This is a genomic window from Enterobacter sp. MGH119, from assembly GCF_001037675.1.
In the GTDB taxonomy this organism is placed as follows: Bacteria; Pseudomonadota; Gammaproteobacteria; order Enterobacterales; family Enterobacteriaceae; genus Enterobacter; species Enterobacter hormaechei_C.
Genome location: NZ_KQ089929.1, coordinates 1,230,122 through 1,286,300 on the forward strand (window position 1 = coordinate 1,230,122; position 56,179 = coordinate 1,286,300).

57 protein-coding genes, 2 tRNA genes and 3 pseudogenes (1 of these 62 only partly in view) are annotated in these 56,179 nt (G+C 55.0%); 34 read left to right on the plus strand and 28 right to left on the minus strand.

From position 1 onward, the window contains the following. Positions 1-96: 96 nt before the first annotated feature. The 3 genes from malX (at position 97) to add (ending at position 4,007) form a co-directional block, all read left to right on the plus strand. A complete protein-coding gene (gene malX / locus SK53_RS05710) occupies positions 97-1,689 on the plus strand; it encodes a maltose/glucose-specific PTS transporter subunit IIBC (RefSeq protein ID WP_032658247.1) in 1,593 nt (530 codons plus the stop codon). Positions 1,690-1,739: 50 nt separating this feature from the next. Continuing rightward, complete coding sequence (locus SK53_RS05715) at positions 1,740-2,912, plus strand: MalY/PatB family protein (protein ID WP_048208769.1); 1,173 nt, start codon at positions 1,740-1,742, stop codon at positions 2,910-2,912. A gap of 96 nt (positions 2,913-3,008) precedes the next feature. Continuing rightward, positions 3,009-4,007: an adenosine deaminase gene (gene add, locus SK53_RS05720; RefSeq protein WP_015570661.1), complete on the plus strand. Its 999-nt coding sequence runs from the start codon at positions 3,009-3,011 to the stop codon at positions 4,005-4,007. A gap of 56 nt (positions 4,008-4,063) precedes the next feature. Here the strand turns inward: add and SK53_RS05725 are convergent, their stop codons facing one another. Beyond that, the gene (locus tag SK53_RS05725; protein ID WP_023313975.1) at positions 4,064-5,104 is read right to left on the minus strand and encodes an oxidoreductase; all 1,041 of its coding nucleotides are present in this window, start codon (positions 5,102-5,104) and stop codon (positions 4,064-4,066) included. Positions 5,105-5,343: 239 nt separating this feature from the next. On the opposite strand from SK53_RS05725, the gene blr reads away from it, so the two are divergent. The 12 genes from blr (at position 5,344) to gstA (ending at position 15,528) form a co-directional block, all read left to right on the plus strand. Next, entirely contained in the window at positions 5,344-5,469 is a 126-nt protein-coding gene (gene blr, locus SK53_RS05730) for a division septum protein Blr (RefSeq protein ID WP_151884424.1), read from the plus strand. A gap of 229 nt (positions 5,470-5,698) precedes the next feature. Continuing rightward, positions 5,699-5,914, plus strand: coding sequence for a transcription modulator YdgT (gene ydgT / locus SK53_RS05735; protein WP_000217941.1), 216 nt, complete (start codon positions 5,699-5,701; stop codon positions 5,912-5,914). A gap of 85 nt (positions 5,915-5,999) precedes the next feature. Then, a complete protein-coding gene (locus SK53_RS05740; protein WP_015570663.1) occupies positions 6,000-6,440 on the plus strand; it encodes a DUF2569 domain-containing protein in 441 nt (146 codons plus the stop codon). A gap of 76 nt (positions 6,441-6,516) precedes the next feature. Then, positions 6,517-7,098, plus strand: a complete 582-nt coding sequence (rsxA, locus tag SK53_RS05745) for an electron transport complex subunit RsxA (protein WP_003857582.1) — start codon at positions 6,517-6,519, stop codon at positions 7,096-7,098. Continuing rightward, a complete protein-coding gene (gene rsxB, locus SK53_RS05750; RefSeq protein ID WP_003857583.1) occupies positions 7,098-7,676 on the plus strand; it encodes an electron transport complex subunit RsxB in 579 nt (192 codons plus the stop codon). Before rsxA ends, rsxB begins: the two co-directional genes overlap by 1 nt. Continuing rightward, entirely contained in the window at positions 7,669-9,690 is a 2,022-nt protein-coding gene (gene rsxC, locus SK53_RS05755) for an electron transport complex subunit RsxC (RefSeq protein ID WP_048208772.1), read from the plus strand. The genes rsxB and rsxC overlap by 8 nt, the downstream gene beginning before the upstream one ends. Continuing rightward, positions 9,691-10,743: an electron transport complex subunit RsxD gene (rsxD, locus tag SK53_RS05760; RefSeq protein ID WP_048208774.1), complete on the plus strand. Its 1,053-nt coding sequence runs from the start codon at positions 9,691-9,693 to the stop codon at positions 10,741-10,743. 10 nt (positions 10,744-10,753) lie between these two features. Next, complete coding sequence (gene rsxG / locus SK53_RS05765) at positions 10,754-11,374, plus strand: electron transport complex subunit RsxG (RefSeq protein WP_048208775.1); 621 nt, start codon at positions 10,754-10,756, stop codon at positions 11,372-11,374. A 2-nt stretch (positions 11,375-11,376) separates the two neighbouring features. After that, on the plus strand, positions 11,377-12,063 hold the full coding sequence (locus SK53_RS05770) for an electron transport complex subunit E (protein WP_003857592.1): 687 nt from the start codon (positions 11,377-11,379) through the stop codon (positions 12,061-12,063). Beyond that, positions 12,060-12,695 (plus strand): endonuclease III, encoded by a 636-nt coding sequence (gene nth / locus SK53_RS05775; protein WP_003857594.1) that lies wholly within the window; start codon positions 12,060-12,062, stop codon positions 12,693-12,695. The genes SK53_RS05770 and nth overlap by 4 nt, the downstream gene beginning before the upstream one ends. Before the next feature lie 613 nt (positions 12,696-13,308). Next, on the plus strand, positions 13,309-14,817 hold the full coding sequence (dtpA, locus tag SK53_RS05780) for a dipeptide/tripeptide permease DtpA (RefSeq protein WP_003857596.1): 1,509 nt from the start codon (positions 13,309-13,311) through the stop codon (positions 14,815-14,817). Between the two features lie 105 nt (positions 14,818-14,922). Further along, complete coding sequence (gene gstA / locus SK53_RS05785; RefSeq protein WP_003857598.1) at positions 14,923-15,528, plus strand: glutathione transferase GstA; 606 nt, start codon at positions 14,923-14,925, stop codon at positions 15,526-15,528. Between the two features lie 90 nt (positions 15,529-15,618). Here gstA and pdxY read toward each other — a convergent pair whose 3' ends face one another. From pdxY to anmK, 5 genes are all read right to left on the minus strand, one after another. After that, positions 15,619-16,479, minus strand: coding sequence for a pyridoxal kinase PdxY (gene pdxY / locus SK53_RS05790; protein ID WP_023313972.1), 861 nt, complete (start codon positions 16,477-16,479; stop codon positions 15,619-15,621). A 66-nt stretch (positions 16,480-16,545) separates the two neighbouring features. Next, on the minus strand, positions 16,546-17,820 hold the full coding sequence (gene tyrS, locus SK53_RS05795) for a tyrosine--tRNA ligase (protein ID WP_023313971.1): 1,275 nt from the start codon (positions 17,818-17,820) through the stop codon (positions 16,546-16,548). Between the two features lie 125 nt (positions 17,821-17,945). Next, positions 17,946-18,602, minus strand: a complete 657-nt coding sequence (gene pdxH, locus SK53_RS05800) for a pyridoxamine 5'-phosphate oxidase (protein ID WP_048208777.1) — start codon at positions 18,600-18,602, stop codon at positions 17,946-17,948. Between the two features lie 57 nt (positions 18,603-18,659). Next, complete coding sequence (gene mliC / locus SK53_RS05805) at positions 18,660-18,983, minus strand: C-type lysozyme inhibitor (RefSeq protein WP_048208778.1); 324 nt, start codon at positions 18,981-18,983, stop codon at positions 18,660-18,662. 93 nt (positions 18,984-19,076) lie between these two features. Beyond that, positions 19,077-20,201, minus strand: a complete 1,125-nt coding sequence (anmK, locus tag SK53_RS05810; protein WP_022650944.1) for an anhydro-N-acetylmuramic acid kinase — start codon at positions 20,199-20,201, stop codon at positions 19,077-19,079. 255 nt (positions 20,202-20,456) lie between these two features. On the opposite strand from anmK, the gene slyB reads away from it, so the two are divergent. Together slyB and SK53_RS05820 are read left to right on the plus strand one after the other, a co-directional pair. Further along, positions 20,457-20,924: an outer membrane lipoprotein SlyB gene (slyB, locus tag SK53_RS05815; protein ID WP_003857604.1), complete on the plus strand. Its 468-nt coding sequence runs from the start codon at positions 20,457-20,459 to the stop codon at positions 20,922-20,924. 193 nt (positions 20,925-21,117) lie between these two features. Next, positions 21,118-22,482 carry a GGDEF domain-containing protein gene (locus SK53_RS05820; protein ID WP_023313968.1) on the plus strand — a complete coding sequence of 455 codons (1,365 nt, stop codon included), beginning with the start codon at positions 21,118-21,120 and terminating at the stop codon, positions 22,480-22,482. A gap of 35 nt (positions 22,483-22,517) precedes the next feature. On the opposite strand, the gene slyA is transcribed toward SK53_RS05820, so the two are convergent. Further along, entirely contained in the window at positions 22,518-22,958 is a 441-nt protein-coding gene (gene slyA / locus SK53_RS05825; protein WP_006808997.1) for a transcriptional regulator SlyA, read from the minus strand. 187 nt (positions 22,959-23,145) lie between these two features. Here slyA and SK53_RS05830 point away from each other — a divergent pair, with 187 nt between their 5' ends. Genes SK53_RS05830 through SK53_RS05840 form a run of 3 tightly spaced genes read left to right on the plus strand, consistent with a single transcriptional unit; the run spans position 23,146 to position 26,278 of the window. Next, positions 23,146-23,382: a DUF1656 domain-containing protein gene (locus SK53_RS05830; RefSeq protein WP_003857607.1), complete on the plus strand. Its 237-nt coding sequence runs from the start codon at positions 23,146-23,148 to the stop codon at positions 23,380-23,382. A 2-nt stretch (positions 23,383-23,384) separates the two neighbouring features. Then, complete coding sequence (locus SK53_RS05835) at positions 23,385-24,245, plus strand: efflux RND transporter periplasmic adaptor subunit (protein WP_032610212.1); 861 nt, start codon at positions 23,385-23,387, stop codon at positions 24,243-24,245. Further along, positions 24,245-26,278 carry an FUSC family protein gene (locus SK53_RS05840; RefSeq protein WP_032610210.1) on the plus strand — a complete coding sequence of 678 codons (2,034 nt, stop codon included), beginning with the start codon at positions 24,245-24,247 and terminating at the stop codon, positions 26,276-26,278. Before SK53_RS05835 ends, SK53_RS05840 begins: the two co-directional genes overlap by 1 nt. Here SK53_RS05840 and sodC read toward each other — a convergent pair. From sodC to SK53_RS05855, 3 genes are all read right to left on the minus strand, one after another. Next, entirely contained in the window at positions 26,257-26,775 is a 519-nt protein-coding gene (sodC, locus tag SK53_RS05845) for a superoxide dismutase [Cu-Zn] SodC (protein WP_048208781.1), read from the minus strand. The genes SK53_RS05840 and sodC overlap by 22 nt on opposite strands. Before the next feature lie 81 nt (positions 26,776-26,856). Continuing rightward, on the minus strand, positions 26,857-27,753 hold the full coding sequence (locus SK53_RS05850) for an aldo/keto reductase (RefSeq protein ID WP_023313962.1): 897 nt from the start codon (positions 27,751-27,753) through the stop codon (positions 26,857-26,859). 48 nt (positions 27,754-27,801) lie between these two features. After that, positions 27,802-28,041: a DUF1289 domain-containing protein gene (locus SK53_RS05855; RefSeq protein ID WP_003857614.1), complete on the minus strand. Its 240-nt coding sequence runs from the start codon at positions 28,039-28,041 to the stop codon at positions 27,802-27,804. Between the two features lie 147 nt (positions 28,042-28,188). Here SK53_RS05855 and eptA point away from each other — a divergent pair, with 147 nt between their 5' ends. The 5 genes from eptA (at position 28,189) to rnt (ending at position 32,869) form a co-directional block, all read left to right on the plus strand. Continuing rightward, positions 28,189-29,814 (plus strand): phosphoethanolamine transferase EptA, encoded by a 1,626-nt coding sequence (gene eptA, locus SK53_RS05860; RefSeq protein ID WP_032609060.1) that lies wholly within the window; start codon positions 28,189-28,191, stop codon positions 29,812-29,814. 41 nt (positions 29,815-29,855) lie between these two features. Continuing rightward, on the plus strand, positions 29,856-30,455 hold the full coding sequence (locus SK53_RS05865) for a TetR/AcrR family transcriptional regulator (protein ID WP_003857618.1): 600 nt from the start codon (positions 29,856-29,858) through the stop codon (positions 30,453-30,455). A gap of 53 nt (positions 30,456-30,508) precedes the next feature. Continuing rightward, complete coding sequence (locus tag SK53_RS05870; RefSeq protein ID WP_023324540.1) at positions 30,509-31,606, plus strand: alkene reductase; 1,098 nt, start codon at positions 30,509-30,511, stop codon at positions 31,604-31,606. Positions 31,607-31,705: 99 nt separating this feature from the next. Further along, positions 31,706-32,113 carry a lactoylglutathione lyase gene (gloA, locus tag SK53_RS05875; RefSeq protein ID WP_003857623.1) on the plus strand — a complete coding sequence of 136 codons (408 nt, stop codon included), beginning with the start codon at positions 31,706-31,708 and terminating at the stop codon, positions 32,111-32,113. A 96-nt stretch (positions 32,114-32,209) separates the two neighbouring features. Next, a complete protein-coding gene (gene rnt / locus SK53_RS05880) occupies positions 32,210-32,869 on the plus strand; it encodes a ribonuclease T (RefSeq protein WP_003857625.1) in 660 nt (219 codons plus the stop codon). Between the two features lie 79 nt (positions 32,870-32,948). Here the strand turns inward: rnt and grxD are convergent, their stop codons facing one another. Continuing rightward, positions 32,949-33,296 (minus strand): monothiol glutaredoxin 4, encoded by a 348-nt coding sequence (gene grxD / locus SK53_RS05885; RefSeq protein ID WP_003832760.1) that lies wholly within the window; start codon positions 33,294-33,296, stop codon positions 32,949-32,951. Positions 33,297-33,634: 338 nt separating this feature from the next. On the opposite strand from grxD, the gene SK53_RS05890 reads away from it, so the two are divergent. Then, positions 33,635-34,393, plus strand: a complete 759-nt coding sequence (locus SK53_RS05890) for a C40 family peptidase (RefSeq protein ID WP_023313959.1) — start codon at positions 33,635-33,637, stop codon at positions 34,391-34,393. Between the two features lie 122 nt (positions 34,394-34,515). Next, positions 34,516-35,097 carry a superoxide dismutase [Fe] gene (sodB, locus tag SK53_RS05895; protein ID WP_003857629.1) on the plus strand — a complete coding sequence of 194 codons (582 nt, stop codon included), beginning with the start codon at positions 34,516-34,518 and terminating at the stop codon, positions 35,095-35,097. 37 nt (positions 35,098-35,134) lie between these two features. On the opposite strand, the gene SK53_RS05900 is transcribed toward sodB, so the two are convergent. Together SK53_RS05900 and SK53_RS23545 are read right to left on the minus strand one after the other, a co-directional pair. Further along, positions 35,135-36,301 (minus strand): MFS transporter, encoded by a 1,167-nt coding sequence (locus SK53_RS05900; RefSeq protein ID WP_003857631.1) that lies wholly within the window; start codon positions 36,299-36,301, stop codon positions 35,135-35,137. Positions 36,302-36,462: 161 nt separating this feature from the next. Then, positions 36,463-36,552, minus strand: a complete 90-nt coding sequence (locus SK53_RS23545) for a cytochrome bd-I oxidase subunit CydH (protein WP_003857632.1) — start codon at positions 36,550-36,552, stop codon at positions 36,463-36,465. Between the two features lie 297 nt (positions 36,553-36,849). Between SK53_RS23545 and purR the strand changes: the two genes are divergently transcribed. Beyond that, positions 36,850-37,875, plus strand: coding sequence for an HTH-type transcriptional repressor PurR (gene purR, locus SK53_RS05910; RefSeq protein ID WP_003857634.1), 1,026 nt, complete (start codon positions 36,850-36,852; stop codon positions 37,873-37,875). A gap of 17 nt (positions 37,876-37,892) precedes the next feature. Here purR and punR read toward each other — a convergent pair whose 3' ends face one another. After that, complete coding sequence (gene punR / locus SK53_RS05915) at positions 37,893-38,804, minus strand: DNA-binding transcriptional activator PunR (protein ID WP_003857638.1); 912 nt, start codon at positions 38,802-38,804, stop codon at positions 37,893-37,895. A 112-nt stretch (positions 38,805-38,916) separates the two neighbouring features. Here punR and punC point away from each other — a divergent pair, with 112 nt between their 5' ends. Together punC and cfa are read left to right on the plus strand one after the other, a co-directional pair. Further along, positions 38,917-40,116: a purine nucleoside transporter PunC gene (gene punC, locus SK53_RS05920; protein WP_045336562.1), complete on the plus strand. Its 1,200-nt coding sequence runs from the start codon at positions 38,917-38,919 to the stop codon at positions 40,114-40,116. A 298-nt stretch (positions 40,117-40,414) separates the two neighbouring features. Beyond that, on the plus strand, positions 40,415-41,563 hold the full coding sequence (gene cfa / locus SK53_RS05925; RefSeq protein ID WP_003857641.1) for a cyclopropane fatty acyl phospholipid synthase: 1,149 nt from the start codon (positions 40,415-40,417) through the stop codon (positions 41,561-41,563). A 31-nt stretch (positions 41,564-41,594) separates the two neighbouring features. Here the strand turns inward: cfa and SK53_RS05930 are convergent, their stop codons facing one another. Beyond that, a complete protein-coding gene (locus SK53_RS05930) occupies positions 41,595-42,236 on the minus strand; it encodes a riboflavin synthase (protein ID WP_003857643.1) in 642 nt (213 codons plus the stop codon). 225 nt (positions 42,237-42,461) lie between these two features. Here SK53_RS05930 and mdtK point away from each other — a divergent pair, with 225 nt between their 5' ends. From mdtK to SK53_RS05945, 3 genes are all read left to right on the plus strand, one after another. Then, positions 42,462-43,835: an MdtK family multidrug efflux MATE transporter gene (gene mdtK, locus SK53_RS05935; protein ID WP_003857645.1), complete on the plus strand. Its 1,374-nt coding sequence runs from the start codon at positions 42,462-42,464 to the stop codon at positions 43,833-43,835. A 153-nt stretch (positions 43,836-43,988) separates the two neighbouring features. Beyond that, positions 43,989-44,065, plus strand: a tRNA-Val gene (locus SK53_RS05940). A gap of 4 nt (positions 44,066-44,069) precedes the next feature. Next, positions 44,070-44,146: transfer RNA gene (locus SK53_RS05945), tRNA-Val, on the plus strand. A 178-nt stretch (positions 44,147-44,324) separates the two neighbouring features. Here SK53_RS05945 and SK53_RS05950 read toward each other — a convergent pair. The 11 genes and pseudogenes from SK53_RS05950 to tssB all read right to left on the minus strand — a co-directional run bounded on the left by SK53_RS05950 (position 44,325) and on the right by tssB (position 52,628). Next, on the minus strand, positions 44,325-44,795 hold the full coding sequence (locus SK53_RS05950; RefSeq protein WP_075262510.1) for an Hsp20 family protein: 471 nt from the start codon (positions 44,793-44,795) through the stop codon (positions 44,325-44,327). A 172-nt stretch (positions 44,796-44,967) separates the two neighbouring features. Next, on the minus strand, positions 44,968-45,168 hold the full coding sequence (gene glgS, locus SK53_RS05955) for a cell surface composition regulator GlgS (protein WP_022650936.1): 201 nt from the start codon (positions 45,166-45,168) through the stop codon (positions 44,968-44,970). A 356-nt stretch (positions 45,169-45,524) separates the two neighbouring features. Then, positions 45,525-45,920, minus strand: coding sequence for a YdcA family protein (locus SK53_RS23745; RefSeq protein ID WP_045339057.1), 396 nt, complete (start codon positions 45,918-45,920; stop codon positions 45,525-45,527). Between the two features lie 331 nt (positions 45,921-46,251). Beyond that, positions 46,252-46,695, minus strand: a complete 444-nt coding sequence (tssE, locus tag SK53_RS05960; protein ID WP_003857652.1) for a type VI secretion system baseplate subunit TssE — start codon at positions 46,693-46,695, stop codon at positions 46,252-46,254. Then, the gene (tssJ, locus tag SK53_RS05965) at positions 46,695-47,219 is read right to left on the minus strand and encodes a type VI secretion system lipoprotein TssJ (protein ID WP_003857655.1); all 525 of its coding nucleotides are present in this window, start codon (positions 47,217-47,219) and stop codon (positions 46,695-46,697) included. The genes tssE and tssJ overlap by 1 nt, the downstream gene beginning before the upstream one ends. Continuing rightward, positions 47,200-47,871 (minus strand): annotated as a pseudogene (locus SK53_RS05970) (type VI secretion system baseplate subunit TssG); the annotation flags it as partial. The pseudogene SK53_RS05970 and the gene tssJ, both read right to left, overlap by 20 nt. A gap of 94 nt (positions 47,872-47,965) precedes the next feature. Continuing rightward, a pseudogene (locus SK53_RS05975) lies at positions 47,966-48,553 on the minus strand (OmpA family protein); the annotation flags it as partial. 3 nt (positions 48,554-48,556) lie between these two features. Next, positions 48,557-49,210, minus strand: coding sequence for a type VI secretion system protein TssL, short form (gene tssL / locus SK53_RS05980; RefSeq protein ID WP_045347666.1), 654 nt, complete (start codon positions 49,208-49,210; stop codon positions 48,557-48,559). Continuing rightward, positions 49,207-50,547, minus strand: coding sequence for a type VI secretion system baseplate subunit TssK (gene tssK / locus SK53_RS05985; protein ID WP_048208787.1), 1,341 nt, complete (start codon positions 50,545-50,547; stop codon positions 49,207-49,209). The genes tssL and tssK overlap by 4 nt, the downstream gene beginning before the upstream one ends. 13 nt (positions 50,548-50,560) lie before the next feature. Then, positions 50,561-52,096: a type VI secretion system contractile sheath large subunit gene (gene tssC, locus SK53_RS05990; protein ID WP_032610232.1), complete on the minus strand. Its 1,536-nt coding sequence runs from the start codon at positions 52,094-52,096 to the stop codon at positions 50,561-50,563. A gap of 40 nt (positions 52,097-52,136) precedes the next feature. Then, on the minus strand, positions 52,137-52,628 hold the full coding sequence (gene tssB, locus SK53_RS05995; protein ID WP_003856899.1) for a type VI secretion system contractile sheath small subunit: 492 nt from the start codon (positions 52,626-52,628) through the stop codon (positions 52,137-52,139). A gap of 596 nt (positions 52,629-53,224) precedes the next feature. On the opposite strand from tssB, the pseudogene SK53_RS06000 reads away from it, so the two are divergent. After that, positions 53,225-54,819: pseudogene (locus SK53_RS06000) on the plus strand (FAD-NAD(P)-binding protein). Positions 54,820-54,847: 28 nt separating this feature from the next. Here SK53_RS06000 and SK53_RS06005 read toward each other — a convergent pair. Further along, positions 54,848-55,483 (minus strand): carbonic anhydrase, encoded by a 636-nt coding sequence (locus SK53_RS06005; protein WP_003857662.1) that lies wholly within the window; start codon positions 55,481-55,483, stop codon positions 54,848-54,850. 72 nt (positions 55,484-55,555) lie between these two features. Beyond that, on the minus strand, positions 55,556-56,179 hold the 3' portion of the coding sequence (locus SK53_RS06010) for an MBL fold metallo-hydrolase (RefSeq protein ID WP_048208790.1). 159 nt of this gene lie beyond the right edge of the window; only the last 624 of its 783 coding nucleotides appear in the window; its start codon lies off the right edge, out of view; the stop codon is at positions 55,556-55,558.

Below are 56,179 nucleotides of genomic sequence, written 5' to 3' on the forward strand. Positions count from 1 at the left end.
ATGTGATTTAGCGCGCACTAAAGTTTGATAAAACGTTTTATCTTCTCGCCCCATCGAGGTCGTTAAATCTCTTTCTACCATTTGAGGAGTCGTTTTATGACGACGAAAGCAGCACAAAAAATATCGCTGTGGGAGTTTTTCCAGCAACTGGGTAAAACCTTTATGCTGCCCGTGGCGCTTCTCTCTTTTTGCGGGATTATGCTGGGGATCGGCAGCTCGTTAAGCAGTCATGACGTCATTACTCTGATCCCTTTCCTGGGAAATCCGGTACTTCAGGCGATCTTCATCTGGATGAGCAAGGTCGGATCGTTTGCCTTTAGCTTCCTGCCGGTAATGTTCTGTATCGCCATTCCTCTGGGTCTGGCGCGCGAAAACAAAGGCGTGGCGGCGTTTGCGGGCTTCGTTGGCTATGCGGTCATGAACCTTGCGGTTAACTTCTGGCTGACCGCCAAAGGGATCCTGCCGACGACCGACGCGGCGGTACTGAAAGCCAATAACATTCAGAGCGTGATTGGTATTCAGTCCATCGATACCGGGATCCTTGGAGCCGTGATCGCGGGGGTGATTATCTGGATGCTGCACGAGCGCTTCCACAACATCCGCCTGCCCGATGCGCTGGCCTTCTTCGGCGGGACCCGCTTTGTGCCAATCATTACGCTGGTTGTGATGGGTCTGTTTGGTCTGATCATCCCTCTGATTTGGCCGATTTTTGCCATGGGGATCACCGGGATTGGCCGCATTATCAACGGCGCGGGTGATTTCGGCCCGATGATTTTCGGTACGGGTGAACGTCTGCTGCTACCGTTTGGTTTACAGCACATCCTGGTTGCCCTGATCCGCTTTACGGAAGCAGGCGGCACCATGGACGTTTGCGGTCATTCCGTTAGCGGCGCGCTGACCATCTTCCAGGCCCAGCTGAGCTGCCCGACCACTCACGGCTTCTCTGAAAGTGCGACGCGTTTCCTTTCTCAGGGTAAAATGCCTGCCTTCCTCGGCGGCCTGCCGGGTGCTGCGCTGGCGATGTACCACTGTGCCCGTCCGGAAAATCGTCATAAAATTAAAGGCCTGCTGATCTCCGGCGTTATTGCCTGCGTGGTGGGCGGTACGACAGAACCTATCGAGTTCCTGTTCCTGTTCGTGGCACCGGTACTGTACCTCATCCACGCCGTACTGACGGGCCTGGGCTTTACCGTGATGGCTGTGCTCGGTGTGACCATCGGTAACACCGACGGTAACGTGATTGACTTCGTGGTATTCGGTATCCTGCACGGCCTGTCCACCAAGTGGTATCTGGTGCCGGTTGTGGCCGCCATCTGGTTCGCGGTTTACTACGGGATCTTCCGCTTCGCCATCACCCGCTTCAACCTGAAAACGCCTGGCCGCGATGCCGATACGGCCACCAGCGTTGAACAGGCGGTGGCCGGTACCGTTGGGAAATCCGGATATAACACGCCGGCTATTCTGGCGGCGCTGGGCGGTGCGGATAATATTACCTCTCTGGATAACTGCATCACCCGCCTGCGTTTGTCGGTGGCGGACATGTCCAAAGTGGATACCAACGCACTTAAAGCTAACCGGGCTATTGGCGTAGTACAGTTAAATCAGCACAATTTGCAGGTCGTCATTGGCCCGCAGGTACAGTCAGTGAAGGATGAGCTGGCAACCCTGATGCGAACCGTCGAAGCCTGATGCTTCGCCCCCCCTCGTCATGAGGGGGTTTTACTTTACGGAGCACCGTCATGTTTGATTTTTCAACCGTCGTGGATCGACACGGCACCTGGTGTACCCAGTGGGATTATGTCGCTGACCGTTTTGGCGCAGCCGACCTGCTGCCCTTCACCATCTCTGATATGGATTTCGCCACCGCCCCCTGCATTACCGATGCGCTGCACCAGCGAATAAACCACGGGGTGTTTGGTTACAGTCGCTGGAAAAATGAAGAATTTCTGGCCGCCGTGGCGCACTGGTTCCGGCAACGCTTTAACAGTCAGATTGATACCGAAACCGTGGTGTATGGGCCGTCGGTCATTTATATGGTCTCGGAACTGATCCGCCTCTGGTCCTCGCCTGGCGACGGCGTGGTGGTCCATACTCCGGCTTACGATGCCTTTTATAAAGCCATCGAAGGCAACCAGCGTACCGTTGTTTCCGTGCCGATGCAGAAAACAGCGCATGGCTGGGAGGGGGATATGGCCTCGCTGGAAGCGGCGCTATCAAAACCGGAAAACAAGGTGTTGCTGCTGTGTAGCCCGCAAAACCCGACCGGAAAAGTCTGGACTCGGGAGGCGCTGACCACAATGGCGGCCCTGTGTGAACGTTATGACGTAGCGGTGATCAGCGACGAAATTCATATGGACATGGTATGGGGCACGCATCGTCATACCCCGTGGAATGAGGTTGCGCGCGGTAAATGGGCGCTGCTGACCTCGGGTTCCAAAAGCTTCAACATTCCGGCGCTGACGGGCGCCTGGGGGCTTATCGCCGATGACGCCAGCCGTAACGCCTATCTGAATGCATTAAAAGGTAGGGACGGACTCTCTTCCCCTTCCGTGCTGGCGCTGACCGCGCATATTGCTGCTTACCGACAGGGCGAACCCTGGCTGGACGCGCTGCGGACCTATCTCGAAGAGAATCTGCGGTATGTTGCTCGCGAATTAAACAGTGCATTTCCGACACTCAACTGGCAACCGCCAGAGGCAACCTATCTGGCCTGGGTCGATCTCAGCCCGCTTGGCATTGATGACAAGACGCTGCAAAACGTGCTGATTGAACAGCAAAAAGTGGCCATCATGCCGGGATATACCTATGGGGATGAAGGTAAAGGCTATGTGCGACTGAACGCTGGCTGTCCGCGTAGTAAGCTTGAACAGGGCGTTCAGCGCCTTATCGCTGGCATCAACACTCTGCTGTAAATCATTTGCGCAACGGAATATTCCCTTGCGCAAATAGCTTTTTACCCCGTTTTGTTTTTATAATATGGCGCACTTTAACCAGCAAAGAGTGCGACCATGATTGATACACGCCTGCCTTTAACTGATATTCACCGCCACCTCGACGGAAACATTCGTGCCCAAACCATTCTCGATCTTGGTCGCCAGTTCAATTTAACCCTCCCTGCCGAAACGCTTGAAACCCTGATCCCCCATGTTCAGGTCACGTCGAACGAACCGGATCTGGTGAGCTTTCTGAGCAAGCTCGACTGGGGCGTGAAGATGCTGGCCTCGGTCGATGCCTGTCGCCGTGTCGCCTTTGAAAACATCGAAGATGCCGCGCGCAACGGCCTGCACTATGTCGAACTGCGTTTCTCCCCGGGCTATATGGCGATGACCCACAATCTCCCCGTAGCGGGCGTGGTTGAAGCGGTCATTGAAGGCGTGCGTGAAGGCTGCAAAACCTTTGACGTTCAGGCGCGTTTGATCGGCATTATGAGCCGTACCTTCGGTGAGGCGGCCTGTCTTCAGGAGCTGGAAGCATTACTGGCGCATCGCGACCAGATCACCGCCATCGACCTGGCCGGTGACGAGCTGGGCTTCCCGGGCAGCCTGTTCCTGTCTCATTTCAACCGCGCACGTGATGCAGGATGGCATATTACCGTTCATGCAGGCGAAGCCGCGGGGCCGGAAAGCATCTGGCAGGCCATTCGTGAACTGGGTGCGGAACGTATTGGTCACGGCGTGAAAGCCATTGAAGATCGCGCGCTGATGGATTTCCTCGCCGAACAACGTATTGGAATCGAATCCTGCCTGACCTCCAATATTCAGACCAGTACAGTGGCATCGCTGGCGCAACACCCGCTGAAAACCTTCCTTGAACACGGGGTGCTGGCTTCACTGAACACGGACGATCCGGCGGTTCAGGGCGTGGATATTATTCACGAATACAACATCGCCGCGCCGCAGGCCGGGCTGAGCCGCGAGCAGATCCGTCAGGCGCAAATCAACGGGCTGGAGATCGCCTTCCTGACGCCTGAAGAGAAACAGGCGCTGCGCGATAAAGTTGCTCAGTAGTCCTCTTTACTGCCGGGTGGCGCTGCGCTTACCCGGCCTACGAAAGCGTTTGGCACTTATGCCAGACAGAGCGTTGCGCGATGTTTGGCAGATTCGATCCCCAGCTCAATGAGCTCCATAATCTGGATTGCCTGGCTTGCGGGAACCGGATTTTCACCTGAACCGTTCAGCGCGTTACGAATGGCGGCGTAATACGCCGGATAGTTCCCCGGCAGGGTCAATACCGTCTCTTCAACCAGCGCCTCACCCTCCGCACGCGTCACCACCCCGTCGCGCATGTCGTAGCCCCAGTCCTCCTGCGGTAAGCGTTCGCCATTTTTGAGGCGCTCTTCCTGCGGATCCTGGCCGAACTTCACATAGCTGCCGCGCGCCCCATGAATGATATAGCGGGCCGATTCCGCCGCCGCAAGCATTGTCCCGTGCAGCACAATGCGCCGCTGCGGATAACTCAAAATGGCATGGAAATAGTCGGTGGTCTGCGCCCCCGGCCTGAGCTGCGCTAAATCGACCGCCATGCTTACGGGCAGACCAAACAGATGAACGGCCTGATCGAGAAGATGCGGCGCTAAGTCATACCAGATGCCGCTGCCCGGTCCCGCCTGCTCGCGCCAGCGATCTCGCACCTGCGGACGATAACGATCGAAGTGCGACTCAAAAAAGGCAATTTCGCCGAGCGTGCCTTCGTTGATCAGCGCTTTGACCGTCAGGAAATCGCTGTCCCAGCGCCGGTTGTGAAAGACCGATAATAACCGACCCAGACTTCGCGCCAGCGCATCCAGCTCGCGCGCCTGTGACAACGTCACGGTGAAGGGCTTATCGACAACAACATGTTTGCCTGCCTCCAGCGCCGCTTTCGCCAGGGGGAAATGAGTGTCGTTAGGGGTAGGAATGACAATAAGGTCAATATTAGGATCGTTAAACAGATGCTTAGGCTCCGTTACCACCGGCACAGCTGGCCAGTCGGCGCGGACCTTAGTCTCATCGCTGCTTGTGATGGCCGCCAGTTCCATTCCCGGCGTGCCGGCAACCAGCGGTGCATGAAAGGTTTTGCTTGCGTACCCGTAGCCAATAAGACCGACGCGGATGTTTTCACTCATCGTTTGCCCCCTCGCTGTGCGCTTATTTATCACTGGCCTTGTGCTTAACGCACACATTAATAATGTGCCCTGTGAGTTAAAATAGCATCTCACGACAGCGTTTTTTGTTACCTCGCATTAAAGTGTGCATAGGGGCCCGGGGAATCGTTCCCAAAGCGCTTGCTCTGAAGAAAAGGGCGCTGTAACATTTGTAATCTGTATTTATGGATAAATTACAAACACAAATTATGACGTCAATAATTAATCGAATCATTGAATTAGCGGGATGGATTGTCCTTGGGGTTTCAGTCGTGTTGCTCGGCATTGCCAGCCATATCGATAACTACCAGCCGCCGGAGCCTGTGACTGTCGCACAACAAAAGTAAGCCGTGTCGTCATAAAGCGTGACACATTACGTCATGGAACATATTGCCAGCCGTAATGAACGGGGTTACCCTTCTCTTTCAGGCATCTCCTGATGCCTGATTCTTCGCAAAGAAAACTCCTAATTTCGTCGCGTTACCCGAGTGGACAGTTTACGTCTTTATTAATCCGTTTATTATTCGAACGCATTACCTTTATGGGTATTACCCTTTTATATGGAAACTTATTAATATGACAGTTCAGGACTATTTATTAAAATTTCGCAAGATCAATTCCCTTGAAAGCCTGGAAAAACTGTTTGACCATCTGAACTACACGCTGTCGGATAATCAGGACATCATCAATATGTACCGCGCTGCTGACCATCGTCGCGCCGAACTGGTCTCTGGCGGTCGTCTGTTCAATGTGGGGGAAGTGCCTAAATCCGTATGGCGTTACGTTGTATAAGAAAGTAGCCTTCGGCGTGAAATGTTATATACTCTCCGCCCTGCAAATTTCTGTATAACATTTCGCGCAGACTATGGGAGAGCGTATGACCGCATTGCCTGGAGAGAGAATTGGGGGCTGGTTAATCGCCCCGCTGGCATGGCTGCTGGTGGCATTACTAAGCGCTTCACTGGCGCTGTTGCTTTACACCACCGCACTGGTTACGCCTCATGCTATCCAGACACTGATGTCCCAGAGTGCGCTCAATATTGCGACGTGGTTTGTGTCGTTCGTTTTCGCGATCGCGATGTGGTACTACACGCTGTGGCTGACTATCGCCTTCTTCAAACGCCGCAAAAGCGTGCCAAAACATTACATTATCTGGCTGCTGGTCTCCGTGCTGCTGGCTGTCAAAGCGTTCGCTTTCTCGCCTGTGTCTGACGCGCTGGCGGTTCGCCAGTTACTGTTTCCGCTACTGGCGACGGCGCTTCTGGTCCCTTATTTCAAGCGTTCGACGCGCGTTAAGAAGACCTTTGTCAACCCGTAATAACCTTACAGTTAACCTGTTGTGGCCTGTTGTCGTTTATCCGATAATAGGCGGCTATTTTATTTCAGGCTAAATAATGACCGATTACTTACTGCTCTTTGTCGGAACTGTGCTGGTGAATAACTTCGTACTGGTGAAGTTCCTTGGCCTGTGCCCGTTTATGGGCGTCTCCAAAAAGCTGGAGACGGCAATGGGCATGGGGCTGGCAACCACCTTCGTGATGACGATGGCCTCCATTTGCGCATGGCTGATTGATACCTGGATCCTAATCCCGCTCGACATGCTCTACCTGCGCACTTTGGCCTTTATTCTGGTCATTGCGGTCGTGGTGCAATTTACCGAAATGGTGGTGCGGAAAACCAGCCCTGCCCTGTATCGCCTGTTGGGTATTTTTCTGCCCCTCATCACCACTAACTGTGCGGTGCTGGGCGTGGCGCTACTGAATATCAACCTTGGGCATAATTTCCTGCAATCGGCGCTGTATGGTTTTTCCGCCGCGGTCGGTTTTTCTTTTGTTATGGTTCTGTTCGCCTCGATTCGCGAGCGTCTGGCCGCGGCGGATATTCCCGCGCCGTTTCGCGGTAACGCCATCGCTCTGGTGACCGCAGGTTTAATGTCTCTGGCCTTTATGGGCTTTAGTGGTCTGGTGAAGTTGTAATGAGTGCTATCTGGATTGCCATCGCGTCCATCAGCGTGCTGGGACTCGTCTTTGGCATCATTCTGGGTTACGCCTCCCGCCGGTTTGCGGTGGAGGACGATCCGGTGGTTGAAAAAATTGATGAACTTTTACCCCAGAGCCAGTGCGGGCAGTGCGGCTACCCTGGCTGCCGCCCTTACGCTGAGGCGGTGGGCGTGCAGGGAGAAAAGATCAACCGCTGCGCGCCGGGTGGCGAAGCGGTCATGCTTAAAATAGCTGCCCTGCTGAACGTCGATCCCCAGCCTGTCGACGGCGATGAACAGGCCCAGGAGCCTGTTCGTGCCCTTGCTGTTATCGACGAAGCCAACTGCATTGGCTGCACAAAATGTATTCAGGCGTGTCCTGTTGACGCCATTGTGGGCGCAACGCGCGCGATGCATACCGTTGTGGCGGATCTGTGCACCGGCTGTAATCTCTGCGTGGCGCCCTGCCCGACGCAGTGTATAGAACTGCGCCCGGTTGAAACGACTACCGAAAACTGGAAGTGGGACCTTCAGACCATTCCGGTTCGCAATATTCCTGTGGAACAACATGCTTAAGTTATTTTCTGCCTTCAGAAAAGAGAAGATCTGGGATTTCGACGGCGGCATTCATCCGCCTGAGATGAAATCGCAGTCTAACGGCACGCCGCTGCGCCAGATCCCGCTGGCGACCCGTTACGTTATGCCCCTGAAACAGCATATCGGCGCGGAAGGCGAATTGTGCGTGAAAGAAGGCGATAGCGTTCTTCGCGGCCAGCCGCTGACCTTTGGTCGCGGACGGATGTTGCCGATACATGCCCCGACTTCCGGTAAGGTGGTGGCTGTTGCCCCCCATACCGTTGCCCATCCGTCGGCGTTGTCTGAGCTGAGCGTGATCATTGAAGCCGATGGTGAAGACCGCTGGATCGAGCGTGACGGCTGGAGCGACTACCGTTCCCACAGCCGTGAAGCGCTGATTGAACGCATTCATCAGTTCGGCGTGGCGGGTCTGGGGGGCGCAGGCTTCCCGACCGGCGCTAAGCTTCACGGCGGCGGCGATAAAATCGAAACGCTGATCATCAATGCCGCCGAGTGCGAACCGTACATCACCGCCGATGACCGTCTGATGCAGGACTGTGCCGCGCAGGTGGTGGAAGGTATTCGCATTCTTGCGCATATCCTGCAACCCCGCGAAGTGCTGATCGGTATTGAGGACAATAAACCGCAGGCCATTTCGATGCTGCGTGCGGTTCTGGCGGACAGCCATGATATCGCCCTGCGCGTGATCCCGACCAAATATCCGTCCGGCGGGGCAAAACAGCTGACGCAGATCCTGACCGGCAAACAGGTCCCCCACGGAGGCCGTTCGTCCGACATCGGCGTGCTGATGCAAAACGTGGGGACCGCCTACGCGGTGAAACGTGCGGTGATTGACGGCGAGCCATTGACCGAGCGCGTCGTCACGCTGACCGGCGAGTCCGTCTCCCGTCCCGGCAACATCTGGGCGCGTCTGGGTACGCCGGTGCGTCATCTGCTGGAACAGGCTGGCTTCTGCCCGGGTAACGATCAACTGGTCATTATGGGCGGCCCGCTGATGGGCTTTACCCTGCCGTGGCTTGATGTGCCGGTGGTGAAGATTACCAACTGCCTGCTCGCCCCTTCCCTGACGGAGATGGGCGAAACGCAGGAAGAGAAAGGTTGCATACGCTGTAGCGCCTGTGCGGACGCATGCCCGGCAGATTTACTGCCGCAGCAGTTGTACTGGTACAGCAAAGGCCAGCTGCACGATAAAGCCCAGGCGCATAACCTGGCTGACTGTATTGAATGCGGTGCCTGCGCCTGGGTCTGCCCAAGCAATATTCCGCTGGTGCAGTATTTCCGTCAGGAGAAAGCTGAAATCTACGCCATCTCCATGGAAGAAAAACGTGCCGCTGAAGCGAAGGCCCGCTTTGAAGCGCGCCAGGCGCGACTGGAGCGCGAGAAACAAGCCCGTCAGGAACGCCATAAGCAGGCTGCCGTGCAGCCTGCGGCGAAAGATCAGGATGCCATTAACGCAGCCCTGGCCCGCGTACGCGAGAAGAAAGCCACCGCCGCCCAGACGGTTGTGATCGCTCCGGGAGAAAAACCGGACAACAGCGAAGCGATTGCAGCCCGCGAAGCGCGGAAAGCCGAAGCACGCGCGCGTCAGGCGGAGAAAGCGCAAAACGCCAAACCGGAAGCCGACATCGACCCGCGTAAAGCGGCGGTGGAAGCGGCTATTGCCAGGGCAAAAGCCCGCAAAGCCGGTCAGCAGACAGTGGTGGTTGAACAGGAAGCGACGGATCCGCGCAAGGCGGCCGTTGAAGCCGCTATCGCCCGCGCCAAAGCACGTAAAGCGGCACAGCTACAACCTGCCGAAGAGAGTGAAGCCCCTGTCGATCCGCGTAAAGCCGCCGTTGAAGCGGCCATCGCCCGTGCCAAAGCACGAAAAGCGGCACAGCAGGACGAACTGCCTGCGGCCGCTAATGACGATCCACGCAAAGCCGCAGTCGCCGCCGCGATTGCGCGCGTTCAGGCAAAGAAAGCCGCGCAGCAAGCCGTTAACGAGGATTAAATGGTTTTCAGAATTGCAAGTTCCCCTTATACCCATAACCAGCGCCAGACATCGCGTATTATGATGCTGGTGTGCCTGGCCGCGCTGCCAGGTATTGCCGTACAGTGTTGGTTTTTCGGCTGGGGTACGCTTTTCCAGTTAGTTCTGGGTTGCGCCAGTGCCGTCGCAGCGGAAGCCGCGATCCTGAAGCTGCGCAAAATGGAGGTGACTCGCATCCTGAGCGATAACTCCGCCCTGTTGACCGGCCTGTTGCTGGCCATCAGCATTCCCCCGTTCGCCCCGTGGTGGATGGTGGTATTGGGAACGGTGTTTGCGGTGATCATCGCCAAACAGCTGTACGGCGGGCTGGGCCATAACCCGTTTAACCCGGCGATGATTGGCTACGTAGTACTGCTGATCTCCTTCCCGGTACAGATGACCAGCTGGCTGCCGCCGAATGAGATCGCCGCCACGGTGCCCGGCTTTATGGATGCCCTGCACGTTATCTTTACCGGCCACACCGCGCTGGGCGCAGATATGAACGCGCTTCGCATGGGCGTGGACGGCATCAGTCAGGCCACTCCGCTCGATACCTTCAAAACCTCCCTGCGTGCCGGACAAAGCGTGGAGCAGGTGATGAAATCGTCTATTTACAGCGGCGTACTGGCAGGTGCTGGCTGGCAGTGGGTCAATCTGGCCTACCTGTTGGGTGGCGCGTTCCTGCTGCAACAGAAGGCGATCCGCTGGCATATTCCGGTGAGCTTCCTGGTGACGCTGGCCGTCTGCTCGACGCTCGGCTGGGTTATCTCACCTGAGTCACTGGCCAGCCCGCAGCTCCATCTGCTCTCCGGCGCGACCATGCTCGGGGCATTCTTTATTCTGACCGATCCGGTCACCGCCTCTACCACCAACCGTGGTCGTCTGATTTTCGGCGCGCTGGCAGGCTTGCTGGTCTGGCTTATTCGCAGCTTTGGCGGCTATCCGGACGGCGTGGCATTTGCCGTGCTGCTGGCTAACATCACCGTTCCGCTCATCGACTACTACACGCGTCCACGCGTGTACGGTCATCGCTAAGGGTCGCGCCATGCTCAAGACAATGCAAAAACACGGCGTCACGCTGGCGATCTTCGCCGCCGCCCTCACCGGGCTGACCGCGCTGGTAAATGAACTGACGAAAACCACCATTGCAGAGCAGGCAATGAAGCAGCAAAAAGCGCTGTTCGATCAGGTGATCCCATCCGATCTCTACGATAATGACCTGCAAAAAAGCTGCTTTGTCGTGCAGGCTCCGCAGCTTGGTAAAGAACCCCATCGCGTTTATATTGCCCGCAAGGGCGATAACCCCGTGGGCGCCGTCATGGAAGCCACCGCGCCGGACGGTTACTCCGGTGCGATTCAGCTGCTGGTGGGCAGCGATTTTTCCGGCACCGTACTGGGTACGCGCGTGACGGAACATCACGAAACGCCGGGCCTTGGCGACAAAATTGAAACACGCTTAAGCGACTGGATCTTACACTTCGCCGGAAAGATGATTCATGGCGAGGACGATCCTGCTTTCGCGGTGAAAAAAGATGGCGGCGAATTTGACCAGTTCACGGGCGCCACGATTACCCCGCGCGCGGTGGTCAACGCCGTAAAGCGCGCCGGGCTGTATGCCGAAACGCTGCCCGCGCAGATCAATCATCTTTCCACCTGTGAGGAGTGACCATGAGCCAGGTTAAAGAGGTTATCGTCCAGGGTCTCTGGAAGAACAACTCCGCGCTGGTGCAGCTGCTTGGGCTATGTCCGCTGCTGGCGGTGACGTCTACCGCCACCAACGCGCTCGGGCTGGGGCTGGCGACCACGCTGGTGCTGACCCTGACTAACTTTTCCATTTCTGTTTTGCGCCGCTGGACGCCGTCAGAAATCCGTATTCCGATTTATGTCATGATCATTGCGTCGGTGGTCAGCGTCGTGCAAATGCTGATTAACGCCTACGCATTTGGCCTGTACCAGTCGCTCGGGATCTTCATTCCGCTTATCGTGACTAACTGTATTGTCGTAGGCCGCGCTGAAGCCTTCGCGGTGAAAAACAATCCGGCCATATCCGCGCTGGATGGGTTTTCCATCGGCATGGGCGCGACTGCCGCCATGTTCGTCCTCGGCTCTCTGCGTGAAATTTTGGGCAACGGTACGCTCTTCGACGGTGCGGACGCGCTGCTTGGCGGCTGGGCGAAGTCGCTGCGTATTGAGGTGTTCCATACGGACACTCCGTTCCTGCTGGCCATGCTACCTCCTGGCGCCTTCATTGGCCTTGGGATGATGCTGGCGTTAAAATACCTGATTGATGAAAAACGTAAACGCCGCGCCGCTGAACGCAGCGTACAGGAAGGGATCCCCGAGAAAGCAGTATGAATAAAGAGAAACGCATTGCGATCCTGACGCGCCTGCGCGATGAGAATCCTCATCCAACGACAGAGCTGAACTTTAACTCGCCGTTTGAACTGTTGATCGCGGTGCTGCTCTCTGCACAGGCGACGGACGTGAGCGTCAATAAAGCCACTGCCCTGCTCTACCCTGTCGCCAATACGCCGCAGGCCATGCTGGAGCTGGGCGTTGAAGGTGTGAAATCCTATATCAAGACCATTGGCCTGTTTAACAGCAAGGCCGAAAACGTCATTAAGACCTGCCGGATCCTGCTGGAGAAGCACGGCGGTGAAGTCCCTGAAGATCGCGCCGCGCTGGAAGCGTTGCCGGGCGTCGGGCGTAAAACGGCAAATGTGGTGCTGAACACGGCGTTTGGCTGGCCGACCATCGCCGTGGATACCCATATCTTCCGCGTCTCAAATCGCACCCGTTTCGCGCCGGGTAAAAACGTGGAAGAGGTTGAAGAGAAGCTGTTAAAAGTCGTTCCTGCGGAATTTAAGGTGGACTGCCACCACTGGCTGATCCTGCACGGACGGTATACCTGTATTGCCCGTAAGCCACGCTGCGGTTCCTGCATTATCGAAGATCTCTGCGAATACAAAGAAAAAGTCTATCCCTGAGCGTAAACCACCTTACTTCTTACCTGTTCAAGCCCTTAGAATTAACAAGGGCTCTGATATCTTCTCGATTGACCATAAATTGCCCTCTCTTTCTCCTTTACGCATTGTCGATTCTTCGGTCATTTAACACTCAAACAGGTTAATAGTTTTTTCATCACCAAAAATTTCTATACATCTGTGATCGCGATCACTCTGATAACCTGATGTTGGATTTTTGTTGTTAAAACCCGCCCAACCCCTTTGTCAGACAAGATTTCGTCTATTCAACACCGCACATAAGACCAGTCATTTTTCAGAACATGGGCTATATCACTGCCAATCACCCGAAATAGCAGAACATATCGCCATACAGCCATTAAACAGGGTCGCTCACAGTCAAAAAAACCACTAATTTTCAACCAATGAAATTTAAAGCTGCATAACATTTGCGTGAACCGATGATTATACCGCCAGAGTTATATGTAACAGATTATTACAAACGTATTGCCAGATGGGGCTGGATAGTGAACATTACCCGCCGTTTCCCCTCCCAATATAACTATAAAGCGGATGTACTACGGTCATCACGCTATGAACACCCCCGTTAATATGGGATGTAAAAAAAGAGGTATATGTGTCTACTGCAAACAATAAACCAACAGATGAGAGCGTAAGTCTTAACGCTTTCAAACAGCCTAAAGCGTTCTATCTCATTTTCTCTATCGAATTATGGGAACGTTTTGGCTACTACGGCCTGCAAGGGATCATGGCGGTTTACCTGGTTAAACAGCTGGGTATGTCTGAAGCCGATTCCATCACGCTATTCTCTTCCTTCAGCGCCCTGGTGTATGGCCTCGTCGCTATCGGCGGCTGGTTAGGCGATAAAGTCCTCGGTACTAAACGAGTCATTATGCTGGGCGCCGTTGTTCTGGCGATTGGCTATGGGCTGGTTGCCTGGTCCGGGCACGATGCAGGTGTGGTTTACATGGGCATGGCTACCATCGCGGTAGGTAACGGCCTCTTCAAGGCGAACCCATCTTCCCTGCTCTCTACCTGCTACAGCAAAGATGACCCACGTCTGGACGGTGCATTTACCATGTACTACATGTCCATCAACATCGGCTCCTTCTTCTCTATGCTGGCAACCCCATGGCTGGCCGCAAAATTCGGCTGGAGCGTAGCGTTTGCGCTGAGCTTCGTGGGTATGCTGATCACCGTTGTGAACTTCCTGTTCTGCCGTAGCTGGGTTAAAGACTATGGTTCAAAACCAGACTTCGAACCCGTGCACATGGGCAAACTGCTGGCAACCATCGTCGGCATCGTGATCCTGGCCGCTGTCGCCACCTGGCTGCTGCATAACCAGGGCGTTGCACGTGCCGTACTGGGCGTGGTTGCGCTGGGTATCGTGATTATCTTCGCGAAAGAAGCCTTCGCGATGCAGGGTGCGGCACGTCGTAAGATGATTGTGGCGTTCATTCTGATGCTGGAAGCGATCATCTTCTTCGTTCTGTACAGCCAGATGCCAACGTCTCTGAACTTCTTCGCTATCCGCAACGTTGAGCACTCCATCCTCGGTATCGCGTTCGAGCCGGAGCAGTATCAGGCACTGAACCCGTTCTGGATCATGATTGGTAGCCCGATTCTGGCCGCTATCTATAACAAGATGGGCGACCGTCTGCCAATGCCGCACAAGTTCGCTATCGGTATGGTGCTGTGCTCTGGCGCATTCCTGGTGCTGCCGCTGGGGACGAAATTCGCGACCGACGCGGGTATCGTTTCTGTTAACTGGCTGATCCTGAGCTATGCGCTGCAATCCATCGGTGAACTGATGATCTCCGGTCTGGGTCTGGCGATGGTTGCGCAGCTGGTCCCTCAGCGTCTGATGGGCTTCATCATGGGTAGTTGGTTCCTGACTACCGCTGGCGCGGCCATCATCGCAGGTAAGATTGCGAACCTGATGGCGGTACCAGACAACGTTACCGACCCGCTGGTTTCCCTGAATGTCTACGGCACCGTGTTCATGCAAATTGGTATCGCGACCGCCGTGATTGCCGTACTGATGCTGCTGACCGCACCTAAACTGAATCGTATGACGCAGGACGACGACAAATCCGCTAAAGCGATTAAAACCGCGAACGCGTAATGTCATCGGGAAACGACTGAACAGAAGCCGCTAATTGATTAGCGGCTTTTTTTTTATCCGAACGCGCACTAACATAGCTGGAACCTCAGCAAAAAGGAGTTACCGATGAAACTGTTCTATAAACCGGGCGCCTGCTCTCTTGCTTCCCATATTACGCTTCGCGAGAGCGGTAAAGATTTCACGCTGGACGGCGTTGACCTGATGAAAAAGCGCCTGGAAAACGGGGATGACTTTTTTGCGATTAACCCAAAAGGGCAGGTTCCGGCCCTGCTGCTGGATGATGGCACCCTGCTGACCGAAGGGGTGGCGATTATGCAATTCCTGGCGGACAACGTACCGGATCGTCAGCTCCTTGCCCCCACCGGCAGCATTGCGCGTTATAAGACGCTGGAGTGGCTGAACTATATTGCCACCGAACTGCACAAAGGCTTTACGCCCCTGTTCCGCCCGGACACGCCAGAAGAGTACAAACCTACCGTGCGCGCGCTGCTGGAGAAAAAGTTGCAGTACGTTAACGACGCGCTGAAAGACGACCAGTGGATCTGTGGCTCGCGTTTCACTATCGCCGATGCCTATCTGTTTACCGTTCTGCGCTGGGCGCGCGCGGTTAAGTTGAACATGGAAGGATTAGACCATGTCGCATCGTATATGACGCGCGTGGCGGAGCGTCCTGCGGTGGCGGCGGCGCTGAAAGCGGAAGGGTTGAATTAACGGAGCGGCCTGAGGAGCCGGGTGGCGCTGACGCTTACCCGGCCTACAAATTCCGTAGGCCCGCGCAAGCGCAGCGCCGCCGGGCAGTGTCTATAGCTGCGTTGCGCTAAAATAGTGCTCCGGCTTCGCGATGCGATCCTGTGCCGCGACGACCTGGAGCTCATATTCCTGCATCGTCTTCGTCGCAATCATGATTTCATAAACGGCTGCGGTGACGTGCTCCAGCGCATCGCGCAGGCTCGCACCCTGCAATAGCTTCACCAGCAGCAAACCGCTGGTCACATCCCCGACCCCGACAGGCTGACGTGTACCGAAATCCACCAGCGGTCGACTGATATGCCAGGCTTCATCCTTCGTCACCAGCAGCATCTCAAAACGGTCCTGGCTCAACCCTGCGCGTGCCAGGTGTTTCACCAGCACAATCTCTGGCCCCTGGGCGATCAGCTCGCGAGAGGCGCTTACAGCCTCTTCTACGCTGTTGACCGGATGCTCGCACAGGATCTCCAGTTCAATCAGGTTGGGGGCAATAATATCGCTGGCGGGCAATGCATGACGGACATGAAACTCCGCAACGCCCGGCGCTACGATGCAGCCTTTTTCAGGATGTCCCATCACCGGATCGCAGAAATATTTCGCCGCGGGGTTTGCCGCTTTCACCTGGCGCACAATGCCGAGGATATGTTCCCCCTGCTCCGCCGAACCCAGATAGCCGCTCAGTACGGCATCGCAGCGTTTAAGCTGGTCGATATCCGCAATCCCCTGAACGATTTCCGTCAGATGCGACGGCGGCATTACGCAGCCGGTCCATTTACCGTACTGGGTGTGATTCGAAAACTGGACGGTATTAAGGGGCCAGACGTTAACGCCGAGGCGGCGCATCGGGAATTCCGCAGCGCTGTTGCCAGCATGTCCAAACACAACGTGGGACTGAATGGCGAGGATGTTCTTCATGTTGTACTTACCAAACCCTGTCAAAACAAAAGGGGCGTGGTTTCCCACGCCCCTGCATACTTTTAATTACTTCCAGCAGACCAGGCAGTAATTTTTCTTACCGCGACGCAGCAGCGTGTAGCGACCATAGAGACGGTCGTTCTCGGTAAAGGTATATTCCGGATCGGCCTGTTTTTCGCCATTAATGGTGATCGCGTTAGAGGCGATGGTTTTACGCGCCTGACCGCGAGACGGCTGGAGCTCGGAGTCCACCAGCGCCTGCATCAGATCGGCGCCTTTTTCCATCTCCACCATCGGTACGCCATCCTGCGCCAGCTGTTCGAAATCCGCTTCGCTTAAATCGCTCAGGGTCCCGTTGAACAGGCTCGCCGTAATGCGTTTCGCCGCCGCCAGACCTTCTTCGCCGTGAACCAGTTTGGTTACTTCGTCCGCCAGCACGTACTGGGCGCGTGGTGCTTTACCGCTGTTCTTGTCTTCTTCTTCCAGCGCATTGATTTCTTCGATATTCATAAAGGTGAAGAACTTCAGGAAGCGATAAACGTCGGCATCCGCCGTGTTGATCCAGAACTGGTAGAATTTATACGGGCTGGTTTTCTTCGGATCCAGCCATACCGCGCCGCCTTCGGTCTTACCGAACTTGGTACCGTCTGCTTTGGTGATCAACGGCACGGTCAGACCAAACACCTGATTCTGGTGGAGGCGACGGGTCAGATCGATACCGGAGGTGATGTTACCCCACTGGTCGGAACCGCCAATTTGCAGAGATACGCCGTGCAGCTTGTTCAGGCAGGCGAAGTCATACCCCTGCAACAGGTTGTAGGAGAACTCGGTGAAAGAGATACCTTGGTCGTCACGGTTAAGACGCTGCTTCACTGCTTCTTTGTTAATCATCTGGTTAACAGAGAAGTGTTTGCCGATGTCACGCAGGAACGTCAGCACGTTCATGCCACCAAACCAGTCGTAGTTGTTCGCCGCAATCGCAGAGTTATCACCGCAGTCGAAATCCAGGAACGGTGCAACCTGTTTACGGATCTTATCCACCCACTCCTGCACGGTGTCTTCGGTATTCAGCTTACGCTCAGCGGCTTTGAAACTTGGGTCGCCAATCAGACCGGTCGCGCCGCCAACCAGAGCGACAGGCTTATGGCCGGCCATCTGGAAGCGTTTCAGGCATAACAATGGAACAAGATGCCCCAAATGCAAGCTGTCAGCGGTGGGATCGAAGCCGCAATAGAGCGCGATCGGGCCTTGCGCCAGTCGCTCTGCTAACGCTTCCTCGTCCGTCACCTGGGCCACGAGGCCCCGCTCTTGCAATTGTTTAATCAAGTTACTGCTTGCCATCAAATTCTCCATGTATAAACGACTGCACCTTTGCCGGTACACGACTTTTCGCCTGATGCGAAAGGACCATAGAATAAAGCGCCAGCGCGGTGTGCGCTAGCGCTTAAATCAACAAATTTTGGGGATTACGGTGCCAGTCTGTCGATTTTCCAGCCACCGTTGTCGCGCTGGTATAAAAAGCGGTCGTGGAGACGGTGTTCACCGCCCTGCCAGAATTCCATCTGCTCAATGGGGATGCGGAACCCGCCCCAGAAACTCGGCAGCGGTACTTCACCCTGCTGAAACTTCTGTTTGAGTTCGAGGAATTTACTCTCCAGCACGCCGCGGGCTGAGATTCGGCTGGACTGTTTAGAGACCCAGGCACCGATCTGACTGTCGCGCGGGCGGCTGTGGAAATATTTCACCACTTCAAGCGTAGAGAGGCGCTCCGCCGTGCCGGTAACCATCACCTGGCGCTCAAGCATATGCCACGGGAAGAGCAGGCTAATACGCGGATTATTTTCAAGGTGATGCGCTTTACGACTGCCCAGGTTGGTGTAGAACACCAGCCCTTTCTCGTCATAATGCTTGAGAAGAACGATGCGTTGATACGGCTGACCATTTTCATCAACCGTGGCAACGACCATTGCCGTCGGGTCAGCCAGTTTCGCTTCGCAGGCCTGCTTCAGCCAGCGTTCAAAAAGCACCAGCGGTTCGGCGGGAAGATCCTGGCGTCGCAGACCGCCTTTGGTGTATTCACGGCGCAGATGCGCAATTTGCTGTAGTTCGTCGTTATCTGACATGGCGTTAGCTGAAAGTGAGATTGGGTGGCGCTATTGTGCGCGCCCCCTTCAAAAATCTCAACGCTTCGGATTTTGAAGCTGACAATTGTTCAGCACAATGCGGTCACGCTTGTAGACGGTGGCGCTGTCGCCTTTCGACCAGTAGACGTAGATCCCGTCTGAGTAGCGCGCTCCGGAGGCCGACATTCCCTGCTTCAGCGTCAACAACTTATTGTCATAAACAAAGCTGGCTTCCTGACGCGGGTTGTTCAGCTTCACCGTCAGCGGTTTTTCATCACAACGATATTCCAGCGTATCGGTTTGCATACGCTCAACGAACTGGTTATAGACGCTGCATCCGGTCATAAGAAAAGGTACAGCAATGAGAAGAAGTTTTTTCATGGGCAGATTCCGAAGACTATCCTGGTCCTGGAGGGCCTAACCGCCCTCCTGTTTTTCCCTATTTTACGGGTTACGCCTCCCGCTGAATTTCAGTTAACTCTGATTATGGCGCGGGTTTGCGGGGAAAATGGCCCCGAGGACACTCGCCTCCCGCGCACCGGTTACGGAGGGTAAATTACCCGGCAGACCGGCAACCGTACGCCAGGCAAGCCAGGCGAAGGCCAGCGCTTCCATATCGTCTCCGCTGATCCCGGCTTCATCAGTGGTCGTGACTTCGGTGCCCGGCAGCAAGGCGGCGAGGCGTGCCATCACCAGCGGGTTTCGGCTTCCGCCTCCGCATACCAGCAAGCGCTCACACCCGCCGCTCAGCAACACCTGTTCAGAGATCGACACCGCGGTGAGCTCCGTCAGCGTAGCCTGAACATCCTGAGGCGCAAGGCCGGGGAAGCGCGCCAGCTGACGTTCAAGCCAGCCGTAGTTGAAATATTCCCGCCCCGTGCTTTTTGGCGCAGGCAGAGCAAAGAAAGGATCGCTTAACAGGGTTTGCAGCAAGGGAAGGATCACTTTCCCCTGGCTGGCCCACTGCGCGTCTTTGTCATAGGCTTTACCGCTCTGACGCCAAATCCAGGCATCCATCAGCATATTACCGGGTCCGGTATCGTACCCCCGCACGGGCTGCCCGGGAATAAGCATCGACAGGTTGGCGATCCCGCCGATGTTCAGGACCATCCTGCGCTCTACCGGGTGCGCCAGCAGCGCCTGATGAAATGCCGGAACCAGCGGCGCCCCCTGCCCGCCGAGGGCCATATCGCGACGACGGAAATCACCCACCACCGTTACGCCGGTTTTTGCCACAATCTGGTTGTTATCGCCAATTTGCATCGTGTGCGGCGCCTCGCCGACAGGTTCATGCCAGACGGTCTGCCCATGGCAGCCTATTGCCACGATGTCCTGCGGGTGGAGTCTTTCCTGCTGCATCAGGGCCAGTACCGCATCAGCAAACAGCGCCCCCAGACGCACATCCAGTTGGCCCAGTTGGGAAAGCGTCAGCTGTTGCCCCTGGCAGATGTTCAGGATCTCTTCTTTTAACGAGACCGGAATTGGCCAGGTCAGGCTTGCCTGCTGCGCCACCATGTTTTCATCAATGGCGGCCAGAACGACATCCACACCGTCAAGACTGGTACCAGACATCACACCGATATAGCGACCCGATTTCATGCGCTTTCCTTACGTTACATGGGCTAAGTGCAAACACTCCATCATAAATAACGCGGCTTTGCTATGCGGTGATAATAATTTTTAACAATCTCAGACCTGTAGCACAGGCGATGTTTGTTTATGTCCCGTTAAGCCCTGTTCAGGTAAAATTTATTTATTCGGCATGCAAAGATATGAACTGTGGTCAGGAATGCCATATAATTTAGCCATAACGGATGCCCCAACCGGGCGTTTTTTGGTGAACAGGAGAGTCAAATGATTTTACGTGTACTGGGCGTTTCGCTGATTGGTTTAACACTGGCGGGTTGTGTGAATGACAGTTCACTCTCCGGCGACGTATATAGTGCTTCTGAAGCTAAACAGGTACAGAACGTGACATACGGTACTATCGTTAATGCCCGTCCTGTTCAGATTCAGGGTGGCGATGACACGAACGTGGTGGGCGCAATCGGCGGTGCTGTGCTGGGTGGTTTCCTGGGTAATACCATTGGCGGCGGCACCGGACGTTCTCTGGCGACCGCAGCGGGCGCAGTTGCAGGCGGCGTAGCGGGTCAGGGCGTTCAGGGTGCGATGAACAAAACTCAGGGCGTTGAGCTGGAAATCCGCAAAGACGATGGCAGCACTATTATGGTTGTGCAGAAACAGGGTAACACCCGCTTCTCTGCTGGCCAGCGTGTTGTTCTTGCAAGCAACGGCAGCCAGGTCACCGTCTCCCCGCGTTAATATCCTGATGGATGTGGTCTTTCAGACCGCATCCATTTACCAAAATCATCATTTCCAATAATATATTGGCACAATATATTCACATGGTGAATTATTCATTTCACCCGTTCTTGTCCGTGCGCAAAGTATTTTTTATTTCCCTCGCTTAGACTCTTCGCAATCTCTTTTTCCTTTTTTAATTTTTAAATTCTCTATGCTTGCGATCTGTCGATTTGTAAAGAACCGCTTTGTGGCCTTCGCGCTTGGGTGCATTGTTATCATTGCCGTATTACAAGGTTTTTTTATAAAACTTGTTGAATGGGTTCCTTCGTTTTCACCTTTGTTTTTCCCTACGCTGACGATATTTCTTCTGGTGTTCCATCTGTTTATTGCCTGTTTTATGGCAATGAAATACTGGTGCGACAAAAGGCGATTATATCTTGTTCCCATTGCCCTGGCCTTTGCCGGTTCGGCGTTACTGATGGTGGGGACACTGGCCAGCTTCCCGGCCTGGCTTGATCTCTATCAGTTCAACGAAGCGAACTATAACGACGCCATGATTTTCTACATGTTCCGCCACTTTTTAATGGCGGTGCTGATGATCGTCGCAGCATTACTGTATACCCTGCGCAATTCTGCGCTCTCACGAAGCGCCCATGTTGGTATCGTTGTCGGCGCCTCGCTCTTTACGGGCTGTATGCTTGGGCTGGCATTGTTCTATTCCAGCCATTCAACCCTGCTCACACTGGACCTGGTGGATAATGAAACCCGACAGTTTATGGTTCTCTGGAGCCAGGCGATCAATATCATTTTGATCGTCCTGTGGGTAGTAACGTTAATCACCCTGTTGGCCATTACCCGCGTGAGGAATTTGTTTTGGGTCGGCGGCAATTTTTTATGTGTCTGTTATATCGTCACTCTGCTCATGCTATTGTTAGGCGGACACGCTGAAGATATTTCATGGTACCGGGCACGGTTATTCGAAACTGTCGCTACGTTAATGATTATTTTCATCTTACTTTCCGACGTATTTAATTTGTATCGTGACTCGCATGTAAAATATCAGCAGTCTTATCAAAATTCCATCCGCGACCCCCTCACCCGTCTTTATAATCGCAGCTATTTCTATGATTCATTAAATCACGCGCTAAACACGGCCACGGTGACACATCCGGTGTCGGTGGTCGTGAGCGATCTTGACCGTTTTAAACGCATTAACGACTGCTACGGTCATTTGCAGGGGGATAGGGTTTTACAGTTTGTCTCAAACTTGTTGACCGATTCGGTGCGACCGCAGGATATCGCGGCGCGGATCGGCGGCGAAGAGTTTGTGCTCATGCTGACAAATACACCGTCCGATGTCGCGCATCAGGTTGCCGAACGTATTCGCCTCAAGTTGAGCGGGTTTGACAAGGCCAGCAGCGGTGGGCAGCTTCCGGAACCGATTACCATTAGTATGGGAGTATTCACCGCTACCTCGCCGGAAACCAGCGCTGAAACCTGTGTGGAAAGCGCGGATAAAGCCATGTACGAGGCAAAAGAGACGGGCCGCAACCGGGTGGTGGTGTTCAGAACATGACAAAGGCCTTGCACGAGCAAGGCCAGTGAACAACGTCAGTCGCGCGACTGTAAATCGTGGATGTTTTGCTCAAGACGGGCGATGAGTCCGATCAGCATCTCCAGCTCAGCGGGTGAAATACCGGCCAGGATCTCCCCTCGCGTTTTACTGATGACGGTTTCCATCTCAGTAATAATCGGGGCCGCTTTTTCCGTCAATTTGATCCGCTTGGCGCGACGGTCGCTGGCGCAGGTTTGTCGGGAGATGAGTCCCTTCTCTTCCAGCTGGTCAAGGGTACGCACCAGGGAAGGCTGTTCAATACCAATCGCTTTTGCCAATTGGATCTGTGACTGATCGGGCGGAAGCTGATGGATGTTGTGCAGCGTAACCCAGTGCGTCTGTGTGAGTTCCAGAGGTTTCAGGCGATGGTCAATCAGAGCACGCCAGATGCGTACCAACCTTGCCAGATCAGAACCTAATGGCGATTCCAATTTCATCTCCTTATAATTAGCTTGCTAAGTGATTATAGTGATTTTAGAATAGTTTGCAGTATTTGTATTGCCAAAACAAATGCAATCACGGTATTAATCATTCCTTAAAGGATGATTTACACTGAACGGTAATGCGCCATCGCATTGAAATCTGCCATTGTGGCCCTCATTCCACCGCAAAGGATCGCTGCTTGTGACGTTGTTTTCCTTCTCCGCAGGGTTGCCCCTCCAGGATCTGATTGTTGGCGCATCGGTCTACTTTCCGCCACTGTTTAAAGCCGTGATGGTCGGTTTTGTGATCTGGCTCATTGCGCATCGTCTGCTGCGCGACTGGATGTATTCCGGTGAAATCTGGCACCCGATGTTAATGGATCTCTCCCTGTTTACCCTCTCCGTCTGTCTTGGCCTTGCCGTGTTAACCGTGTGGTGAGAATAGCATTGAAAACGTTAAAATATTTTTCCACTCTTTTCGTCTTAGCGCTGGCGCTTATCGCCGGCTGGTGGCTCTGGAATTATTACATGCAGTCGCCCTGGACGCGTGACGGCAAGATCCGCGCGGAACAGGTCAGCATCACGCCACAAGTGTCCGGCAGTATCAGCGCGCTGCTGGTGAAGGACAACCAGTTCGTTCATGCGGGTGATGTGTTATTCCGCATCGACGAGACCCCTTTTCACATTGCGGTGCTCAATGCCCAGGCGCAGCTCGCAAAAGCTCAATCCGATCTGGCAAAAGCCAATAACGAAGCCGAACGTCGCCGACATCTGTCGAGGAATTACATCTCTGCGGAAGATCTCGATACCGCCAATATCAATGTAAAAGCCATGCAGGCCAGCCTGAAGGTTGCAGAGGCAACGCTGAAACAGGCCGAGTGGCAACTGACCCAGACCGTTGTCAAAGCTCCGGTGGATGGATGGATCACGAGCCTCTCGACCCGTGTGGGGGATTACGCCACCACAGGCCAGCCGGTCTTTGCCCTGGTCGACAGCCGCTCTTTCTATGTTGTAGGTTATTTTGAAGAGACCAAGCTGCGCCATATCCGCGAGGGAGCGCCTGCCCGAATCACGCTTTACAGCGGCGCAGAAACGTTACAGGGTCACGTTAGCAGCATAGGTCGGGCAATTTACGATCAGAGCGTGGAAACCGATTCTGGCCTGGTCCCCGACATCAAACCCAACGTACCGTGGGTGCGTCTGGCTCAGCGGGTGCCTGTTCGCGTCGAGTTTGATCAACTGCCGAAAGACATTACCCTGGTCTCTGGCACAACCTGCACTGTCGCCATCGGATCGCGATGATGAACCTGGGAGCTCTCTCCTGGCGCAATACGCCGTGGATAAAAGCGACACGGCCGCAGTGGCGTTACGCGCTGCGTAACGGCATCGCCATGTGCCTTGCGCTTACGGTTGCCTATTATCTGAATCTGGATGAGCCTTACTGGGCGATGACCTCTGCGGCGGTCGTCAGCTTCCCTACCGTCGGGGGCGTTATCAGTAAAAGCCTCGGGCGCGTGGCGGGTAGCCTGCTGGGGGCAACCGCCGCACTGCTTCTTGCCGGCCATACTCTGAACGATCCCTGGCTCTTTTTGTTAAGCATGTCGGCATGGCTGGGGCTGTGTACCTGGGCCTGCGCTCATTTTACCAATAACGTTGCCTATGCGTTTCAACTGGCGGGTTACACCGCGGCCATTATCGCCTTTCCGGTCGTCAACGTGCTGGATACCACCGAGCTGTGGGATATCGCCCAGGCACGCGTGTGTGAAGTGATGGTCGGCATTCTGTGCGGGGGCGTCATGATGATGATCCTGCCCAGTACCTCAGATGGCACTACGCTTATCACCGCACTTAAAACGATGCACGCACGTTTGCTGGAACATGCCAGCCTGCTCTGGCAGCCTGACAGCAGCGATGACATCCGCCTCGCGCACGAAAAGGTCATCGGCCAGATCCTGACCATGAACCTGTTGCGCATCCAGGCTTTCTGGAGCCACTACCGTTTTCGTCGCCAGAACACGCTTCTGAACTATTTACTGCACCAGCAATTGCGGATGACGAGCGCGATCTCGAGCCTTCGTCGGATGTTGCTGAACTGGCCTGCACCCCCAGCCCATACCCGGGAGATTATCGAGGCGCTGCTCGCTACCCTTGCGCGTTCGGATGCCGATATTTATACCGTGGCCCGCATTATCGCGCCGCTCGCCCCAGCGGATGAATATGACTACCGGCATCGCGCCTTCTGGCAGCGTCTGAACTATTTCTGCCGCCTGTATCTGCGCAGCAGCCGCTGGTTAAAAGCCGTCGAGAATGCCACGCCCGTCACCGAATTTTCCGTTCCCGGTAGTCCTGCTCTGGCGCGGCATACCGACGCAATGGAGGCGCTGTGGAGCGGTTTTCGTACGTTTTGCGCGTTGACGGCCGTGGGCGCATGGGCCATCACCACGCAATGGGATGCGGGCAGTGCGGCCCTGACGCTTGCGGCAATAAGCTGCGTGCTCTATTCCGTCGCCGCTTCCCCCTTTAACTCCCTGACGCTTCTGCTGCGTACGCTGGTGCTGCTGTCGCTGTTCAGCTTCGTGGTGAAATTTGGTTTGATGGTGCAGATAACCGACCTCTGGCAATTTCTGCTGTTTCTCTTCCCGCTATTAACCACCATGCAGTTGCTCAAACTGCAAATGCCTAAACTGGCCGGTCTGTGGGGTCAGTTAATTGTTTTTATGGGCTCATTTATCTCTGTAACGAATCCACCGGTTTACGATTACGCTGATTTTCTCAACGACAACCTGGCGAAGATCCTCGGCGTGGGGCTGGCGTGGCTGGCTTTCGCCGTGCTACGCCCGGGCTCGGACGCGCGTAAAAGCCGCAGGCATATTCGGGAGTTGCGCAGGGGTTTTGTCGATCAGCTGAGCCGCAGGCCGCATCTGCGCGAAAGCGAGTATGAATCGCTGGTTTACCATCATGTCAGCCAGCTGAATAACAGCCAGGATTCACTCTCCCGTCGCTGGCTACTGCGCTGGGGCGTGGTGCTGCTAAACTGTTCGCACGTGGTGTGGCAGCTGCGCGCCTGGGAGACGCGTTCCGATCCGCTGTCGCAGGTCCGTGATAACTGTATTTCCATGCTCCGCGATGTGATGAGCGAGCGCGGGGTGCAGCAGCGCCCCCTGAGCGTCACGCTCGCCGAGCTTCAGCGTATTTGCGACACGCTGGCGCACCATCATCAGCCTGCGGCCCGCGATCTGGCATCCATTATCTGGCGGCTGCACTGCTCCCTGTCACAGCTTGAACAGGCGCCGCCACCCGGAACGATTGGCGATCAGATCACCCCGCAGGCATAGCGCGCCCCGCCGCCGCCAAGCGGTTCAGGTTGATCGGACATGTTATCGCCGCCCACGTGGACCATCAGCGCCTTGCCTTTGACCTCGTCAAGCTTTTTGAGTCGTGGCGCCACAACCGGATCGGTGGCTTTACCATCGTTATTTACCACCAGCACCGGCAGATCGCCGAGGTGCCCCATCCCTTCCGGGCCTTCATGCTTACCGGAGTTCTGCGGGTCGAGATGCCCCCCTGCGGCTTCCGCAGCTGTTGGTTTCCCCTCTTTCATCGCGGGTTGACAGCTGCCTTTAGCATGAACGTGAAAACCATGTTCGCCGGGTGGAAAAGCCTTGAGATCGGGAGCAAATTCCAGCCCTTTATCGGTTTCGGTGATTTTCACCGTCCCGATGGACTGACCTACCCCCTGAGAAGTGACGAGATTCATTTCAACGTCCTCGCTGGCTGCCTGCGCCCCTGCGCAAACAACCAGCGTGACCATTGCCAGAGCAAAACGCTTCATATGACCTCCACGGGTTATTTTTTGCACCTTAAGTCTATACCAGAGGCGCAGATTTCACCGGAAAGTCAGGTTCAGGCGTGCTCAGGGTACGTCGTAGCCCAGCGCCGCCTTACGAATGCGGAACCACTGCTGACGCGTCATATCCAGCTCCTCAGCAACAAGCGCAGCGCGGACACGCTCAATTTTGCCGGAGCCAATAATTGGCAGCGGTTTAGACGGCAGGCGCAGGATCCAGGCGTAAACCACCTGCTCGATACTCTCCGCATTCAGTTCGCGCGCCACCGTTTCAAGCTCGTTACGCAGCGGCTGGAATGCCTCATCGTTAAACAGACGGCCGCCTCCCAGACAGGACCATGCCATTGGACGGATGCGCAGCTGTTGCAGTTGGTCGAGCGTGCCATCCAGCAGCAGCGGCTGATGAACAGGCGAGATCTCCACCTGATTCGTCGCCAGCGTAAACGGCAGGCGAGACTGCAATAGCGCAAACTGTGCCGGGGTGAAGTTAGACACGCCAAAATGGCGCACTTTGCCGCTCTGGTGCAGCGTCAGGAAGGCTTCCGCGACCTCATCCGCATCCATCAACGGATCGGGACGGTGGATCAGCAGCAGGTCGATACGATCTGTGGCCAGGTTGACCAGTGACTGCTCGGCGCTTTTAACGATATGCGCGCTGTCAGTGATGTAATGTCCAAGCGCATGCTCCGGTTTTGCTGTGGTGGCAATACCGCATTTGGTCACAATCTCCATTCGTTCACGCAGCCCCGGCGCACGCTTCAGCGCTTCGCCAAAGGCGGCCTCGCACTGATAGCCGCCATAAATATCAGCGTGATCGACGGTGGTGATCCCGAGATCGAGATGCTCTTCTATAAAGTCCGCCAGCTGGACCGGAGACATATTCCAGTCCATGAGGCGCCAGTAGCCCATAACGAATCGGGAGAATTCCGGGCCCTGTGGGGCAAGGGTAATACGCTGAACCATAACATTTTCCTCAAGGAAGTCATGTCACCAGTATACGCAATTACCCTGCTAAAACAGTGAAGGTTGCTGAGGTTCTTCGGGTTCAACCGCTTTGTTTGCACGAATTTTACGCAGCAGACGCTGTCGGCAAAGCCGTAAGACCTCCTGCTTTTGCGCGTCGCTGAAATTTTGCCAGTTAAAACGTTCATCGCGCGTGCGCATGCAGCCACGACAGTATCCTCGTTCATCAACCTGGCAAATACCCCGGCACGGGCTCTGGACAGGGAAAAATTCCAGTTGCTCTGCCACACCTACCTCCAGAACGTCATTATTCCCTACAGTGAAGACCCTAAATGGCTTGCATGCAAGGATGTCTGCCACAAACAGGACATTAAGGTTTCGCTAATCTTCCCTTCTTATACTCGCCGCATTGATATAACGAATGGTCTGCTTATCATGTGGTTCGCAAAAAAGTTACACTGTAACGATATAAAATTTACTCTGGGCTGTGCATTTTTCTTTACCGTACTGAATGCACTGTTTATCCAGCGCAGCTGGTCAATTATTGCGCCTGCGCATCTGCACGATGTCCTGTTTGCTGCCAGCGTGCCGCTGGTACTGTTCTGCGGCTGGGTGATTGTCTTCAGCCTGTTAAATATCCCCTATATTCGTAAGCCGCTCCTGATTGTCCTGACCCTGGGATGTGCCGCCGCGACCTGGTTTATGTATACCTATGGCGCGGTTATCGATCAGAACATGATTGTGAACGTGTTCGAGACTAATTCTCAGGAAGCGACAGCCCTGGTGACGCCGCAGATGATCCTGTGGCTGGTCGTAGCGGGTCTGGTTCCATCTGTTGTGTTAGCCCTGACGCGCATTCGCACCGGAAAATGGTGGTATGCCCTCCTGACGCGCTTCGCCGCTATGCTGGGTGCGCTGCTGGTGATCATCCTGGTCGCGTCAGTGTTCTATAAAGACTATGCTTCGCTGTTCCGCAATAACAAAAGCATCGTAAAAATGGTCACCCCGGCGAATTACGTGAGCGCCGTGGTGAAATACAGCAAAATGCGCTGGTTTGCCGGCGACCAGACGCTGGTCCGCATTGGCGAAGATGCTCATAAAGGCGCGCTGATTGCCAGCCAACGCAAGAAAACCGTGCTGGTTGTGGTGGTGGGCGAAGCCTCCCGCGCCGCAAACTACTCGTTAAATGGTTACCCGCGTGAAACCAACCCCGAGCTGAAAAAGCAGGATGTCATCAACTTCCCGCGGGCCTCCTCCTGTGGCACGGAAACCGCTGTTTCCGTCCCCTGCATGTTCTCCGGCATGACGCGGAAAAAATATGACGCGGACCTCGCCCATCATCAGGAAGGTCTGCTTGATGTGCTTAACCACGCCGGGTTCAACCTGCTGTGGCGCGATAACGACGGCGGGTGTAAAGGCGCCTGCGACCGCGTGCCGCACACGGACATGACCCAGTGGAAACTGGATCAGTTCTGTAAGGACAAATCCTGTATCGACGACGTTAACCTGTACCGCCTGGACAACGTGCTGGATGGAATAAAGCAGGATACGGTTCTGGTTATTCACCTGATGGGCAGCCACGGTCCGGCCTATTACAAACGCTACCCGGACAGCTTCCGCAAGTTCACCCCAACCTGCGATACCAATGAAATTCAGGATTGCGATCATCAGTCGCTGATCAATACCTATGACAACACGATTCTGTATACCGACAGCGTCGTCAGCCGAACCATCGACGCACTGAAAGCCCGGCAGGCCAACATGAACACGGCGCTCATTTACCTCTCCGATCACGGTGAATCGCTGGGCGAAAGCGGAATTTACCTGCACGGTACGCCGTATATGCTGGCCCCGGAGCAGCAAACGCATATTCCTTTTATGTTCTGGCTCTCCCCGGATTATGCGAAAAACTTCGGCGTAAACACGGATTGCCTGCGTGACCATGCCGCAAAAGAGGCGGTTTCACAGGACAATTTATTCGCCACCGTTCTGGGCATGATGGACGTGAAATCAGCGGTTTATCAGCCGCAGCTGGATATTCTGTCGCAGTGTCGTCGCTAAGCGGGCTTGCATTAGACCGAACGGTCTATTAGAGTAAGGGCATGAGCAGACACACTGAACACGATACACGAGAACATTTGCTGGCTACCGGCGAGCGCCTTTGCATGCATCGCGGGTTTACCGGGATGGGGCTTAGCGAGTTGTTAAAAACCGCTGAAGTACCTAAGGGATCGTTTTATCACTATTTTCGTTCCAAAGAGGCGTTCGGCGTTGCCATGCTGGAGCGGCACTACGCCAGCTACCATCAGCGCCTGGCAGCCCACTTCGCCAGCGGTGAAGGTGACTACCGGGATCGTGTTCTGAACTACTATCAGGAAACGCTGACGCAGTTCTGTCAGCAGGGCATCATCAGCGGCTGCCTGACGGTAAAACTGTCTGCCGAAGTGTGCGATCTCTCCGAAGATATGCGCACCGCCATGGATAAAGGAGCCAGCGGCGTGATTGCCCTGCTGGCTCAGGCGCTGGAGAGCGGGCGCAATGAAAAAACGCTCTCCTTCTCCGGCGATCCGCTCACGCAGGCACAGGTGCTCTATTCCCTCTGGTTAGGCGCCAACCTGCAAGCAAAAATGTCTCGCAGCGCCGTGCCGCTCGAAAGCGCGCTGGCGCACGTGAAAAACTGTATAACCGCGCCTGGCGTGTAGCCGGCGTTTTTATTTACCCTTTTACTAGTCGACTGGTCTACTCAGGAGCCATTATGTCCGCTGAAAAGCTGTTTACCCCACTGAAAGTGGGTGCCGTTACTGCCCCAAACCGCGTGTTTATGGCCCCACTCACCCGTCTGCGCAGCATCGAGCCGGGCGATATCCCAACGCCATTGATGGGTGAGTATTATCGTCAGCGCGCCAGCGCGGGCCTGATTATTTCCGAAGCCACGCAGATTTCTGCCCAGGCAAAAGGCTACGCCGGTGCGCCGGGTCTGCACAGCCCGGAACAGATCGCCGCGTGGAAAAAAATCACCGCAGGTGTTCATGCTGAAGATGGCCGTATTGCGGTTCAGCTGTGGCACACCGGACGTATCTCACACAGCAGCATCCAGCCTGGCAGTCAGGCGCCGGTTTCTGCTTCTGCCCTGAACGCCAATACCCGCACTTCCCTGCGCGATGAAAACGGTAATGCGATCCGCGTTGACACCACCACGCCACGCGCGCTGGAGCTGGACGAGATCCCGGGTATTGTGAATGATTTCCGTCAGGCCGTCGCCAACGCCCGTGAAGCGGGCTTCGACCTGGTTGAGCTGCACTCTGCGCACGGTTACCTGCTGCATCAGTTCCTGTCCCCTTCTTCCAACCAGCGTACCGACCAGTACGGCGGCAGCGTTGAAAACCGCGCGCGTCTGGTGCTTGAAGTGGTGGATGCTGTCTGTAATGAGTGGAGCGCAGACCGCATTGGTATTCGTGTCTCCCCGATCGGTACTTTCCAGAACGTCGACAACGGTCCGAACGAAGAAGCAGACGCGCTGTATCTGATTGAAGAGCTGGCGAAACGCGGTATCGCCTATCTGCACATGTCCGAGCCGGACTGGGCAGGCGGCAAGCCTTATAGTGAAGCCTTCCGCCAGAAAGTGCGCGAGCGCTTCCACGGCGTGATTATCGGGGCGGGCGCGTATACGGCAGAGAAAGCTGAAGATCTGATCGGGAAAGGCCTGATCGACGCCGTGGCCTTTGGCCGTGACTACATTGCTAACCCGGATCTGGTTGCCCGTTTGCAGAAGAAAGCCGAACTGAACCCGCAGCGCCCTGAAAGTTTCTATGGCGGCGGCGCGGAAGGTTATACCGACTACCCTTCACTGTAATCCCGCTTTGTACATTGATAGCGGCGACCTTTCGCCGCTATACTAAAACATCGTTTCTGTTCAAAAAGATAATCCATTCCACTGGTTAATGAGGAAATTATGCGCCTACTTCACACCATGCTGCGCGTTGGCGACCTGCAACGTTCCATCGATTTCTACACTAACGTTCTGGGCATGAAGCTGCTGCGCACCAGCGAAAATCCGGAATATAAATACTCTCTGGCGTTTGTCGGTTACGGCCCGGAATCTGATGAAGCGGTCATCGAGCTGACCTACAACTGGGGCGTAGACAGCTATGAGCTGGGTACGGCTTACGGACACATCGCGCTGGAAGTGGATAACGCCGCCGAAGCCTGCGAACGTATCCGCAGCAATGGCGGTAACGTCACCCGTGAAGCCGGTCCGGTTAAAGGCGGTACCACCGTCATTGCGTTTGTGGAAGATCCGGACGGTTATAAAATCGAACTGATTGAAGCCAAAGACGCTGGTCGCGGTCTGGGCAATTGATCCCGCAGGGCGCACTATGCGCCCGTTGTTTTGCTGCATCCCCTCTCAAAATTTGGCATAATGCGCACTGCTTTTTCCCCCTTGTAAGAGACCCTGATGTCCGATAACGCTCAATTTACCGGTCTGTGCGACCGTTTTCGTGGTTTTTATCCCGTTGTCATTGATGTTGAAACAGCCGGATTTAACGCTAAAACCGATGCGCTGCTTGAGATTGCCGCCATCACGCTGAAGATGGATGAACAGGGCTGGCTTGTACCGGACACCACGCTGCATTTCCACGTTGAACCCTTTGAAGGGGCAAACTTACAGCCAGAGGCGCTGGCCTTTAACGGTATCGATCCGACAAACCCGCTGCGCGGGGCGGTAAGCGAATACGAGGCGCTGCACGCCATTTTCAAAATGGTGCGCAAAGGCATGAAAGAGAATGACTGTAGCCGCGCCATCATGGTAGCCCACAACGCTACGTTCGATCACAGCTTCACCATGGCTGCCGCCGAGCGCGCCTCGCTAAAGCGCAATCCATTTCATCCGTTTGTGACCTTCGACACCGCCGCGCTGAGCGGCCTGGCGCTGGGGCAAACCGTGCTCTCGAAAGCCTGCATCACGGCGGGTATTGCGTTTGACGGTACCCAGGCGCATTCCGCGTTATACGACACCGAGCGTACGGCGGAGCTGTTCTGTGAGATCGTCAACCGCTGGAAACGTCTGGGCGGCTGGCCGCTGCCGATGGGCGACGAGGCCGATCTTCAATCGTAGGTTGGGTTATCAACAGCCCCCTAGGACAAAAAAAAAGCGACCAACATAATGTGGTCGCTTTTTTATATCCGCAGAAAACTTATTCTGCGTCCGGCTCTTCGGTTTTATACTTCGCCGCAGTCTCTTTGATCAGCTGTTGCAGTTCGCCGCGCTGATACATTTCAATCAGGATGTCGCATCCGCCAACCAGTTCACCATCAACCCACAGCTGTGGGAAGGTCGGCCAGTTTGCGTATTTTGGCAATTCAGCGCGAATGTCCGGGTTTTGCAGGATATCAACGTAAGCAAAACGCTCACCACAGGCGGACAGCGCCTGAACCGCTTGCGCGGAGAAGCCGCAGCTTGGCAGCTTCGGAGAACCTTTCATGTACAGGAGAATCGGGTTTTCAGCGATCTGGCGCTGAATTTTTTCAATAGTGGTGCTCATGTCTTGCTTCCTTTAACTTCTGTTACGGCATCAGTCTGACATTGTAGCGGGTCAGGCCGACATCGGAAAATAACATTTTTGTCACGTCTAATTATTTTATCGCTTATCGCATAAAGTTGCATTGCTAATGTCGTTTATCGCCAGACGGGGTGCGGTTTTGCTTAAGGAGCGAACAGGAGTGCGTCAGAATGGTGAATTTTTTTGCACTTGCTAACGAAACATAATTTTTGAATGAAAAATGCTATTAACTTCTTCTGATTTTATGGATTAGAATCGACAGGTTTTGTAAATCTCACGCGGGTATGCATTGTGGCCTGCATTTATCAGGGGACTGCCCAGTGGCGCGGATAACTAAAATCTCGATGACGCTCTGTGCTTTACTGTTTACCACACTCTCATTTACGCCAGCGGCGAACGCCTCTGAACAGGCGCGGCATTCTGCTGTACAAAAAACGCATCTGGCAAAATCCACAGAACGTAAGAAAAAAACCACCAGCAAAACAGTTAAGAAGAAAATCACCGCTCAGACCAAAAAGACCGCCTCCAGTAAAACCAAAACTCTCCGCTCCGGCACGCACAAAACCACCCGCACAACCGCCAGCCTGGTGAATGAAAAATGCACCGTGCGCAAAGGCCATAAAACGAAATGCGCAAAAGTGACGAAGCTGGCTGACGTGCATAAAGCGCGCATGCAGAAAGCGCAAAAAACGGCGATGAACAAACTGATGGGGCAAATAGGTAAGCCGTATCGCTGGGGTGGCACCTCTCCGCGCACCGGTTTTGACTGTAGTGGGCTGGTTTATTATGCCTATAAAGATCTGGTGAAGTTTCGCATTCCACGCACCGCCAATGAGATGTACCATCTGCGCGACGCCGCCCCTGTAAACCGTGGCGAACTGCAAAATGGCGACCTGGTGTTCTTCCGCACCCAGGGACGCGGTACGGCCGATCACGTTGGGGTGTATGTGGGTAACGGTAAATTTATCCAGTCACCGCGCAGCGGTCAGGACATTCAGATCACCTCTCTCAGCGAAGATTACTGGGTGCGCCACTATGTGGGTGCGCGCCGCGTGATGACGCCAAAAACCATCCGCTAGCCCCTGCCCTGCCGCCTCTGTGGCAGGGTAAGTTCCTCTTTTGCATACCCTTTCAATTTGCTATCCTGTCCTTGTTGTCTGTAGGGTTATTGGCAACGTATAAAACTATAAGGAGAGAAGCAATGTCGTTCGAATTACCTGCACTACCGTATGCAAAAGACGCCCTGGCCCCGCATATTTCCGCGGAAACCCTGGAGTACCATTACGGCAAGCATCACCAGACCTATGTCACCAACCTGAATAACCTGATCAAGGGCACCGATTTTGAAGGCAAAACGCTGGAAGAGATCGTGCGCAGTTCAGACGGCGGCGTATTCAACAACGCCGCACAGGTGTGGAACCACACCTTCTACTGGCACTGCCTGGCCCCGAATGCAGGCGGAGAACCTGACGGTGAGCTGGCGGCAGCGATTAACGCCGCGTTCGGCAGTTTCGCGGATTTTAAAGCGAAGTTTACTGACGCAGCCGTTAAAAACTTTGGCTCCGGCTGGACCTGGCTGGTAAAAGAGGCTGATGGCAAACTGGCTATCGTTTCCACTTCTAATGCGGGTACCCCTCTGACCACCAGCGCCACGCCGCTGATGACCGTGGACGTATGGGAACACGCCTATTACATTGATTACCGTAATGCGCGCCCGAACTACCTGGAACACTTCTGGGCACTGGTTAACTGGGAATTTGTTGCGAAGAACTTCGCCGCGTAAGAGACACGCAGAAGGGGCAGCCCTTCTGCGTTTTTGTTTATTCCGCCGTACACACCGCTTGAGGCTGTTTACGACCAGACATTATCACCAGCAGCAGGCCGAGTGCGGCAATGATCGCCCCCATCACCGGCACAAAGCTGTAACCCAAACCACCGGAGATCACCGCCCCGCCCGCTGCGGCCCCCAGCGCATTGCCCAGGTTAAACGCACCGATATTCACCGATGAAGAGAGCCCCGGCGCTTCGTGTGCAACGCGCATTACGCGCATCTGCAACGGTGGCACCACGGCAAAGGTTGCGGCGCCCCACACCACCATGGCAATCGCGGCACCCACTTCGTTACGCGCCAGCCACGGAATCGCCACCATGATGACAATCAGCAGCGTTAAAAAACCTTTCAGCGTCCCACTCACGGAGCGGTCGGCAAATTTCCCGCCGAGATAGTTGCCAATCGAGAACCCGACACCAATCAGCACCAGCATCGCGGTAACAAAGAGTGGCGTTGCGTGGGTTATGTCGTGCAGCACCGGGGAGATATAGGTGTAGAGCGTAAACATCGCCCCGGCCCCCAGCACCGTGGTGAGCAGCGCGGACAACACCTGAGGACGCATCAGCACCGCCAGCTCTTTACGTACTTCCGGACGTTCTCCAGCACTTCCTTTCGGCAGTGAGAAAAACAGCGCAACCATCGCGACCACGCCCAGTCCGGCGGTTGCGAGGAAAGACATACGCCAGCCGATGGCTTCTCCCAGCCAGGTGGCGGCGGGAACGCCGCCGATATTAGCGATGGTGAGGCCCATAAACATAGTGGCTACCGCGCTGGCCTGCTTATGTTTTGGCACCACGCTGGCAGCAACAACCGAGCCCAGTCCGAAGAAGGCGCCATGGTTGAGGCTGGTAAGAATGCGCGAAAGCATCAGAGTGGTGTAATCGGGCGAAATCGCGGAAAACACATTGCCGAGAGTGAAAATCGCCATCAGGAAAATCAGCGCGTTACGGCGCGCACGGTGCGAAAGCAGCAGCGTCATCAGCGGCGCGCCCACCATCACGCCGATCGCGTAGGCGCTAATTAACATACCGGCCGCAGGGATAGAGACGTCCACCCCCCGGGCGATAACAGGCAATAACCCCATCGGGGAGAATTCAGTGGTGCCAATCCCAAAGGCGCCAATCGCCAGGGCCAGCAGGGGAAAATTGATTTTCATGAAGAGACTCCGGATACCGTGCCATAACCCGGCACAGAACTAAGAAGTCAAAAGCATGACATCAATCACAAAAAATGAGAAGTTAACATTTTGGCAAAAGATTTTTGCCGGAGAGGTAACAATAGCGGCAAGAGAGGGAGAAGGTTCTCCCTCCGCCTGAATCAGTGCAGTGCAGCGGTTAAACCACCGGCAACAATCAGAGCAAGAACAACAATGGTGGTAAACAGCGAAAACTTCAGATCGGTACTCATCAATTTTTCTCCTTTTATTCACCCTACGAAAAGTGAGCTTGCTCATTTTTACACAGTTCAGGTCAAAAATCTTCCAGGATTTAAACGGATATCCACTTTACCTCTTCCCCTTTTCATCAAGATAGGACAAAATTCCACGCTAAATTTATTAGCGTACCGGCCACTGACCCCCTCCTGACGTCCTGTGTCGTTTTCCCGGCGTGTCGCAACTCATGTTTGCGTAATAAGGGTGAGAGAAGGCAAACGTTTACCTTCAATTTTTTCAGGTGCTTAGGGTATGGTCTGGAGTGACATTTAATGGCAACAATTAAAGACGTAGCAAAACGCGCAAACGTTTCCACTACAACCGTATCACATGTTATTAACAAAACGCGTTTCGTCGCTGAAGAGACGCGTAATGCCGTCTGGGCGGCAATCAAAGAACTGCACTACTCGCCAAGTGCCGTCGCCCGCAGCCTGAAGGTTAATCACACCAAATCGATTGGCCTGCTGGCCACCAGCAGTGAAGCGGCCTATTTTGCTGAAATCATCGAAGCCGTTGAAAAAAACTGCTTCCAGAAAGGCTATACCCTGATTCTGGGCAATGCGTGGAACAACATTGAAAAACAGCGCGCTTACCTGTCAATGATGGCGCAAAAGCGCGTCGACGGCCTGCTGGTAATGTGTTCTGAATACCCTGAGTCGGTCCTTTCCATGCTGGAAGAGTATCGCCACATTCCGATGGTAGTCATGGACTGGGGCGAGGCGCGCGCAGACTTCACCGACTCCGTTATTGATAACGCCTTTGAAGGCGGCTACATGGCGGGGCGTTATCTGGTAGAACGCGGTCATCGTGAAATTGGCGTGATCCCGGGTCCTCTGGAGCGTAACACCGGTGCTGGCCGTCTGGCCGGTTTCATGAAAGCGATGGAAGAGGCGCTGATCACCGTGCCGGAAAACTGGATTGTTCAGGGCGACTTCGAGCCGGAGTCAGGCTATCGCGCCATGCAGCAGATCGTCTCCCAGCCGCATCGCCCTACCGCGGTGTTCTGCGGCGGCGACATCATGGCGATGGGCGCGCTATGCGCGGCAGATGAACTCGGCCTGCGCGTCCCCCAGGATATCTCGGTGATCGGCTATGACAACGTGCGCAACGCCCGCTTCTTTACCCCGGCGCTGACCACCATTCACCAGCCGAAAGATTCGCTGGGTGAAACGGCCTTCAACATGCTGCTGGACAGGATCGTCAACAAGCGTGAACAGTCCCAGTCCATTGAAGTTCACCCGCGCCTGATAGAACGCCGTTCCGTTGCGGACGGTCCGTTCCGCGACTACCGTCGTTAATCACTTTCCGGGGCCAGCTATGCTGGTTCCCGCAACCACTCCCGGTTCAGCGTTTCGCTGTCTCCCAGATAATCCAGCAGCCAGGCCATGGCGGGCGAGACGTCGTTTTGCTGCCACGTCAGACAGCATGCGGCATCCGGGAAGGGGTTTTCCAGCGTCAGAGCCACCCACTCTCCCGCGTCGATGCGCGGGCGCGCAAAATGCACCGGCACCATGCCAACGCACAGCCCCGCGCTCAGACAGGTGGCTGACGACTCCCAGTCCGGCGCGACCACGCGGCGCTGATTATCCAGCAACCAGGTAATGCGCTTGGGCAGCGAGCGGGAGGTATCTTCCAGCACCAGCGAGGGCCAGTTGCGTAATGTGTCATCGCTCAGCGGCCCTTCCAGCGCTGCCAGCGGGTGATCGCGCGCGACCACGCAGGTCCAGCTCAGCATGCCCATGTCGCGAAACGCGTAGCGCCCACCAACCGGGATCGCCTGGGTTGCACCAATCGCCATCTCCGCCCTGCCGTCCGCCAGCGCATCCCAGACGCCGTTGAACACTTCCTGCGAAACACGCAGTTCGACGTCGGAAAAATGACGATAGAAATCGACGATCATCTGCCGGGTCCGCTCCGGCTTAACAATGTTATCCACCGCGATAGCGAGATGCCCGCGCCAGCCGTTGGCGATCTGCTGGCACTGCTCACGGGTGATCTGCATTTTTTTGATGACAGACCGCCCTTCCTTCAAAAACCACGCTCCGGCAGGCGTGAGCTCCACGTCGCGATGACGCCGCTCGAACAGCGGCACCGCCAGCCACGCTTCCAGCTGACGCACCGTGTAACTGATCGCCGAGGGAACGCGATGCAGCTCCTGGGCGGCGCCGGTAAAGCTGCCGTTACGCGCCACGGCATCAACCACTTCAAGGGAATAATCTGACCACATCTTTAGCCTGCAAATTTTTTGAATGCACCCGCCAAATATTAGCGTTTCACAAGCCGCTTTGCACTCCCTACACTCTGCGCCAACGTACACCTGCCTCCTCAGGAGAAAAAAAGTGCAACCCAGGAAAGGATTTTTAGTCTGGCTCGGCGGCTTAAGCGTGCTGGGCTTTTTGGCGACCGATATGTATCTGCCCGCGTTCGCCGCGATGCAGGAAGATTTGCAAACCCCTGCCGCCGCCATCAGCGCCAGTTTGAGTTTGTTCCTCGCCGGTTTTGCTTTTGCGCAATTGCTGTGGGGGCCGCTCTCGGATCGTTTTGGCCGTAAACCCGTCCTGTTGTTGGGGCTGGCGATTTTTGCCGCAGGCTGTCTGGGCATGCTGTGGGTCCGCGATGCCGCCTGGCTGCTGGCGCTGCGCTTTATTCAAGCGGTCGGTGTCTGTGCCGCTGCGGTGACCTGGCAGGCGCTGGTAACCGATTACTACCCCGCCTCGCGCACTAACCGCATATTCGCCACCATTATGCCCCTGGTCGGCCTGTCGCCGGCGCTTGCCCCGTTACTGGGCAGCTGGATCCTGGCGCATTTCGACTGGCAGGCCATTTTCGCCACGCTCTTTGCTATTACGCTGGTCCTGATGCTGCCCGCGTTCGGGCTTAAACCGGCGCATAAAAAAGAGACGCATCCGGACGCGAAGCCCATCACCTTTACCTCTTTACTGCGGTCGAAAGCCTATCGCGGTAACGTGCTGATTTATGCCGCCTGCTCTGCCAGCTTCTTTGCCTGGCTGACCGGTTCGCCGTTCATTCTGCATGACATGGGCTACAGCCCGGCGGCTATCGGCCTGAGCTATGTACCACAGACCATCGCCTTCCTGGTGGGTGGCTATGGCTGTCGCGCCGCGCTGCAAAAATGGGAAGGCCAACAGATGCTGCCCTGGCTGCTGGTGCTGTATGCGCTAAGCGTGATTGCGACCTGGGCTGTCGGCTTTATTCCCGACGCCGGGCTTGCAGAAATTTTGATTCCGTTCTGCGTCATGGCGATCGCTAACGGGGCCATCTACCCTATCGTTGTAGCCCAGGCGTTGCGTCCATTTCCGCAGGCGACAGGCCGCGCTGCCGCGCTGCAAAATACCCTGCAACTTGGCCTGTGCTTCCTGGCAAGTCTCGTGGTCTCTGCGTTGATTGCAACCCCGCTGCTCACCACTACCAGCGTGATGCTGATCACCGTTGCGCTGGCGGGATTGGGCTATCGCATGCAGTCCTCCGCGCTTCGCGAGCAGAATGACAATGCACAAACCGAAACGTCGCACGCCTGATTGCGCGGGAAACTATGTTAAAAACCAGTGATTAGGTGGCTAACAATTTTCTGTTGAATCACCAAATTTTGCGGCTTATACTGAATTTGGTTCGATTAAATACGATAAATATTAAGTGTTAACGGGAGCCGGAGCGCTCCCGTTTTACCATGGAAGGCATTTCGGCAAGGGTTATCTCCCTTCCTCTGTTCTACGTCGGATATTAGCCTCGCGGGCATTTACCGTGAGATTTCTCACAAACCAAAAAAGCGTCTACGCTGTTTTAAGGTTCTGATCACAGCAAGGTGATGGAGAAGCTATGAGTTCATCGTGTATAGAAGAAGTCAGCGTTCCGGACGATAACTGGTCCCGGATCGTCAGTGAACTGTTGGGACGTGCGGGCATTACGATTAATGGCTCATCCCCCTCCGATCCCCAGATAAAGCATCCCGATTTTTTCAAACGCGTGTTACAGGAGGGATCGTTAGGGCTGGGTGAAAGCTATATGGACGGCTGGTGGGAGTGTGAGCGGCTGGATATGTTCTTCTCCAGCGTATTACGCGCCGGTCTTGAAAAACAGCTCCCTCGTCATTTCAAAGATACCTTACGTATCGCCTCCGCCCGCCTGTTCAATCTGCAAAGTAAAAAACGGGCATGGATCGTCGGTAAAGAGCATTACGACCTTGGCAACGATTTGTTCAGCCGTATGCTCGATCCTTTAATGCAGTACTCCTGCGGATACTGGAAAAAAGCGACGACCCTGGAAGAGGCGCAGCAGGATAAGCTGCAACTGATCTGCGATAAATTGCAGTTACAGCCCGGTATGCGTGTGTTGGACATCGGCTGTGGCTGGGGTGGTCTTGCCTGGTTTATGGCGAAAAATTACGGCGTCAGCGTAGTCGGCGTCACGATTTCGGCTGAACAGCAGAAGATGGCGCAGGAACGCTGTCTAGGACTGGATGTTGATATTCGGCTTCAGGACTACCGCGACCTGAATGAGCAGTTCGATCGTATTGTTTCCGTAGGTATGTTCGAGCACGTGGGGCCGAAGAACTACAAGACCTACTTTGAGGTCGCCGATCGTAACCTGAAGCCTGACGGAATTTTCCTGCTACACACCATCGGCTCTAAGCGCACCGATAACAATGTGGACCCCTGGATCAACAAATATATCTTCCCGAATGGCTGTTTACCCTCTGTTCGCCAGATTGCGAACGCCAGCGAACCGCATTTTATTGTGGAAGACTGGCATAACTTCGGCGCAGATTACGACACGACCCTGATGGCCTGGCATGAACGTTTCCAGGCTGCATGGCCTGAAATCGCCGACAACTATTCGGAACGATTCAAACGGATGTTTAGCTATTATCTGAATGCCTGTGCGGGCGCGTTCCGTGCGCGGGATATACAGCTGTGGCAGGTGGTGTTTAGTCGTGGGATTGAGCACGGCTTGCGGGTGGCTCGCTGAAAAAATAACCCCGGTTTCCCGGGGTTAATTTTTATTCTTCTTCCACGGTCTTTATTATCGCCGCCTCTTTCGCCGCCAGCACGCGCTCAACGGTATCCACGACCGCCTGGGTCTGCGGATCAATTTCGATATTTACGCGCTGCCCCAATTTTTTTGCGCCAAGCGTAGTACGTTGCAGCGTTTCAGGAATTAAATGCACGCAAAAACGCGTTGGCGTCACTTCACCGACGGTCAGACTAATCCCATCGATGCCAATAAATCCTTTATAAAGGATGTATTTCATTAATGACGGATCCTGCACCTTGAACCAGATTTGACGGTTATTTTCCGAGGTCACGATTTTCGCCACTTCTGCGGTGGTCATAATATGGCCCGACATCAGATGCCCACCAATCTCATCGCTGAATTTCGCCGCGCGTTCAACGTTGATGATATCTCCTACCACCAGCTCACCCAGGTTAGTGATGCGCAGCGTCTCTTTCATTAAATCAAAGCTAATCTGATTACCGTTAATTTCGGTCACCGTCAGGCAGCAGCCGTTATGCGCTATCGACGCCCCGGTTTCAATGCCGTCGAGCATATATTCAGGCAGCTCAACCACGTGAGTGCGGAAATTCGGTTTTTCATCAATGGACACCACTTTGGCAGTGCCCTGCACAATACCAGTAAACATGCTTACAGCTCCTGTTCATTCCGAACGGCGATGACACCGTATAATCCCACCACAATAACAGTTGAAAAAACAGGTTGCCAGTGATGCGCAATTTCTGGCGATTTTTTCACTAGATAATTAGTTAAACCCCGCTACAATAGCTGGCATCCCTCTGTTTTTTCTTCTTGCTGCCAGTAACGGCGGCCTTTTTAGTCTCTCAAATAACTACAATACAAAGGTGTTCACGTGCAGAAGTATATGATCGAAGCGCGTCAGTTATTGGCACTGGCAATACCGGTGATCGTCGCGCAGGTAGCCCAAACCGCAATGGGATTTGTGGATACGGTAATGGCCGGTGGTTACAGCGCCACCGATATGGCCGCCGTGGCGATCGGAACCTCAATCTGGCTCCCGGCCATTCTGTTTGGTCACGGCCTGCTGCTGGCGCTAACGCCCGTCATCGCACAGCTTAACGGCTCCGGTCGACGTGACCGCGTGGCCCATCAGGTGCGCCAGGGCTTCTGGCTGGCCGGGTTCGTCTCCGTCCTGATTATGATCGTCCTGTGGAACGCCGGGTATATTATTCGCGCCATGCATAATATCGACCCGGCGCTGGCGGATAAGGCGGTCGGTTATCTGCGCGCCCTGCTCTGGGGCGCGCCCGGCTATCTGTTCTTCCAGGTGGCACGTAACCAGTGTGAAGGGCTGGCAAAAACCAAGCCGGGCATGGTGATGGGCTTTATCGGCTTGCTGGTGAACATTCCCGTGAACTATATCTTCATTTACGGTCATTTTGGCATGCCGGAACTCGGCGGCGTGGGCTGCGGCGTGGCGACGGCAGCGGTGTACTGGGTGATGTTCGGAAGCATGCTCACCTACATTAAGCATGCGCGATCCATGCGCGACATTCGCAACGACACCACCTTTAGCACGCCTGACTGGTCGATGTTGACCCGCCTGACACAGCTGGGTCTGCCCATTGCGCTGGCGCTGTTCTTTGAAGTGACGCTGTTTGCCGTCGTCGCCCTGCTGGTCTCGCCGTTAGGGATTATTGATGTGGCAGGCCACCAGATCGCGCTGAACTTCAGCTCTTTGATGTTTGTTCTGCCGATGTCGCTGGCGGCTGCGGTGACGATTCGCGTGGGCTTCCGTCTGGGGCAAGGTTCTACGCTGGATGCGCAAACGGCTGCCCGCACCGGGCTGGGCGTCGGCGTCTGCATGGCGGTCTGTACCGCCCTCTTTACCGTGCTGTTGCGTGAGCAAATTGCCCTGCTCTATAACGACAACCCGGAGGTAGTGACTCTGGCCTCGCACCTGATGCTGCTGGCGGCCATTTATCAGATCTCTGACTCCATCCAGGTCATTGGCAGCGGCGTGCTGCGTGGGTATAAAGATACGCGTTCCATCTTCTTTATCACCTTTATCGCTTACTGGGTGCTGGGTCTGCCGTGCGGGTACATTCTGGCGCTCACGGATCTGGTGGTGGATCGCATGGGGCCAGCCGGATTCTGGATGGGCTTTATCATCGGCTTAACGTCTGCGGCCATTATGATGATGCTGCGCATGCGTTTCCTGCAACGTCAGCCCTCTACGGTTATTTTGCAGCGCGCTGCACGTTAATGACCCTGTAGCCGCCGGCTGGCGGCTACTTTCTCTTCACTTTGCGCGGTAATGAAGCAATCGCGTGAAATCAGAGAGAAAAATGCATTTTCCCTCTTGCCACCTTGGTGCTGTGCCGCTAATATTCGTCCCCGTTGTCACCGACAACACAATGCGTTCATAGCTCAGTTGGTTAGAGCACCACCTTGACATGGTGGGGGTCGTTGGTTCGAGTCCAATTGAACGCACCATCTTGCGTCTGTAGCTCAGTTGGTTAGAGCACCACCTTGACATGGTGGGGGTCGATGGTTCGAGTCCATTCAGACGCACCAATCTGTTTTCTCTCACATTTCATTCCCGTTCAGCCTCATGCAGAGGCAGCAAACCTTTTAAGCACATCGAAAGTGACCTCCAGCCCGCGCGTACCGGGAAAAGCGGAATGGCATAAGCCCCATCAGGTTAGCAAAACGCCCGGCGTTTGCCGGGCGTGAAAACAACGTCAGTCAACGATTACGGCTTATGTTCAATCGCTGGGTTGTTGTTGATGGCGATGCGCTGCGGTTTCTCTTCTTCCGGGATATCCTGGTGTAATTCAATTGCCAGTAAGCCGTTTTCCAGCGAAGCGCCGGTCACTTTCACATGCTCCGGCAGACTATAGCTGGCCCGGAAGTCGCTGCGGCTGATACCCCGATGGATCCACCCTTCTTCGCCGTTTTCGGTTTTCTCCTCTTCACGTTTACCGCTGATATTCAGCTGACCGCCAACGGTTTCAATTTCCAGTTCGCTCTCTTTCCAGCCCGGCACGCTGAGCGTCAGTTCATAGCGGTTATCGCCCAGCCGCCGGATATTGTAAGAAGGCGTGGAGGGCAACGGCGTACTGCCGGTTAGCTGGCTAAAAAGGCGATCGATACGGTTAAAACGGTCCGCAAACAGAGAGTCGGAGAGATCGTTCAACACGGGAAAGTTTCTGAGAGTCATCATGTACCTCCTGAACAGTAAAAAAGAATATTCAAAAAGTTCATGTCTTATGGGCAGGTGTTCCTTACCCGCTTTCTATATGAGGTTACCGCAAAATATTTCAACCTCAGGAGCCTGCAAAAATGTAGCTGGAACCTAAAAAAGCAACGGGCCGTTAAGCCCGTTGTTCGTTACATCATCGCAGTTCTATTACTCTCGCCCGCTCAGCCTGCTTTCGGTAGTGGTCATATCGCTCCCGGAACCATGCCTGCTGTTTATTACTCATATTGCCGGTCACGGCATCGATATCAACTGGCTGGCCCAGGGCGTACATACGGGCAAAACTGCGTGCCAGAAAATCAAAATTCTTTAATGCGTTTATATCTTGTCGCTTCATTAGCATATCCCTCCAGTCGCTGTGGTTACTGTTCAAGGTCATATGCTTTTCTGATCTCAGTATCCGCCTGAAAAAGATCGATTTTTGAGCGATGTGTGCGCATCCATCTGCCAGTGTTCACATTTCAGGAACGACAAAACTCTTCAGCCCTGGTCATGATTTTCCCTCCCTTTTATCACTCATGCAGAAAACATAAACGCCAGCCATGCAGTAAGTTCGCCACGTATCCGGAAGGTGCGAACGGCGTGCTTTAATGCCATACGCTGTAACAGGTCGCCCAGCGCGTTCAGGTGGGTTTCCACCTGCAAGCGTCTTATCAGTTCGAATATCAGACAAAGAACGTTTACACTGGCGGATTAATACTGATTACCTGAACAAATGGGTAAATGGGTGAATCCGGGCTTGTTGGCCATATAGAGAGGGGCGCATGTAGGTTGCCGCGGTTGTGTATCGAACTGCGCATTGTTTTCTACAACACGCTGCTCCTGGCCTTTCACGGCTATTCTCTTTTTCGTCTGCGCTTTCCTGGCGGAGGGGGAGGGTTTTACCTGCCGGGGCAGTTCGGAGGCACCATAACCTGAACAGAATCGCTTCGACTGGCTCAGACTTCCGTCATTGCAGACAAAACGACCATCCGATGTACAGTGTGCTATGCCACCTTTTGAGCCAGAGCAGGGCTGTCTTCCACGGGCGGCACCAGCCTGCATGTTAAAAAGTACACTGACCGTAAGAAGGAGAATTCTCATTTTCATATCTGTATCCATGATTGACGTCATCATACTCAGGGTATCCCCTCAGCCATTGACCTTTTCGCCAGATAAAATGCAATGACTCATGGCGAAGAAATCAATTATTAATATTTCAGTACCCGCTACAGCACAAGCTCTACAATAACTCATTGAAAAGTAACTCTTTAATGTATCTTTTCTGACCAGGGTAAAATAAATATCTGGTCGTTCATGTTGCCTGCTCGCCCAATTTTCATGAAGTGGTTATTTTCGCAGGCGAAACTCTGCAATATGCATCCTCGCGATGTCGGTAAAAGATGTGGGGTGGTTTTGCGTGCTGAATTTCAAAATTGGCTCACAATCGGGCTGTATTATCCAGATACTGCTGTTGTTTCAGATGACGGATTAATACCCTGCCCTCGGGCATAAACTCCGTGCCGTAGCGCACCAGCCCCACCCCCTTCAGCTCCGCATCAATGGCGTAGCGGAGTTCACCGGGCTGAATCTGTTCCTGCATCACCACATTAATCCGGCTCAGGCGCGGCTCGTATTTCAGCAACACAGCCGACAGTGTGGTAATCAGCTGGTGGGCGGTCCCGGGCATTCCCTGGAGGATTTTTGTCATATCCGGCAGACCGTAGTCCGGCAGGTGAGCCAGCGTACCGGCGCGGCAGTTGAGGATGCGCTGCATGTTATCGAGTACTGATAAAATCAGCTGGTTCTCCTCACTGACACTGTGCAGGTCAAGCCCGCCGGCGAAGTTACCGTACAGCATGTCATACAGAGACGGACGCGGCATCATTCCCCCTCCAGCGGTTTCAGCGTCAGACGATTATTACTGACTTCGATAACCCGCGCCTTATCCGGGTCAAGGTCGTCACGGGTCAGGGTAATACGCCAGGTATCATTTACCTGGTCCGGTGCCATAAACATCCCCGCCACCGCCACAACCTGCGCGCTCTCTTCCATCGGCATATCCAGCGTCACCGATTCGCCAGGGCGCAGGCGGATATCCTTTTCCGCCACAAGATCGGCTTTAATGGCCTGAGTGTCACTGGCGAACAGCGACGGATAATCAGTACTGTCAAACGCCTTACGCTCTTTAAGCTGGTAAATTCGCACCACCGTTGCCAGCGATGCCCCCTTCGCGTTGTTGTTCACCCCTTCGCGCGCCTGAATATCCAGGTGAAGAGTTTTCACCTGTCTGTAAAAAATGGACTTCGTGACGGCGACGGTGCCATCCGTCACTTTCTGCGTCAGACCGCAGCCGGTTAACAGGGTCGCCAGAGTGATTGCCAGCGCTTTACCAGCGGTAATCGCCATCTTCATCGTTTTTCCTTCGCTGAATGTTTTCCCGGACGCGCTGAAAGCGTCCAGGGTGAATGGTGATAATGTCGTTTCTGTTCTGTTGCGGATTAAGGGGACGCAGCACTGCCGTGCGCCCGACCTGCGCGATCTGTTCCGCATTGCAGGACAGCCGCGCATCCGGCAGCAAATGCCGGGCAACGCATAACTGCATACGTACATCCAGGTGCGCGCCCAGCCACACGTGCAGCAGCGCCATCAGGTCAGCGTGCAGGTCACCGCCCGGCAGCCAGCCCCGGATCTCTTCCGGGTTGTCCGTGCTCAGGCGCAACAGCACCTGGCCGTTCACATCCGTGGCATGCGTGCCCATCACCGGCCGGTGCTTCAGGCTGACCGGCTGGCATGTACTCATCGCAACCGGCTGCTTCAGCGGGATACGGCAGCGGTCATGGTGATAAACCTGCGTGCGCGTATCCGGTGCCAGCAGCCGCACCAGCGCCCCCATTCCCTCCGCCGTCCGTCCCGGCAGCATCATCACCGGCAGCAGCGCCAGAAATCGCGACAGCGGCGTACCGGCTGCCTGAGCGCAGCCGGGTATCCCCAGCCCCGCCAGGCCCAGCAGGTATTGTGACGTGTTGTCAGCGCCGCCGGCCTTAAAGGTGGCCGGGTAGAACAGGTTCATCACGTCCCGGTGCGCCTTTTCCACTTCATCCAGCAGCACCACGCTGTACGGGCGCTTACGGACGGCTTCGGTCAGAATGCCGCCCTGGCCGTAACTCCGGTGTGACGGTAAACCACTGCGCCTCTTCTTTAGAGTGAAGGTCAGGTGGCGACACCCAGGCCACGCTCCATACCGGCGGAACACCGTTCAGCCAGTTCCGGCACTGCGTAATACTGCGTCGCCAGCCACGGAGCGTCTGCGCCAGTGCCTCTTCCGACGTCTGCTGTTCCGGTATCAGCGCCAGCAATACCGAGACCTGCGACACCAGCGCCGGACGGACAGCCGCCAGATGCTGCGCCAGCAGCGGCAGCTGTTCTGCGTTTTGCGCGTGTATGTACCAGCCCTGACGGGTTTCACGATAAACGGTATCGGGAGGGAACAGGCTGGTCGTATCGCCGCAGGCCAGCACCACCGCACCCTGAAAATCTTCCGGGGGCAGGACATGCTCCGTTACCGGTATGACGAACTGGCGACGCCGCCACCGATGCCATAGCGCCGCGCCGCAGACCAGCAGAATACAGATGCTAAGCACAGAACGGCTGACGGTGGAAAGCGGCCAGAAACCCACGACCAGCCACAGGGCAAGGACAGCAGCAAACAGTGTGAGTAGCGTTCGGGTGAGTTGACGCATCCGTTATCCCTGCCCCGCAATCTGCGCCACCATCTGCGACAGCACAGAGGAGAAGGTGAACCACAGCGCCGCCAGCACCACCACGCCCGCCGCCCAGCCCAGCCAGTACATCCGGCGTCCGCTGCGCAGGCGGGATGCCCTGACCACCACAGGCGTTTCCTGGGTCAGCGCAAACGGCGGTACGCGCTCACTGAGCGCGCGCACCACATCCTCACGCCGCTCATCATCCTGCGTGCGGTACTGGCCGGTGAAGCCCAGTTGCAGAGTGCGGTACAGACAGGTCAGCACTGCCACATCCGGCGCAGGTTCGCGCAGGGCCGTACGGATACGCTCCCATAGCTCTTCTCCTGCATTCAGGGTACGGAAAAACCGCGCCTGAAGTGGGTCTTTTCGCCACTGGCGGTAACCGTCATCCTGTTTATCCCGGTTCAGCACGCTCTCATCCATCAGGGCGCAGTACGCATACAGCATATGTTCGCAGGACGTGGTGCTGAACCCGGCTTTGTTCAGTGATTCACGCGCGGCGTTCACCCACCGGCAGGCCCGTCGGTACAGCGCTTCGCCGTCCTTTACCTCCTGGCCGCTGCGCAACTGGCTGACCATCAGCCAGCCCGGATAAAACGTTTTGTTTATCAGGTCAATGTCGGCATCGTTCATGAGCGCAGCACCGCAAACAGTTCAAGTTTCACCTCACCGAGGGTGCCCGGCGTATAGAAGGTACAGTTCCCGGCTTCCAGCATGGCACGAGCAGCATCGGTGGACAGATCCAGCGCGAAATACTGATTTTCCAGGCGCAGCGGGATGGCCGCCGGAACGTGACTCAGCGGTTTAATCACCATCCCGCTCAGGGCGATATTCACCACCTCAGAGACATCATCGTGGCTGCCCGCCTTGCACAGTTGCGGGAAGCGCGTCTGGAGTTCGTGGTTTGGCATGGCGGAGCGCACGGAGAGATAGAAATCGGCCCCTTCACGCAGCCTCGCGTCGTGCAGCTTCCCGCGCCAGATTTCCCGGTCTTCGCCCTGTTTCAGTTCAATAGCGATCACGCGCGACGGCAGACTGGCTTCAAGGAGACTATCAAGCAGGGTAAACAGCGGCGGGAACACCGTTTCCGGCGCGTCATGCCGATAGGGGGGAATGGCGTCCACATCATGTTCAAGCGAAAAGGTCAGCAGGCTGCCGGCAAGGCGGGCCAGCTCGCGGTACAGCAGTTCCGGATGGCGGGACGGCGCCTGGTGCAGCTCCGTCAGTACCGGCTCAACGCTGTTGAGGGCGTTCAGCAACCAGAACAGCGATACATCGGCCACCGCGAAGTCCGCCATCCGCTCGTTGCTTTCACGGCGCATTGCCATCAGGCGCTTACGCCGGGCCGCAAGGCGGTGCAGCAAATCACTCAGTTCGCTGAGCAGTAACGGGCTGGCAGATAAAGAGAGCAGCGGCGGAATAAAGCTCCGCTCCAGTACCCACTGCCCCTGCGCGTTTCGCATCAGTCTCGCCACCGGGCAGGTAAGCCAGGCGCTGTTTTCCTGAGTCGACAGCCGCAGCGTCAGGGCATGACGAAGTACCGTCAGTTCACTGCGCTCATGCCCGGCCAGTTCCTGCACCGTCACCCGTTCAGACTGCCAGCGGCGCGGACGGGCACTGTCCTGCCCGTCATCCAGATTACCGCCGTTGGCGCTGAGGAGTGGCAGACACAGCAGCACTTCAACTGCATCACTCCCCGCCGCTGATAAATCACAGACCGGCGGCAGGTTATCCGCCAGATCTGTGTCCACCAGCGTACCATCCGCAAAGCGCACGCAAAGCCGGGTGGCATTCAGCCGTGAAAGGGCCAGAGCGCCTTCGTCGAACTCCGCACACAGCACACCCCACGGGTGCGCCAGCGCCATCCGGGCCACGGTGTCGGCCACATGTGCATCCCAGCGGGCCTGCTGCTGGAACTGCTGCGGGGCCAGGAAGGCCCCGTCTTCCCATAACGGACGATAAATTTTCATCCCTGCTACCGCCTTACGCTTTCGCTTTCGGCATCTGGCTCACCAGAGACAGGTTCACATCCATGCCTTCCACCTGGAAGTGCGGCACCGCAAACAGCTTCACGCGGAAGAAACCCGGGTTGTCTTCGATATCTTCCACCACCACTTTCGCGTCACGCAGCGGATGAGAAGCCTGCAACTCATCGCCCGGATCGGTCATTTCCGTCACCAGACTACGCACCCAGGTATTCAGCTCCAGTTCCAGCAGACGGCGGTCCTTGGTGGTGCCGATGTTCTCGCGCTGGATGAGCTTCAGGTAGTGCGCAATACGCGACAGCAGGAAGATGTACGGCAGACGGGCGTTGATGCGGCTGTTGGCCGTGGCATCTGCGGTGTCGTACAACGCCGGTTTCTGCGCGGAGTTCGCCGAGAAGAAGCAGGCATAGTCGCGGTTTTTGTAATACGAGAGCGGGATAAAGCCGAGGCTGGCAAACTCAAACTCGCGGGTCTCCGGGATCATCACCTCAGACGGAATTTTCACCTGGTTGCCGGTGCCCAGATCGTACAGATGAATAGGCAGATCTTTCACCGCCCCGCCCGCCTGCGGGCCACGGATCTGCACGCACCAGCCGTTATTGATGAAGCTCTTCACCATGTTTGACGCGAAGGAGAACGACGCGCTGGTCCACAGGTATTTCTCGTGATCCGGGCCTTTCACCTGCTCAACGTAGTTAAAGCTGCGTACCGGTACGGTGTCCGGGCCATACGGCAGACGCCCCAGCACGCGCGGCATCACGAGGCCGATGTAGCGGGCGTCGTCGGTGTCGCGGAAAGATTTCCACTTGATGTACTCGGCGCGGTCGAAGTAGTTGCCGATATCCTTAATTGCAGCGACCTCTTCCATCGAGTCTTTCAGGAAGAATTTCGGACCGACAGAGCCAATAAACGGCATATGTGCGGCAGCTGATACTTTAGAGATGTTGCGCAGCAGCGCCACATCCTGCGGGCTGGCGTCAAATTCATAGGATGAAATCACGGAACCAATCGGCTCGCCGCCCGGGGTGTCGTATTCGGCGGTATAGGTGTGCCAGTAGAGGCCGCTCTGAATAAGTTCCGGCGCGTCTTCAAAGTCCTGACGCAGATCTTCTTTCGACACATCCAGAATTTCGGTTTTCACATTCTGGCGGTAGTCGGTGCTGTCCACCAGCTGCTTCAGGCCGCGCCACAGGGACTCCACCTTCTGGAACTCCTGGTGATGCATTACGGCATCCAGCTGACGGCTGATCTGGAAATCCAGCTCAGCGATATGGTGGTCAATCAGCGTTTTGTCGAGCTTCTCCACCGGCTGACCGGATTTGCGGATGCAGTCCATAAACACCTGCATCGCCGCCGTCAGGCGTTCACCCGCCGGAGCGTCAGAAAGCGCGGCGTCATCCAGAAACGCATTGATATCACCCAGGCTGGAGGCCGGGGTCAGGTTGATTTTTTCAAACAGGGAGGCGTAAACGCCCTCTTTTTCCAGTACGGTGGTCTGCCCCTGCGCGGAGGCGGTTTCAGTATTCACAGACATCAGCATATTCCCGGTTAATCCATTAAATTACACATGCCGCTTATTTCGGGGCCAGTGCACTCATTTCGTCGCGTAATTCCTGAGACAGCGCCGGGTCTTTGAGAATTTTCTCGAGTTCTTTTCTGAAAGTGGCGTTATCAAGAAGATTGGATTTGAGGTCGCGTAATAAATTACGCATAGCCAGCATGGCGCGGAGCTGGGGGATCTGGCGGGCAACCTGTTCAGGTTCGAAATCCTTAATATCGGAGAAATTCAGTTTTATGCTTTCTTCCGAGCCATCCCCGGCCATTGTGTTAGGAACCGTCAGATTCACTTCCGGGTTAAATTCCGAAAGTACGCTGTTGAAGTTATTTTTATTGACGTTGATTTTCTCCCTTTCCGATAATGGGCGATTCTCTTTTCCATTACTGAAATCACCGACGGTGAGGAGTTTAAGCGGCAGTTCGATTTTCTTCTGCGCGCCACCTGTATGCAGAGCCAGCTTTAAGTTTATGCGTGCCTTGGGCACCTCATTCTGGAATGAATCGGCCATAGCAATCCCTTTCTTTAAAAGAAATAAATGTTAAGTGAGTGACGTTTCTTTACAAAGCCATATTAGAGCAAATGTCCATTTGAAATCAACTTTTCAGATCAAAGATCTACAATTGGACTTTTCTTAAGAATATTCCACCAATAAGAATAAAAAAGAACGCCGCGTAGCGGCCTACCGAAATGCCCTTGCGCGCTTTTTGTGAGCCTGACAAAAAGTTGCTCAAAGGTTGGCTACCAGATTATTTTGTTACTTTATCGAAGTGATGGAATAGTCCAGCCACGGACTATTCCATCACTCACAGTTATAAAAAATAAGGATAATATTGGCCCCACTATATATTTAAATATCCTATCTCTTTTTTTAACCCCTATCACATACAGATAATCGATAAACCTGGGACCAAACAGTTATTCCTTTCATAAAATCAGGCAGAATTATATCTAATCAGCAGGGTCAATTGAATTGACTTTCCCATAAATTCAGGAAGGGGCGCAACATCTCCTCTTCTAAACGTCTTAATTTCTCCCTTCATTGAATGACTTAGCCTTTCTCCTGCTACGCTTGTTGTATGGTTCAGAAACGCAGGAACGCTTTCGATGAAAAAAATCGCCATTATCGGCTCAGGCCCAACAGGGATTTACACCTTTTACTCACTTCTTAACAACGCAGCGCCGCTTTCGATCACCGTTTTCGAAAAGGCAGACCAACCCGGTGTCGGAATGCCCTACAGCGACGAGGATAATTCCCGGCTGATGCTGGCGAACATCGCCAGTATTGAAATACCGCCCATTTTCATCACTTACCTGGACTGGCTCAAACAGCAGAATGCGGCCCGCCTTGCTCGCTATAACGTCGACAGTGAGAAGCTGCACGACCGGCAATTTCTGCCCCGTATTCTGCTGGGTGAATATTTCCACGACCGGTTTCTCGCTGTCGCTGCCGAGGCGAAAAAGGCTGGGTTTCATATCGAGGTTCACCCCAACGCAGAAGTCACTGATATTAAGGCTGATGCAGACGGCGTGGCCCTTTCAGTGAACGATGCCCCTTTCTCAAGGCGGTTTGATCTTGCGGTTGTTGCCACCGGCCACGTCTGGCCTGATGAAAATGAAACCACCCGCGCATATTTCCCAAGCCCATGGTCAGGGCTGATGGACGCGGAGGTCCGAGCCTGTGAGGTGGGGATCATGGGTACCTCCCTCAGCGGGCTGGACGCTGCAATGGCGGTTGTAATGCAGCATGGCCGGTTTAGCGGGAAGCAGTTCGTTGTCAATAAAGGCAGCGAAGGGCTAAAAATCATGCTGATGTCCCGCACGGGCGTTCTGCCGGAGGCCGATTTTTACTGCCCTATCCCTTATGAACCACTGTCGGTGTTAACGGATTGTGTGGTGGCAAGCGAAATCGACAAAGGCCCGGATGGGCTGCTTGACCGCATCTTTGCGCTGATGGTGAAAGAGCTTGAGCTGGCCGATCCGCGATGGTGTCAGGCGATAGCGCTCGGCACGCTGAATGCCGACACGCTCCGTGATGCCTGGTTTGAGGATCGTAAAAAGCATGGTCCTTTCACCTGGGCCGAAGCGAATCTGAAAGAAGTGGAGCGCAACAAGCGCGAAAAACGCACCGTTGCCTGGCGCTATACCGTGCTTCGTCTGCATGAAGTGGTACAGGCCATCGTCCCTTCACTCAATGAGCATGACAGAGAGCGGTTTAAATCCGGGCTGGAGCGTGTGTTCATCGATAATTATGCCGCCATTCCACCGCAGTCTATCCGCCGGTTACTGGCGCTGCGCGAGGCAGGGATCATTAGCGTGGTCGCACTCGGTGATGATTACGACCTGGATATCGGCAGCGATCAGACCGTCATCACCACGGCAAAAAAAGTTACCGCTTCGACGTGTTTATCGACGCGCGCGGACAAAAGCCGCTCAGAAACAAGGACATTCGCTTCCCCACCCTGCGTAAACAGCTTGCGGGAACCGGCGATGACGTTCCGGACGTGGGGGAAGACTATACGTTGCTGGCGCCGGCATCACTGCGGGGGCGTATCGCTTTTGGGGCGATCCCCTGGCTGATGCACGATCATCCGTTTGTTCAGGGTTTGTCTGAGTGCGCTGAAATTGGTAAAGCGATGGCGAAAGCGGCTGGAAAACCTGCGTCGGGGGTGCGAAGGAAGTTACCTTACATGGAGTTTTAACAGGGCTTCCCTGCCCTGCGGTGTCGGATTACTCGAAGAAGACTTCCGGGTTTTCCGACAACGACACGAACGATTTTGTGTTCTTGTCCAGGGCAAGGATTTTGCCGCTTTCGATGTCATATACCCAGCCGTGCAGGCGAATGGCATTGTTGCGCAGGCCTACCGCCACCGACGGATGGGTCTTGATGTTGCTCAGCTGCGCAAAGACGTTTTCCTGCACCATCGCATTCACTTTATCGATTGGCTTATCCCAGGTTTTCTTCTCCACCACCGCTTTTGCCGCATCAGAATAGCGCAGCCAGTGGGAAACGGCCGGCATCGGCTCCAGATCGGCGTTGTCAGCAATCGCCTTCATCGCGCCGCAGTTGGAGTGGCCGCAAATAACGATATCGGTCACGCCCAGGGCCACTACCGCATATTCGATGGTCGCAGAGACACCGCCAGGCTCCGGCCCGAACGGAGGCACAATGTTGCCCGCGTTTCGAATGACAAAGAGCTGTCCTGGCTCCTGTTGCGTAACCAGTTCCGGAACCAGACGGCTGTCGGAGCAGGAGATAAACAGCGCTTTGGGATTCTGACTGGACGCTAAACTACGAAAAAGCTCTTTACGTTGCGGGAAAATCTCTTTTTGAAAGCTGAGAAAACCTTCAATGATATGTTGCATAGCCATTTCTCTTTTATCTGTTTTAGTTTAGGTATGATCGCGATCACACTCGTAAAATTTAACCACCGCGTCTTAGCGGAGACAAGCAATATATTTCTGGCCCGACCGCTGCACGATCTCATCTGCGTTCACCGGGATGTTCTGCCCTTCAAAGGCCCCGTACAGGCGCTGGTACGTTTTCCCGGTCAGTCGGCCGATCACCGACTCAACGGTGCGGGCAGGCAGCGGCAGCATATTCGGATAACTCCACATAAACGACACGGCGTCTTTTCCGGGTGTAACCTGCAAAATATCACCGGCCAGCAGCACGCCGTCGCCTGACTGCCAGTGCAGCACCGTGCCGCCTGCAAAATGCCCGCCCAGCCGCAGCAGAGTCACCAAAGACATAATCTCCAGGGCGTCCTCCTCCCAGAAGCGTATCGCCGGGCTGTCACGCATCACCCACTGCCGATCGCTGGCGTGCAGGTAGATCGGCGCGTTAAACGCGGCGGCCCACTCCTGCATGGTGGTGTAGTAATGCGGGTGCGAAATCGCGATCGCGCTGATGCCCCCGAGCGCGTCAACTAACGCTCTGGTCGCCGGGTCAAGATTGGCGATGCAGTCCCACAGAACATTGCCCTGTGGCGTACGCAGCAGAAGCGCGCGCTGGTTGATGGCAAAAGCGGGAACGGTTTTGATGCTGAACAGCTGCGGCTC

What these genes read in the sequence shown, in the direction of transcription:
- SK53_RS05870 (WP_023324540.1), top strand. Translation starts at nt 30,509, where the DNA reads ATGTCCGCTGAAAAGCTGTTTACCCCACTGAAAGTGGGTGCCGTTACT.
- ydgT (WP_000217941.1), top strand. Translation starts at nt 5,699, where the DNA reads ATGACAGTTCAGGACTATTTATTAAAATTTCGCAAGATCAATTCCCTT.
- nth (WP_003857594.1), top strand. Translation starts at nt 12,060, where the DNA reads ATGAATAAAGAGAAACGCATTGCGATCCTGACGCGCCTGCGCGATGAG.
- punR (WP_003857638.1), bottom strand. Translation starts at nt 38,804, where the DNA reads ATGTGGTCAGATTATTCCCTTGAAGTGGTTGATGCCGTGGCGCGTAAC.
- rsxC (WP_048208772.1), top strand. Translation starts at nt 7,669, where the DNA reads ATGCTTAAGTTATTTTCTGCCTTCAGAAAAGAGAAGATCTGGGATTTC.
- pdxY (WP_023313972.1), bottom strand. Translation starts at nt 16,479, where the DNA reads ATGAAGAACATCCTCGCCATTCAGTCCCACGTTGTGTTTGGACATGCT.
- add (WP_015570661.1), top strand. Translation starts at nt 3,009, where the DNA reads ATGATTGATACACGCCTGCCTTTAACTGATATTCACCGCCACCTCGAC.
- sodC (WP_048208781.1), bottom strand. Translation starts at nt 26,775, where the DNA reads ATGAAGCGTTTTGCTCTGGCAATGGTCACGCTGGTTGTTTGCGCAGGG.
- SK53_RS05865 (WP_003857618.1), top strand. Translation starts at nt 29,856, where the DNA reads ATGAGCAGACACACTGAACACGATACACGAGAACATTTGCTGGCTACC.
- rnt (WP_003857625.1), top strand. Translation starts at nt 32,210, where the DNA reads ATGTCCGATAACGCTCAATTTACCGGTCTGTGCGACCGTTTTCGTGGT.
- rsxB (WP_003857583.1), top strand. Translation starts at nt 7,098, where the DNA reads ATGAGTGCTATCTGGATTGCCATCGCGTCCATCAGCGTGCTGGGACTC.
- glgS (WP_022650936.1), bottom strand. Translation starts at nt 45,168, where the DNA reads ATGAAGCGACAAGATATAAACGCATTAAAGAATTTTGATTTTCTGGCA.
- SK53_RS05840 (WP_032610210.1), top strand. Translation starts at nt 24,245, where the DNA reads ATGAACCTGGGAGCTCTCTCCTGGCGCAATACGCCGTGGATAAAAGCG.
- tssC (WP_032610232.1), bottom strand. Translation starts at nt 52,096, where the DNA reads ATGTCTGTGAATACTGAAACCGCCTCCGCGCAGGGGCAGACCACCGTA.
- tyrS (WP_023313971.1), bottom strand. Translation starts at nt 17,820, where the DNA reads ATGGCAAGCAGTAACTTGATTAAACAATTGCAAGAGCGGGGCCTCGTG.
- SK53_RS05950 (WP_075262510.1), bottom strand. Translation starts at nt 44,795, where the DNA reads ATGATGACTCTCAGAAACTTTCCCGTGTTGAACGATCTCTCCGACTCT.
- slyB (WP_003857604.1), top strand. Translation starts at nt 20,457, where the DNA reads ATGATTTTACGTGTACTGGGCGTTTCGCTGATTGGTTTAACACTGGCG.
- purR (WP_003857634.1), top strand. Translation starts at nt 36,850, where the DNA reads ATGGCAACAATTAAAGACGTAGCAAAACGCGCAAACGTTTCCACTACA.
- sodB (WP_003857629.1), top strand. Translation starts at nt 34,516, where the DNA reads ATGTCGTTCGAATTACCTGCACTACCGTATGCAAAAGACGCCCTGGCC.
- pdxH (WP_048208777.1), bottom strand. Translation starts at nt 18,602, where the DNA reads ATGTCAGATAACGACGAACTACAGCAAATTGCGCATCTGCGCCGTGAA.
- tssK (WP_048208787.1), bottom strand. Translation starts at nt 50,547, where the DNA reads ATGAAAATTTATCGTCCGTTATGGGAAGACGGGGCCTTCCTGGCCCCG.
- malX (WP_032658247.1), top strand. Translation starts at nt 97, where the DNA reads ATGACGACGAAAGCAGCACAAAAAATATCGCTGTGGGAGTTTTTCCAG.
- slyA (WP_006808997.1), bottom strand. Translation starts at nt 22,958, where the DNA reads ATGAAATTGGAATCGCCATTAGGTTCTGATCTGGCAAGGTTGGTACGC.
- tssE (WP_003857652.1), bottom strand. Translation starts at nt 46,695, where the DNA reads ATGCCGCGTCCGTCTCTGTATGACATGCTGTACGGTAACTTCGCCGGC.
- SK53_RS05850 (WP_023313962.1), bottom strand. Translation starts at nt 27,753, where the DNA reads ATGGTTCAGCGTATTACCCTTGCCCCACAGGGCCCGGAATTCTCCCGA.
- SK53_RS06005 (WP_003857662.1), bottom strand. Translation starts at nt 55,483, where the DNA reads ATGCAACATATCATTGAAGGTTTTCTCAGCTTTCAAAAAGAGATTTTC.
- SK53_RS05740 (WP_015570663.1), top strand. Translation starts at nt 6,000, where the DNA reads ATGACCGCATTGCCTGGAGAGAGAATTGGGGGCTGGTTAATCGCCCCG.
- grxD (WP_003832760.1), bottom strand. Translation starts at nt 33,296, where the DNA reads ATGAGCACCACTATTGAAAAAATTCAGCGCCAGATCGCTGAAAACCCG.
- gstA (WP_003857598.1), top strand. Translation starts at nt 14,923, where the DNA reads ATGAAACTGTTCTATAAACCGGGCGCCTGCTCTCTTGCTTCCCATATT.
- tssL (WP_045347666.1), bottom strand. Translation starts at nt 49,210, where the DNA reads ATGAACGATGCCGACATTGACCTGATAAACAAAACGTTTTATCCGGGC.
- SK53_RS23745 (WP_045339057.1), bottom strand. Translation starts at nt 45,920, where the DNA reads ATGAAAATGAGAATTCTCCTTCTTACGGTCAGTGTACTTTTTAACATG.
- tssJ (WP_003857655.1), bottom strand. Translation starts at nt 47,219, where the DNA reads ATGGCGATTACCGCTGGTAAAGCGCTGGCAATCACTCTGGCGACCCTG.
- eptA (WP_032609060.1), top strand. Translation starts at nt 28,189, where the DNA reads ATGTGGTTCGCAAAAAAGTTACACTGTAACGATATAAAATTTACTCTG.
- rsxD (WP_048208774.1), top strand. Translation starts at nt 9,691, where the DNA reads ATGGTTTTCAGAATTGCAAGTTCCCCTTATACCCATAACCAGCGCCAG.
- SK53_RS05770 (WP_003857592.1), top strand. Translation starts at nt 11,377, where the DNA reads ATGAGCCAGGTTAAAGAGGTTATCGTCCAGGGTCTCTGGAAGAACAAC.
- SK53_RS05930 (WP_003857643.1), bottom strand. Translation starts at nt 42,236, where the DNA reads ATGTTTACTGGTATTGTGCAGGGCACTGCCAAAGTGGTGTCCATTGAT.
- SK53_RS05715 (WP_048208769.1), top strand. Translation starts at nt 1,740, where the DNA reads ATGTTTGATTTTTCAACCGTCGTGGATCGACACGGCACCTGGTGTACC.
- tssB (WP_003856899.1), bottom strand. Translation starts at nt 52,628, where the DNA reads ATGGCCGATTCATTCCAGAATGAGGTGCCCAAGGCACGCATAAACTTA.
- rsxG (WP_048208775.1), top strand. Translation starts at nt 10,754, where the DNA reads ATGCTCAAGACAATGCAAAAACACGGCGTCACGCTGGCGATCTTCGCC.
- SK53_RS05900 (WP_003857631.1), bottom strand. Translation starts at nt 36,301, where the DNA reads ATGAAAATCAATTTTCCCCTGCTGGCCCTGGCGATTGGCGCCTTTGGG.
- cfa (WP_003857641.1), top strand. Translation starts at nt 40,415, where the DNA reads ATGAGTTCATCGTGTATAGAAGAAGTCAGCGTTCCGGACGATAACTGG.
- SK53_RS05820 (WP_023313968.1), top strand. Translation starts at nt 21,118, where the DNA reads ATGCTTGCGATCTGTCGATTTGTAAAGAACCGCTTTGTGGCCTTCGCG.
- SK53_RS05725 (WP_023313975.1), bottom strand. Translation starts at nt 5,104, where the DNA reads ATGAGTGAAAACATCCGCGTCGGTCTTATTGGCTACGGGTACGCAAGC.
- anmK (WP_022650944.1), bottom strand. Translation starts at nt 20,201, where the DNA reads ATGAAATCGGGTCGCTATATCGGTGTGATGTCTGGTACCAGTCTTGAC.
- mliC (WP_048208778.1), bottom strand. Translation starts at nt 18,983, where the DNA reads ATGAAAAAACTTCTTCTCATTGCTGTACCTTTTCTTATGACCGGATGC.
- gloA (WP_003857623.1), top strand. Translation starts at nt 31,706, where the DNA reads ATGCGCCTACTTCACACCATGCTGCGCGTTGGCGACCTGCAACGTTCC.
- rsxA (WP_003857582.1), top strand. Translation starts at nt 6,517, where the DNA reads ATGACCGATTACTTACTGCTCTTTGTCGGAACTGTGCTGGTGAATAAC.
- SK53_RS23545 (WP_003857632.1), bottom strand. Translation starts at nt 36,552, where the DNA reads ATGAGTACCGATCTGAAGTTTTCGCTGTTTACCACCATTGTTGTTCTT.